The 57671-nt window shown below is 71.9% G+C and carries 45 protein-coding genes and 1 riboswitch (2 of these 46 running past the window's edge); of the genes, 14 read left to right on the forward strand and 31 right to left on the reverse strand.

The window, feature by feature from the left end; all coding sequences use genetic code 11:
- The 3 genes from ABD832_RS41105 to ABD832_RS41115 all read right to left on the reverse strand — a co-directional run.
- On the reverse strand, positions 1–813 hold the 5' portion of the coding sequence (locus ABD832_RS41105; protein ID WP_344908109.1) for a family 43 glycosylhydrolase. Its footprint begins 588 nt before the window's first position; only the first 813 of its 1401 coding nucleotides appear in the window; it begins with the start codon at positions 811–813; its stop codon lies off the left edge, out of view.
- A 186-nt stretch (positions 814–999) separates the two neighbouring features.
- A complete protein-coding gene (locus ABD832_RS41110; RefSeq protein WP_344908112.1) occupies positions 1000–1725 on the reverse strand; it encodes a permease prefix domain 1-containing protein in 726 nt (241 codons plus the stop codon).
- Complete coding sequence (locus ABD832_RS41115; RefSeq protein ID WP_344908117.1) at positions 1722–2855, reverse strand: pentapeptide repeat-containing protein; 1134 nt, start codon at positions 2853–2855, stop codon at positions 1722–1724. Before ABD832_RS41115 ends, ABD832_RS41110 begins: the two co-directional genes overlap by 4 nt.
- Before the next feature lie 163 nt (positions 2856–3018).
- Between ABD832_RS41115 and ABD832_RS41120 the strand changes: the two genes are divergently transcribed.
- Positions 3019–5400 (forward strand): ExeM/NucH family extracellular endonuclease, encoded by a 2382-nt coding sequence (locus ABD832_RS41120; protein WP_344908120.1) that lies wholly within the window; start codon positions 3019–3021, stop codon positions 5398–5400.
- A 183-nt stretch (positions 5401–5583) separates the two neighbouring features.
- Here ABD832_RS41120 and ABD832_RS41125 read toward each other — a convergent pair whose 3' ends face one another.
- On the reverse strand, positions 5584–6264 hold the full coding sequence (locus tag ABD832_RS41125; protein ID WP_344908123.1) for an L-2-amino-thiazoline-4-carboxylic acid hydrolase: 681 nt from the start codon (positions 6262–6264) through the stop codon (positions 5584–5586).
- A 278-nt stretch (positions 6265–6542) separates the two neighbouring features.
- On the opposite strand from ABD832_RS41125, the gene trxA reads away from it, so the two are divergent.
- Positions 6543–6914, forward strand: coding sequence for a thioredoxin (gene trxA / locus ABD832_RS41130; protein WP_344908126.1), 372 nt, complete (start codon positions 6543–6545; stop codon positions 6912–6914).
- 136 nt (positions 6915–7050) lie between these two features.
- Here the strand turns inward: trxA and ABD832_RS41135 are convergent, their stop codons facing one another.
- The 9 genes from ABD832_RS41135 to ABD832_RS41175 form a co-directional block, all read right to left on the reverse strand.
- Positions 7051–8382: a class II 3-deoxy-7-phosphoheptulonate synthase gene (locus ABD832_RS41135; RefSeq protein WP_344908129.1), complete on the reverse strand. Its 1332-nt coding sequence runs from the start codon at positions 8380–8382 to the stop codon at positions 7051–7053.
- Positions 8383–8446: 64 nt separating this feature from the next.
- The gene (locus ABD832_RS41140; protein WP_344908132.1) at positions 8447–9664 is read right to left on the reverse strand and encodes an FAD-dependent oxidoreductase; all 1218 of its coding nucleotides are present in this window, start codon (positions 9662–9664) and stop codon (positions 8447–8449) included.
- 409 nt (positions 9665–10073) lie between these two features.
- A complete protein-coding gene (locus ABD832_RS41145; RefSeq protein ID WP_344908137.1) occupies positions 10074–11081 on the reverse strand; it encodes a LacI family DNA-binding transcriptional regulator in 1008 nt (335 codons plus the stop codon).
- A gap of 35 nt (positions 11082–11116) precedes the next feature.
- Positions 11117–12541 carry a GH1 family beta-glucosidase gene (locus ABD832_RS41150; protein WP_344908142.1) on the reverse strand — a complete coding sequence of 475 codons (1425 nt, stop codon included), beginning with the start codon at positions 12539–12541 and terminating at the stop codon, positions 11117–11119.
- A complete protein-coding gene (locus ABD832_RS41155; RefSeq protein ID WP_344908145.1) occupies positions 12538–13344 on the reverse strand; it encodes a carbohydrate ABC transporter permease in 807 nt (268 codons plus the stop codon). The genes ABD832_RS41150 and ABD832_RS41155 overlap by 4 nt, the downstream gene beginning before the upstream one ends.
- Before the next feature lie 92 nt (positions 13345–13436).
- Positions 13437–14414, reverse strand: coding sequence for a carbohydrate ABC transporter permease (locus ABD832_RS41160; RefSeq protein WP_344908149.1), 978 nt, complete (start codon positions 14412–14414; stop codon positions 13437–13439).
- Between the two features lie 83 nt (positions 14415–14497).
- Complete coding sequence (locus ABD832_RS41165; RefSeq protein ID WP_344908152.1) at positions 14498–15850, reverse strand: ABC transporter substrate-binding protein; 1353 nt, start codon at positions 15848–15850, stop codon at positions 14498–14500.
- A gap of 595 nt (positions 15851–16445) precedes the next feature.
- Complete coding sequence (locus ABD832_RS41170) at positions 16446–17162, reverse strand: CHAP domain-containing protein (protein WP_344908156.1); 717 nt, start codon at positions 17160–17162, stop codon at positions 16446–16448.
- Positions 17163–17180: 18 nt separating this feature from the next.
- Positions 17181–17319: riboswitch (cyclic di-AMP (ydaO/yuaA leader) on the reverse strand.
- 498 nt (positions 17320–17817) lie between these two features.
- Positions 17818–18699, reverse strand: a complete 882-nt coding sequence (locus ABD832_RS41175; protein WP_344908159.1) for an oxidoreductase — start codon at positions 18697–18699, stop codon at positions 17818–17820.
- A 205-nt stretch (positions 18700–18904) separates the two neighbouring features.
- Here ABD832_RS41175 and ABD832_RS41180 point away from each other — a divergent pair, with 205 nt between their 5' ends.
- From ABD832_RS41180 to ABD832_RS41190, 3 genes are all read left to right on the forward strand, one after another.
- On the forward strand, positions 18905–19945 hold the full coding sequence (locus ABD832_RS41180) for a hypothetical protein (RefSeq protein ID WP_344908163.1): 1041 nt from the start codon (positions 18905–18907) through the stop codon (positions 19943–19945).
- A 193-nt stretch (positions 19946–20138) separates the two neighbouring features.
- Positions 20139–21482, forward strand: a complete 1344-nt coding sequence (locus tag ABD832_RS41185; protein WP_344908523.1) for a DUF6716 putative glycosyltransferase — start codon at positions 20139–20141, stop codon at positions 21480–21482.
- A gap of 106 nt (positions 21483–21588) precedes the next feature.
- On the forward strand, positions 21589–22629 hold the full coding sequence (locus ABD832_RS41190) for a DUF4331 family protein (RefSeq protein WP_344908166.1): 1041 nt from the start codon (positions 21589–21591) through the stop codon (positions 22627–22629).
- A gap of 134 nt (positions 22630–22763) precedes the next feature.
- Here ABD832_RS41190 and ABD832_RS41195 read toward each other — a convergent pair whose 3' ends face one another.
- The 4 genes from ABD832_RS41195 to ABD832_RS41210 form a co-directional block, all read right to left on the reverse strand.
- A complete protein-coding gene (locus ABD832_RS41195; RefSeq protein ID WP_344908169.1) occupies positions 22764–24047 on the reverse strand; it encodes a polysialyltransferase family glycosyltransferase in 1284 nt (427 codons plus the stop codon).
- Positions 24044–24973, reverse strand: a complete 930-nt coding sequence (locus ABD832_RS41200; protein WP_344908172.1) for a glycosyltransferase family 2 protein — start codon at positions 24971–24973, stop codon at positions 24044–24046. Before ABD832_RS41200 ends, ABD832_RS41195 begins: the two co-directional genes overlap by 4 nt.
- A gap of 226 nt (positions 24974–25199) precedes the next feature.
- A complete protein-coding gene (locus tag ABD832_RS41205; RefSeq protein ID WP_344908177.1) occupies positions 25200–27257 on the reverse strand; it encodes an N-acetylneuraminate synthase family protein in 2058 nt (685 codons plus the stop codon).
- A gap of 186 nt (positions 27258–27443) precedes the next feature.
- Positions 27444–28427: an alpha/beta hydrolase gene (locus ABD832_RS41210; protein ID WP_344908181.1), complete on the reverse strand. Its 984-nt coding sequence runs from the start codon at positions 28425–28427 to the stop codon at positions 27444–27446.
- Between the two features lie 278 nt (positions 28428–28705).
- Here ABD832_RS41210 and ABD832_RS41215 point away from each other — a divergent pair, with 278 nt between their 5' ends.
- Complete coding sequence (locus ABD832_RS41215; RefSeq protein ID WP_344908184.1) at positions 28706–32233, forward strand: S8 family serine peptidase; 3528 nt, start codon at positions 28706–28708, stop codon at positions 32231–32233.
- Between the two features lie 106 nt (positions 32234–32339).
- Here the strand turns inward: ABD832_RS41215 and ABD832_RS41220 are convergent, their stop codons facing one another.
- Positions 32340–32927 (reverse strand): TetR family transcriptional regulator, encoded by a 588-nt coding sequence (locus ABD832_RS41220; protein ID WP_344908188.1) that lies wholly within the window; start codon positions 32925–32927, stop codon positions 32340–32342.
- Positions 32928–33030: 103 nt separating this feature from the next.
- Between ABD832_RS41220 and ABD832_RS41225 the strand changes: the two genes are divergently transcribed.
- Together ABD832_RS41225 and ABD832_RS41230 are read left to right on the forward strand one after the other, a co-directional pair.
- Positions 33031–33330 (forward strand): antibiotic biosynthesis monooxygenase family protein, encoded by a 300-nt coding sequence (locus ABD832_RS41225; RefSeq protein ID WP_344908191.1) that lies wholly within the window; start codon positions 33031–33033, stop codon positions 33328–33330.
- 47 nt (positions 33331–33377) lie between these two features.
- Entirely contained in the window at positions 33378–33824 is a 447-nt protein-coding gene (locus tag ABD832_RS41230; RefSeq protein ID WP_344908194.1) for a hypothetical protein, read from the forward strand.
- A gap of 36 nt (positions 33825–33860) precedes the next feature.
- On the opposite strand, the gene ABD832_RS41235 is transcribed toward ABD832_RS41230, so the two are convergent.
- The 5 genes from ABD832_RS41235 to ABD832_RS41255 all read right to left on the reverse strand — a co-directional run bounded on the left by ABD832_RS41235 (position 33861) and on the right by ABD832_RS41255 (position 38697).
- Complete coding sequence (locus ABD832_RS41235; RefSeq protein ID WP_344908197.1) at positions 33861–34736, reverse strand: AEC family transporter; 876 nt, start codon at positions 34734–34736, stop codon at positions 33861–33863.
- Positions 34737–34880: 144 nt separating this feature from the next.
- Positions 34881–36014: a WXG100 family type VII secretion target gene (locus tag ABD832_RS41240; RefSeq protein ID WP_344908200.1), complete on the reverse strand. Its 1134-nt coding sequence runs from the start codon at positions 36012–36014 to the stop codon at positions 34881–34883.
- Positions 36015–36090: 76 nt separating this feature from the next.
- A complete protein-coding gene (locus ABD832_RS41245) occupies positions 36091–37239 on the reverse strand; it encodes a bifunctional WXG100 family type VII secretion target/C40 family peptidase (protein WP_344908205.1) in 1149 nt (382 codons plus the stop codon).
- The gene (locus tag ABD832_RS41250) at positions 37236–37544 is read right to left on the reverse strand and encodes a hypothetical protein (protein WP_344908208.1); all 309 of its coding nucleotides are present in this window, start codon (positions 37542–37544) and stop codon (positions 37236–37238) included. The genes ABD832_RS41245 and ABD832_RS41250 overlap by 4 nt, the downstream gene beginning before the upstream one ends.
- Before the next feature lie 208 nt (positions 37545–37752).
- Positions 37753–38697 carry a zinc-binding dehydrogenase gene (locus ABD832_RS41255; RefSeq protein WP_344908212.1) on the reverse strand — a complete coding sequence of 315 codons (945 nt, stop codon included), beginning with the start codon at positions 38695–38697 and terminating at the stop codon, positions 37753–37755.
- A gap of 232 nt (positions 38698–38929) precedes the next feature.
- On the opposite strand from ABD832_RS41255, the gene ABD832_RS41260 reads away from it, so the two are divergent.
- Positions 38930–39424, forward strand: a complete 495-nt coding sequence (locus ABD832_RS41260; protein WP_344908216.1) for an SgcJ/EcaC family oxidoreductase — start codon at positions 38930–38932, stop codon at positions 39422–39424.
- 36 nt (positions 39425–39460) lie between these two features.
- Here the strand turns inward: ABD832_RS41260 and ABD832_RS41265 are convergent, their stop codons facing one another.
- Complete coding sequence (locus tag ABD832_RS41265) at positions 39461–40033, reverse strand: TetR/AcrR family transcriptional regulator (RefSeq protein ID WP_344908219.1); 573 nt, start codon at positions 40031–40033, stop codon at positions 39461–39463.
- A gap of 99 nt (positions 40034–40132) precedes the next feature.
- Here ABD832_RS41265 and ABD832_RS41270 point away from each other — a divergent pair, with 99 nt between their 5' ends.
- The 3 genes from ABD832_RS41270 (at position 40133) to ABD832_RS41285 (ending at position 42394) form a co-directional block, all read left to right on the forward strand.
- Complete coding sequence (locus tag ABD832_RS41270; protein ID WP_344908224.1) at positions 40133–40627, forward strand: hypothetical protein; 495 nt, start codon at positions 40133–40135, stop codon at positions 40625–40627.
- A 350-nt stretch (positions 40628–40977) separates the two neighbouring features.
- Entirely contained in the window at positions 40978–41766 is a 789-nt protein-coding gene (modA, locus tag ABD832_RS41280) for a molybdate ABC transporter substrate-binding protein (RefSeq protein ID WP_344908228.1), read from the forward strand.
- Between the two features lie 211 nt (positions 41767–41977).
- Entirely contained in the window at positions 41978–42394 is a 417-nt protein-coding gene (locus ABD832_RS41285; RefSeq protein WP_344908231.1) for a CBS domain-containing protein, read from the forward strand.
- Positions 42395–42593: 199 nt separating this feature from the next.
- On the opposite strand, the gene ABD832_RS41290 is transcribed toward ABD832_RS41285, so the two are convergent.
- The 4 genes from ABD832_RS41290 to ABD832_RS41305 all read right to left on the reverse strand — a co-directional run bounded on the left by ABD832_RS41290 (position 42594) and on the right by ABD832_RS41305 (position 47129).
- A complete protein-coding gene (locus tag ABD832_RS41290; protein ID WP_344908235.1) occupies positions 42594–43490 on the reverse strand; it encodes a carbohydrate ABC transporter permease in 897 nt (298 codons plus the stop codon).
- On the reverse strand, positions 43487–44404 hold the full coding sequence (locus ABD832_RS41295; RefSeq protein WP_344908238.1) for a carbohydrate ABC transporter permease: 918 nt from the start codon (positions 44402–44404) through the stop codon (positions 43487–43489). The genes ABD832_RS41290 and ABD832_RS41295 overlap by 4 nt, the downstream gene beginning before the upstream one ends.
- Positions 44405–44438: 34 nt before the next feature.
- The gene (locus ABD832_RS41300; protein ID WP_344908243.1) at positions 44439–45773 is read right to left on the reverse strand and encodes an ABC transporter substrate-binding protein; all 1335 of its coding nucleotides are present in this window, start codon (positions 45771–45773) and stop codon (positions 44439–44441) included.
- A 213-nt stretch (positions 45774–45986) separates the two neighbouring features.
- Entirely contained in the window at positions 45987–47129 is a 1143-nt protein-coding gene (locus ABD832_RS41305) for an alpha-amylase family glycosyl hydrolase (protein WP_344908246.1), read from the reverse strand.
- A gap of 78 nt (positions 47130–47207) precedes the next feature.
- Between ABD832_RS41305 and ABD832_RS41310 the strand changes: the two genes are divergently transcribed.
- Complete coding sequence (locus ABD832_RS41310) at positions 47208–47813, forward strand: TetR/AcrR family transcriptional regulator (protein WP_344908249.1); 606 nt, start codon at positions 47208–47210, stop codon at positions 47811–47813.
- A 269-nt stretch (positions 47814–48082) separates the two neighbouring features.
- Complete coding sequence (locus ABD832_RS41315; RefSeq protein ID WP_344908253.1) at positions 48083–50506, forward strand: protein kinase domain-containing protein; 2424 nt, start codon at positions 48083–48085, stop codon at positions 50504–50506.
- A 93-nt stretch (positions 50507–50599) separates the two neighbouring features.
- Here the strand turns inward: ABD832_RS41315 and ABD832_RS41320 are convergent, their stop codons facing one another.
- From ABD832_RS41320 to pulA, 3 genes are all read right to left on the reverse strand, one after another.
- The gene (locus tag ABD832_RS41320) at positions 50600–53239 is read right to left on the reverse strand and encodes an alpha-amylase family glycosyl hydrolase (RefSeq protein WP_344908256.1); all 2640 of its coding nucleotides are present in this window, start codon (positions 53237–53239) and stop codon (positions 50600–50602) included.
- Positions 53240–53408: 169 nt separating this feature from the next.
- Positions 53409–55151 (reverse strand): carbohydrate-binding module family 20 domain-containing protein, encoded by a 1743-nt coding sequence (locus ABD832_RS41325; protein ID WP_344908259.1) that lies wholly within the window; start codon positions 55149–55151, stop codon positions 53409–53411.
- Between the two features lie 166 nt (positions 55152–55317).
- Positions 55318–57671 carry the 3' portion of a pullulanase-type alpha-1,6-glucosidase gene (gene pulA, locus ABD832_RS41330; protein ID WP_344908262.1) on the reverse strand. It continues 3448 nt past the right edge of the window, so the window shows 2354 of its 5802 coding nt (coding positions 3449–5802); the start codon falls outside the window, past its right edge; it ends in the stop codon at positions 55318–55320.

A 57671-nucleotide genomic window follows, 5' to 3' on the forward strand; every position in this document is an offset into this window, starting at 1 on the left:
CCCGGAGGCCGCGCCGCCGCTGAAGTACATGTAGTACCGGCCGTTCGCGGCCGCGACCGCCGGGGCCCAGGCGGAGTCGTCGGCCCACGACACGTCCGGGCCGTGGTCCAGGACGACACCGTGGTCGGTCCAGTTCACCAGGTCGGCCGAGGAGAACGCCTTGTGGTACGTGCCGCCCCAGCCCGCGTACCCGTCGGTCGTCGCGTACAGGTGGTAGCGGCCGCCCGCGGAGATGACGTGCGGGTCGGCGAACAGGCCGGGGATCACCGGGTTGCGGTTCGTCCGGGGCGCCCACGGTGCGGCGATCCTGAACGAGCTGTCCGCGCGGAAGGCCGCGGTGTCCTGCTGGGTGTCCAGCCAGAGCCCGAAGTCGCGGTGCCTGATGCGCCGGTTCGGATAGTTGTAGGAGGTCAGGGACACCGAACCGGCGACCGACCCGTCCACGGCGCAGAACGTGGCGTCGGCGCGGAAGGTCGCGTCACCGGTGTTGGCGTCGACGCGCAGCCGCCAGTCGTGGTGCCGCAGGAACAGGCCGTCCCTGGTCTGGAAGGAGTGACAGGACGGCGAGGCCAGGCCGTTGACCACGGTGAACGTGGCATCGAGCCGGGTCTGGGCCGGGCTCGTGGAGGTCACCGGGTCGAGGCGGCCGAGCCCGCCGGTGTGCCGGACGTAGTGGCCGGAGTAGTTGACCGCCTCCAGCGACCGGGCACCGGTCGGCAGCGTCGCGGCGGACGCCGGAGCGGCCGTCGTCACCAGGACGGAACTCGCGAGCACGAGCGCGGCCGTCCCGGCCGCCCGTCTGCCGATCGTCATGCGGGCCTCTTTCCGAGCGCTGCGATGCGCTGCGATGTTTGCGTTAACATTCACCGGCGGGAAGTCGCCGTGAGGGATTCGGGAAACGCCGGCGTACGGAGCACACCGTCCGCGACCCCCGCCGGGGTGGCGGGCCGGGCCGGCGCCACATCAGTGTGTGCGCCGGTATCCGATCGGTCAAGGCCGTCAGGCCCGGCAGGCGGCGACGGCCGGGGCGGCGGGGACGTGGCGGGTGGTGCTCAGGCAGCGCGCGGCGCCGTACAGCTGTGCCAGCCAGGCCACGTAGCTCACCAGCGAGGCGACCTGCCCGGGCGGGTAGTCGCCGAAGCCGAAGGGACCCTGCGGGCCACGGGAGACCAGCAGGGCCCCGCACATCACGATTATCACCGGGAAGGCGCCCCAGACGAACAGGGCCAGGAACCGGATGACCGGCCGGGGCCGGCCGATCCTGCGCAGGCCACGCCCCAGGGCGAGCAGCGCGGCACCGCCGACCAGGCCGATGAACAGCTGCAGGATGTCCACGGCGCGGGCGACCGGGACGAACCACCCGGGCGCGCTCTCGTACACCGGCTCGGTGCTGGGGAAGACCGCCCAGATCATGCTCCACATGATCGTGGTGAGCGGTACGCCGATGAACAGCATCGTGGCCAGCCTGCGGCCCGCCACCACCGACAGCCGCTCCTGGTAGTCCGGCGCGATCTCGCGGATCGGCCCGAACTCCTCGACGGCGGCGTGCTCGGCCGCCTCGCGCTCCAGCCCGGCGTCCTCCATCGCCTCGGCGGCGTCGAGCAGGCTGTCGCGGGCCTCGGCGAGCATGTCGAGCCTCAGGCTCCTGGGACCCCGCAGGGCACGGTCCAGCCCGGTCACGTAGTCGTCGATGACCCCGGCGCCCGCCATGTGCTCTCCGCTCACCCGTTCCGCGTCCAGGGTGACCGATCTTCGTCCCGGCCCCCCGTCCGCTCCATCCTGGCCCCGCCCCCGGGGTGACGCATCCGGGACCACCCTGAGAAGACCCCGAATCCTCGGCGCGTCCGGCCGTGCCCGGCCGGCGGGAGGGTACAGCCGCTCAGCCGGAGCCCGCCGGGGTGGCGGAGCCCGGCCAGGACGCAGGCGCTCAGGTCCAGGTCGGCCAGCTCCAGCTCCTCGGCGTCCAGCCCGCGCAGCGAGACCAGCCGGGCGCCCGCCCGGCCCCGGACCGTGGCCGGGCCGCGCAGGACGGCCCCCTCCAGGTCGGCCTCGGCCCCCTCCAGCCGCACGGTCAGCCGCCCGCACACCTCCAGGCCCCTCAGGTCCGCCGGGCACCGGCTCACGGTCACGGCGAGGTCCCGGCCCGCCCACGCCCCGGCGAGGGTCAGGTGGCGGCCGACGGAGAGCGGCGCCAGGTGGGCGCCCGCGGAGAAACGCGTCCCGCTGAACCCGGCCAGGCCGCCGAAACGTGTCTTGCGCAGCGAGACCGTACGGCGGAACCGGCAGCCCCGCAGGTTCGCGTCCCCGGCGAAGGCGGCCCCGTCGAAGGTGACGAACCCCTGCAGGTCGGCGTTCTCGAAGGACGCGGCCCGGCCGAAGAGGGTCCCGCCGAACAGCGCGTCCCCGCCGACGCGCATCCGGTCGAAGGTCGCGTGCCCGGCGACGGTGACCCCGTGCAGGGACAGCTCCCTGCCGAAGCTCGCCTCCCGGAAGGAGACGTTCCCGGCGAAGCGGGCACCGAAGAACGAGGCGAGGTGCCGGAAGCGGGCGTGGTCGAACGAGGCGTCCCCGCCGAACACGAGCTCGCCGAGGCGCACGCCCTCCGGGAAGGTCGCCCAGTCGAACCGGGAACGCCCCGGCCGGCCCCGGGTCGCCGCGACGATCCGTTCCAGCAGGCGCGCGCCGACGACGGTGGCCCGCAGGTCGATCGCGGAGCCGGGGGACAGGCCGTCCACGACCTCGTCGAGCTCGCCGGCGTCCAGGTGGGCCAGGCAGCGGCCGTAGGGGCGCCGCGCCGAGCCGGCGCACTCGGGGGAGGCCGTGCAGGTGACCCAGTCCACGTCCAGGGCTCTCATGGGAGGTTGATACCCGCGGACGCCCCCGGAAGCGATTTCCAGGTCAAGGAAAGCCATATCTGGCGGACCCGGATAGACATGAAGTGTCAATATCCCATGATTTCACCTCCTATCCAGGTATAAGTAAGTGTCGTTTGATCCACCGGGCTCTACGCTCCGGGTCATGCGTGCTTCATCCCGGGCGTTCGCCGCCCTCGCGGCCGTCGGCGTCATCGCCACCGGCGTCGCGGCCCTCACCTCAGCCCCGGCCCTCGCGGAGCCGGGCACCGTCGTCATCGGCCAGGTCTACGGCGGTGGCGGCAACGCCGGAGCGCCGTTCGCCAACGACTACGTCGAACTGTTCAACCGCAGCGCCGCACCGGTCGCCCTGGACGGCTGGTCCGTCCAGTACGCCAGTGCCGGCGGCACCGGGAACTTCGGCGCCAACCCGGTCGTCCCGCTGACCGGCACCCTCGACCCCGGCCGCTACCACCTGGTCCAGCTGGCCGGAGGCGCCAACGGCTCCCCGCTGCCCACGCCGGACGGCACCGGGACGATCAACCTGAGCGGTTCGGCGGGCAAGGTCGCCCTGGTCCGCTCGGCCGAGGGACTGGCGTGCAACGGCGGCTCGGCCCCCTGCGCGCCCGAGCAGGCGGCGCTCATCGCCGACCTGGTGGGATACGGCACCGCCACCTACTTCGAGGGCACCCCCGCCCCGGCGCTGTCGGCCACCCTGGCGGGACTGCGCAGGGACCACGGGTGCACCGACACCGACGACAACGGCGCCGACGTGGAGGCCGCGGCCCCGGCGCCGCGCAACCGGGCCGTCGCCGCCGCCCCCTGCGGCGCCGTCGAGCCCACGCCCACGGTCGAGCCCACCCCGACCCCGACCCCGACTCCCACACCGACCCCGACTCCCACGCCGACCGGGGAGCCGTGCGAGACCCCGGCCACCCACCAGATCGCCCAGGTGCAGGGGAGCGGCGACGCGAGCCCGCTGGCCGGGCAGACGGTCCGCGTCGAGGGCGTCGTGACCGCCGACTTCCAGGAGAGCACCCAGCTCAGCGGCTTCTTCCTGCAGGACCCGACCCCGGACGCCGACCCGGCCACCTCCGAGGGCCTGTTCGCCTTCGCCCGCAGTTCCTTCAAGGACGTCAAGGTCGGCGACCGGGTCCTGGTCACCGGCCGGGCCGTGGAGTTCAACGGCTGGACCGAGCTGTCGCCGGTCACCGCGGTGGACGTCTGCGGCACCGGGACCGTCAGGCCCGCCAGGCAGAGCCTGCCCCGCCCCCAGGGGGTGACCTTCGAGCCCGTCGAGAACATGCTCGTCACCTTCCCCGAGCCGCTCAGCCTCAACGACCACTACAACCTGGGCCGCTACGGCGAGATCACCGTCGCCTCCGAGGGACGGGTGTTCCAGCCGACCGACCGGCCGGGCGTCGACGCCGCCGCGAACGCGCGGCGCACCCTGCTCGTGGACGACGGCTCCGGCGTGGAGAACCCGCCGTCCATCCCCTACACCGACCCGCGCACCGTCCGCCTGGGCGACACCACGCTCGGCGTCACCGGCGTGATGGGGTACGGCTTCGGCAAGTACCGCCTCCAGCCCACCAAGCCGATCAAGTTCCTGCGGCTCAACCCGCGCCTGCCCGTCCCGTTCCCGGTCATCGGCAACGTCAGGGTGGCCAGCTTCAACACGCTCAACTGGTTCACCACCCTCGGCTCGCGCGGCGCGAGCAACGCCGCCGAGCAGCAGCGCCAGCTCGCCAAGCTGGTCGCCGCCCTCAAGGGCATGAACGCCGACGTCGTCGGCCTCATGGAGGTCCAGAACAACGGCCAGACCGCGGTGCAGGCCCTGGTCGACGCGCTCAACGCCGAGGTCGGCGCGGGCACCTACGCGGCCGTCACCCACCCCTACCCGGGCACCGACCTGATCCACGTGACGGCGATCTACAAGCCGGGCAGGGTGCAGCCGGTGGGGGCCGCGCGCTCCTCCACCGACCCGGTCTTCCGCCGGCCCCCGCTGATCCAGACCTTCCGCAGGGTCCAGGGCGGCGAGTCCTTCACCGTGCTGGTCAACCACTTCAAGTCCAAGGGCTGCGACGAGGCGGCCGTGGGCCCCGACGCCGACCAGGGCGACGGGCAGAGCTGCTACAACGGCGAGCGCGTCCGCCAGGCGCAGGCCACGCTCGGCCTGATCGACTCCCTGAAGCTGACCAACCCGCTGGTGCTCGGCGACCTCAACGCCTACGGCGAGGAGGACCCGATCGACACCCTGGAGGAGGCCGGCCTGACCAGCGTGACCAAGAGGTTCGTCCCGGCCCCGCTGCGCTACAGCTACCTCTTCGACGGCCTGGTCGGCGAGCTGGACCACGCCCTGGTGGGCAGGGACCTGCTCAGGCGGGTGACCAGCGCGACGATCTGGCACATCAACGCCGACGAGAGCCGGATCCTCGACTACAACACCGAGTTCAACCCGCCGGGCCTGTACCGGCCCGACGCGTTCCGCTCCTCCGACCACGACCCGGTGGTCATCGGCCTCACCCTGCCGGGCGCCCGGCGCTGATCCGGAGCACGAGGCACCGGCACGAGACCGCCAGGGGACGTGACGTCCCCTGGCGGTCCCTGTCAGCACGAACGCGATGCCTCAGGACGAACGCGACGCCTCACGATGAACGACGCTTCACAATGAACGACACCTCACGGTGAACGCGACGGCGGCCCCCGCGGGACGGGGGCCGCGAGGGTGTCAGTCCGTCCTCCGGGTCCGGCTGAAATGGAAGGGGCAGTGCGTGCCGCCCGTTCCGATGGTGGTGCGGCGGTCGAACCGGAAGCCGTGCCTGCCGGGCACGATGGCCTCGATCCAGTTGGCGTCGAACGCGCACATGACCGGGGTCAGTTCCGGCGCCGAGTTGGCCACCAGGACGTCGTGGTAGAAGCACCGGTGTACGTCGAGGTGGTAGCGCTCGTCGTCGTCGACCGGCCGGTCGAAGACGAACCCCTTCCCGAACGCGTACTCCTCGCGTGACCTGCTCAGCTCCACCATGGCCCGGAAGGGGTCCGGCGCGTCGTCCAGCATCGCCCGGGTCCCCTCCTTCATGGTGTCGCCGAGCGGCTCGACGAACGAGGTGCGCACCGCGGCGACGGCCGCCTCCCGCCCCAGCCGGGGCAGCAGGACCTCGTAGGCGGCCACCAGGGCCAGGGTCATGCGCAGGTTGTACCGGGAGGGCTCGTCGACGATCAGGAGCCGGTTCGCCTCCTCGAGCTCGGCCTGGCGCGCCCGTACGGCGGTGGTGAGCTCGCCGGGAAGCCCGTGCTCCCGCAGGATCGCGGCGAGACGATCGTGGAACGCGTCGAGGAGCAGCGTCGTGTCGCGGTCGGGATCGGGGACGTAGCCGCCCTCGGCGAGCCCGAACTGGTCGGTGGACATGGTGATCCTTTCGTGTACGGCTCGGCGCGTACACGACCGTGATCCCGTGCGGAGACATGACCGGCCGTGCTCGCGACGAGCGAGCACGCCAGCGCGCTCCACCGACCGACCAGGCGCTGACAGCTGTGTTGATGTGTCGCGGCCAGTCTGGCACGCCCCCGACGATCATGTCCATCCGGCGGTTCTCCTCCGGTGACCGGTGGGGACGGGATGGAATGCGGGGAGGAGGGAAGTGGTTATGCCAGCCATACAGACGTGAGCGACAGGAGGAGCCACCGGTGGCCACCATCGAGGTAACCGAGAAGAACTTCAACGACATCGCCGACGAGGGGATCGTCCTGCTGGACTTCTGGGCGTCCTGGTGCGGACCGTGCCGCACCTTCGGGCCGATTTTCGAGAAGTCCTCGGCGAAGCACACCGACATCAAGTTCGGCAAGATCGACACCGAGGCCGAGCAGGCCCTCGCGCAGGGGTTCGAGATCACGTCGATCCCGACGATCATGGCGATCCGCGACGGCATCGTGGTCTTCGCCCAGCCGGGCGCGCTTCCCGAGCCCGCCCTGGAGGACCTCATCGGCCAGGTCCGTGCTCTCGACATGGACGCGATCCGCGCCGAGCTCGCCGGCGAGCTCGACGTCCAGAAGGGCTGACCCCGCCGACGAAAGAGCCCCGCGGCCGGATGGCGCGGGGCCTTCGTGCGTCCCGGGGACGCCGTGCCGGGTCCGGGCCCTCTCACGGGCCCGGCTCTCGCGGGCCTGAAGGAACCGCGGGGCCCGGCCGGGACGGTCAGACCGAGCGGTAAAGCTCGGCCACCCGGAAGGCCAGGTCCAGCGACTGGCCGCGGTTGAGGCGCGGGTCGCAGGCGGTCTCGTAACGGCGGGCCAGGTCGTCCTCGACGATCTCGGCGCCGCCGCCCACGCACTCGGTGACGTCGTCGCCGGTGAACTCGATGTGCACGCCGCCCGGGTGGGTGCCGAGCGCCCGGTGCACCTCGAAGAAGCCCGCCACCTCGTTCAGGACGTCGTCCAGGCGGCGGGTCTTGTGGCCGCTGGGGGCCTCGAAGGTGTTGCCGTGCATGGGGTCGCAGATCCACGCCACCTGGGCGCCGCTCGCGGTGACCTTCTCCACCAGCTCGGGCAGGTGATCGCGGATCTTGGCCGCGCCCATCCGGGTGATGAAGGTCAGCCGACCGGCCTCGTTCTCCGGGTTGAGCTTCTGGATCAGTGCGAGGGCGTCCTCGGCGCTGGTCGTCGGGCCGAGCTTGACGCCGATCGGGTTGCGGATGCCGGCGAAGAACTCCACGTGCGCGCCGTCGAGCTGACGGGTGCGCTCGCCGATCCAGACCATGTGCGCCGAGACGTCGTACGGCTGGCCGGTCCGCGAGTCGATCCGGGTGAGCGCCCGGTCGTAGTCGAGGATCAGCGCCTCGTGCGAGGAGTAGAACTCCACGGTGTGGAACTCCTCGGGCTCGGCCCCGCAGGCGCGCATGAAGGCGAGCGCCTGGTCGATCTCGCGGGCGAGCTGCTCGTAGCGCTTGCCGGCCGGGGACTCGATCACGAAGTCCTGGTTCCAGGCGTGCACCTGGCGCAGGTCGGCGTAGCCGCCCTTGGTGAAGGCGCGGACGAGGTTGAGCGTCACCGCGGAGGAGTGGTAGGTGCGCAGCAGCCGCCACGGGTCCGGGACGCGGGCCTCGGGGGTGAAGTCGAAGCCGTTGACCATGTCGCCCCGGTAGGCGGGCAGCTCGACGCCCTCGCGCGTCTCCGTGTTCTTGGAGCGGGGCTTGGCGTACTGGCCGGCCATGCGGCCGATCTTCACCACCGGCACCTTCGCCGCATAGGTGAGCACGATCGCCATCTGGAGCAGCGTCTTGAGCTTGTTGCGCACGTCGTCGGCGGTGGCGCCGGCGAAGGTCTCGGCGCAGTCTCCGCCCTGCAGGACGAAGGCCTCGCCCCGCGTCACGGCCGCCAGATCCGCCTTGAGGTTGTCGCACTCACCGGCGAAGACGAGGGGCGGAAGCCCTTTCAGCTCGTTGACGACCTTGTCCAGCTCGCCGCGGTCGGGCCACTCGGGCTGCTGCGCCGCAGTCAGCCGCCGCCAGGAATCGAGGTTGATGCTCACGACGACCAGGCTATTGCAACCGGCCGGGAGGACCGACCCGATTGTCCACGTAGTGAGAACGTCTTCATGTCCGGTGAGATCCCCCGGAGCTCCTGACATGCTCCGGAAGCAGCCCCAGGCCGATGAATCTCCTGGTCAGACGGCCTATGACCGGAAAGTCGGAAAGATTCCGCGACAGGGGCACCGGAAGTCCCCGGCCGGTCAGGGCCGGCCGGATCAGCCGGTCCTGGACGAGCCGCTGGGCGAGCTGGGTCAGCACGGTCGGAGGGGTACGCCTCCGCTGGACGCGGGCCAGCAGCGACTCGGGGACGGCGGCCCCGGCCGCGAGCGGCCCGGCCAGCAGGTTGGCGGCGGCGACCGCGTCCTGCACGGCCAGGTTGATGCCGACCCCGAAGACCGGTGACATGGCGTGCGCCGCGTCCCCGATCACCAGCAGCCCGGGCCGGTGCCAGCGGCGCAGCCGGTTGAGGGCCACCGACAGCACGCTGACCTCCTCGAAGCCGGTCACCAGCCCGATCCGGTCCTTCAGGAAGGGCAGGAGCGCGGCGACCGGGTCGCGCAGCGCCTCGATCCCCTTCGAGCGCAGGGCGTCGAAGCCCCCCTTGGGGATCACGTAGGCGAGCTGCCAGTAGGTCTCGCGGTTGATCGAGACCATCAGGCCACCGGCGGAGACCCGCAGGAACGTCGAGTCCGGGTCGGACGGCTCGCGCGGCAGCCGGAACCAGACCACGTCCATCGGGGCTCCCTGCTCCACCGGGACGAGTCCGGCGGCCCGGCGCACGTCGGAGCGGCGGCCGTCGGCGGCCACGGTGAGGGTCGCGCGCAGCTCGTGCTCGCCCGAGGAATCGCGGTAGCGCACCCCGCGCACCGCCCCGCCCTCGCGGATCACCCCGTGCACCTCGGCGTTCATCACCAGGCGGAAGCCCGGGTACCGCCCGGCCGCCCGGGTCAGCAGGTCGAGGAAGTCCCACTGCGGGACGAAGGCGATGTAGCGGTAGGCGCCCTTCAGCCCGGTCAGGTCGGCGACCCGCACGGTGGCCTCGTCGGTCACGACCTCCAGCCGGTACGCCTTGCGGTGCGGTATCCGGTGGAACTCCTCGGCCAGGCCCAGCTCGTCGATGATCTGGAGGGTCGAGGGATGGATGGTGTCGCCCCTGAAGTCGCGCAGGAAGTCGCCGTGCTTCTCTAGGAGCGTCACCTCGACGCCGGCCCGGGCCAGCAGCAGTGCGAGCATGGCCCCCGCCGGGCCGCCCCCGACGATCACGCATGTGTTCCGTGTCATAATTCATCACCCGGTGAAATAATGACACAGAACGCGGCCCGGGGAAAGCGGTTCGTTCTTCTCGTCCCGGCGGGAGCGTCCCGGGCGTCCGGCGCCGAGGCCCGCCGTACGGGCTCGGGGAGGGGGCCGGCATGGTCACGGCCACGAGGGGTCCGGTCACGGGTCACGGGACGGGCAGGCCGAGGGGCCCGGACGAGGGCTCCGGACACGGGCTCCGAGCAGCGGGAGCCGGCTGTGGGCTCCGGGCGTACGGGCTCCGGCCGCGAGAGGGGCGCCAGAGGGAAGGTGGGGCCCCGCCCGGCGGCACTCCGGGACGCGCCGGGCGGGTCGAGCAGGTGGGGTGGGTGGAGCGGATCGGGCGTATCGGGCTGATCTGGCTGATCTGGCGGAAGCGGACAGATCGGGCGGATCAGGCGGAGGAGCGCTCGATCAGGTGGGTGTCCAGTATCACCACGGGCTGCTCCAGGTGCTCGCCGTTGATCCGGGCGACGAGCAGGTGCGCCATCTGCCGTCCCATCGACTCGGTGGGCTGGTGCACCGTGGTCAGGGCGGGGGAGGAGTGCGCCCCGGCCGGGGAGTCGTCGAAGCCGATCACCGCGACGTCGTCGGGGATCGTCCTGCCCTCCTCGCGCAGGACCCGCATCGCGCCCAGCGCCATCGGGTCCGAGGCGGTGAACACGGCGTCCAGGTCGGGGTTGGCGATCAGCAGGGAGCGCATGGCCTCCATGCCGCTCTCCTCGCTGAAGTCCCCGTAGGCCACCGTCTCGCGCACGCCGGTGGCGAGCAGCGCGTCGCGGTAGCCGGCGAGCCGGTCGACGCCCACGCCCATGTCCTGCGGCCCGGCGATGGTGGCGATCCTGCGGCGGCCCTTGGCCAGCAGGTACTTGACCGCCTGCCTGGCCCCGGCCCGGTTGTCCACGTCGACGTAGCTGTAGGGGGTCAGGCCGACGGGCCTGCCGCCGATCACGGTCGGCACGCCCATCGCCTCGAGCCGCCCCGGCAGCGGGTCCGCGCCGTGCAGGGAGATCAGCAGCACCCCGTCGACGTGCTGGCCGGTCAGGTAGTGCTCCAGACGCTCGTGATCCTGCACCGACTGGGCCATCGCGAGGATCAGTTGCAGACCGGTCTCGGACAGGGCCGAGCCGATGCCACGGATGGTCCCGGCGAAGTACGGTTCGTCGAAGACGCGAAGTTCGGACTCCGAGACGACCAGAGCCACGGTGTCGGTGCGCCTGGTCACCAGGGCCCGCGCCGCCCGGTTGGGCACGTAGCCCAGCTCCTCGATGGCGTGCAGCACGGCGCCGCGGGCCTTCTCGCTCACCTTGGGTGAGCCGTTGATGACCCGCGACACCGTGCCCCGGCCGACACCGGCCAGAGCCGCGACCGCCTCGAGCGTCGGACGACGGTCGCCGTTCATGTGTTGGATCCCCCAGTGCTGAATTCGCCGACTCCTTATTCTGCAGGACCGCTCAGGCCACCACGCCTGATGGTTCCGGCATACCAGAGAGCGCTCTCTTTGGGAACTCTCGCCTGGGTCTCGTAGTCGACGTGTACCAGACCGAAGCGCTTGCCATAGCCCCAGGCCCACTCGAAGTTGTCCATGAGCGACCAGGCGAAGTAGCCCTCCAGCGGGATCCCGGCCTCGATCGCGGCGTGGCAGGTGCGCAGGTGGGACTCGATGTAGCTCACCCGGTCGTGGTCGCGGACCGAGCCGTCGTCCTCCAGCACGTCGTCGAAGGCCGCGCCGTTCTCGGAGATGACCAGCGGGATGCGCGGGTAGTCGGAGGCCAGCCGCTGCAGGATCTCCAGCAGGCCCGAGTGGTCGATCTCCCAGCCCATGGCGGTCACCGGCCGGCCGCCCCCGACGAACGACACGTGCTCGCTGCCGACCCAGGGCGACCCGGTGTCGGTCGGCGCGGCCGCGGCCGAGGCCGCCCCGCCGGGGGTGCCCGAGACGGTGAAGCGGCTGTAGTAGTTGATCAGCAGCTTGTCCAGCGGCGTCGAGATGATCTCCATGTCGCCGTCCTGGACGAGCCCGGCCGGCCGGCCCAGGTCCTCCAGCACGTCGTCGGGGTACTCGCCCTTGAGCAGGGCGTCGAGGAAGAAGCGGTTCTGCAGCCCGTCGATGCGCCGGGCGGCGTCCTGGTCGGCCTCGGAGGTGGTCTGCGGCGAGATCGCGTACAGGTTGACGCAGCCGCCGATCACGGTGTCCGGGCGCTGCGCGCGCAGCGCCTGGGCGGCCAGGCCGTGCGCGAGCAGCAGGTGGTGGGCGGCCTGCACGGCCTTGTCGGGCTCGCGCCGCCCGGGGGCGTGCTCGCCCGAGGCGTACCCCAGGAACGCCGAGCACCAGGGCTCGTTGACCGTGCTCCAGTTGCGCACCCGGTCGCCCAGCGCGTCGTGCACGGCCGCGGCGTAGTCGGCGAAGCGCTTCGACGTCTCGCGAGAGGGCCAGCCGCCCTCGTCCTCGAGCGCCTGGGGCAGGTCCCAGTGGTAGAGCGTCACCCAGGGGTCGACGCCCCGCGACAGCAGCTCGTCCACCAGGCGGCTGTAGAAGTCGATGCCCCCGGGGTTGACGGGGCCGCGCCCGTCGGGCTGGATGCGGGGCCAGGAGATGGAGAACCGGTAGGCGCCGAGGCCGAGCTCGGCCATCATCCGCACGTCGTCCCGGTAGCGGTTGTAGTGGTCGATGGCGATGTCGGCGTGCTCGCCGTTCACCACCCGCCCCGGCTGCTTGACGAACGTGTCCCAGATGGACGTTCCCCGCCCGTCCTGGGTGACGGCGCCCTCGATCTGGTAGGCGGAGGTGGCCGCGCCCCAGACGAAATCGGTGGGAAAGATCAGATCCGGAGTCTTGATACGCGTCTCTTGCGTGGTCACGCCTTGACCGCACCTTCCATGAGTCCGCCGACGATCTGGCGGCCGAACGCGATGAAAACGATGAACAGGGGCAGGACGGACGCCGCGGTGCCGGTGAAGAGCATCACGTAGTCGGTTCCGTGCGCCTGGTTGAGCGCGGCGATCGAGGTCTGGACCACGGGGTTGTCCGGGTTGAGGACGATCAGGGGCCACATGAACTCGTTCCAGGTCTGCATGAAGACCAGCAGGGCCAGCACCGCCATCCCGGGGCGGAGCGCCGGGAGGATGACGTTCGCGTAGATGCGCATGGTGGAGGCGCCGTCGACGCGGGCCGCCTCGACCAGCTCGTCCGGCACCGCCTGGGTGGCGTACTGGGTCATCATGAAGACACCGAAGCCGTTGACCAGGAAGGGCAGGATGACGGCCTTGAGCTGGCCGGTCCAGCCGAGGGTGACCATGAGCTCGTACAGCGGCACGATGCCCATCTGCTGGAGCGGGACCATCATCGTCACCAGGATCAGGCCCAGCAGGATCTTGCTGCCCCGGAAGCGGAGCTTGGCGAAGGCGAAGCCGGCCAGGGTGGAGATCAGCACGACCGAGACCGTCACCGTGATCGAGACGATGGCCGAGTTGATCAGGCCGGTCATGAAGTAGGCGTCCTCGGTGGACAGCAGCCGCTGGATGTTCTCACCGAGGTGGCCGCCGGGCAGCAGCGGCGGCGGGACGTCGATGGCCTCCTCGTTGGTCCGGGTGGCCATGATGAACATGTAGTAGATCGGGAACGCCGAGAGCAGGAGGGCGAGGGCCAGCACGACCTTCGTCATGGGACCGGCGTCCCAGATGCGGCTCGGCGCGGCCGACGCGCCCGAGGACCGCCGCCTGGGGGGCGCCGGGGGGCGCTGGAGCTGGGTGGCCGTCACTTGGATCCCCCGATACGGCGGGTGAAGGAGTAGTTGATGAGCGTTCCGAGCAGGATCAGCGCGAACAGCAGCCACGAGGCGGCCGCGGCGTAGCCGAAGTCGAAGTCGCGGAACGCCTCCTTGACGATGAACATCGCCACGGTCTGGTACTGGCCGGTGGCACCACCGCTCATCGTCGGGTTGCCGTCGAACATGACCGGCTCGGTGAAGAGCGTCAGACCGCCGATGGTGGAGATGAACACCACGAAGATGATCGTGGGGCGCAGCATCGGGAAGGTGATCTGCCAGAACTGCCGCCTGGCCGAGGCGCCGTCGATGGAGGCGGCCTCGTAGAGGTCCTTGGGGATCGTCTGCATGGCGGCCAGCAGGATGATCGCGTTGTAGCCGGTCCAGCGCCAGTCGATCATCGTGGAGATCGCGATCCACGAGGACCACTTCTGGTTCTGCCAGTTGATCGCCTCGACGTCGAAGAGGCTCAGGAACCAGTTGATCATGCCGTAGTCGCGCCCGTAGAGCTGGGTGAAGACGACGGCGACGGCGACGACGGAGGTGATCAGCGGCAGCAGCACGCCGAGGCGGAAGAAGAGCCGGCCCCGGATGCGCTTGTTGAGCGCGTTGGCCAGCAGCAGGGCCAGGACGAGCTGCGGGACCGTCGACATCACGAACATGCCGAGGGTGTTGATCACCGCGTTCCAGAACGCGGCGTCGGTGATCAGCTCGATGTAGTTCTCGACACCGACGAAGGTCTTGTCACCGGCCAGCTCCCACTCGTGCAACGAGACCCAGAGGGTGTAGACGAGGGGGAAGATGCCGAAGACGGCGAAGAGCAGGAAGTAGGGGGAGACGAGGAAGTACGGGGTCGCCCGGAGGTCGAACCGGGCCCACCCGCTGCCGCGCCGCGGCCCGCGGTGCCCCGTCGGCCGCTCGGGGCCGGGCCGGGGCGGGGCGGCCGGGGAGTCGACGTGCAGTGTCATCGGTCAAAGCCTTTCAGCGGGGGCAGACGACCGGCCCGGCGGCGGGATCACCGCCGCCGGGCCGATGCGGGTCGGGAGGGGGATCAGCCCGCTGCCTTGACGCCGGCCTCGAGGAACTTGGTCCAGGCCTGGTCGTAGGGGACCGAACCCTGGTCCATGCCCTCCAGGACCTTCTCCACCGAGGTCTTGACCTGGGCGTGCTTCTCGCCCAGGAAGACCGGCAGCAGGTCCTTGACCGACTCACCGAAGATCTTGCCGGTCGGCGCGTCGTTGAAGAACGCGTTCTTCAGGTCGGCGACCGCGGGGTCCTGCTGAGCCGGGATGGAGCTCGGGAAGGCCGCGGCCTCCTGGAAGGCCATGACGTGGCCCTCCTTGCCGGTGAGGTAGTTCAGGACCTCGGCGGCCTCCTTGGGGTGCTTGCTCTGCTTGGGCACGGCCAGGTAGGAGCCGCCCCAGTTGCCGGCACCGCCGGGCACCGCCGCGACGTCCCACTTGCCCTTGTTGCCCTCACCGGCCGCGCCGGAGACCACACCGAGCATCCAGGCCGGGCAGCCCATGGTCGCGAAGCCGCCCTTCTTGATGGCGGCGTTCCACGGCGGGGTGAAGGAGGCGAGCTTGGCGGTCAGGCCCGCCTCGCTGAAGCTCTTCACCGTGTCGAAGGACGTCTTGATCGCGGGGTTGGTCTCGATGACGAGCTGGTTCTGCTTGTCGAAGTAGGCGACGTTGCCGTTCTTCGGCGCCTCCTGCGACAGGATCACGTTGTAGAGCGTGTTCGGGCCGTCGAGGAACTTGGGGTCGGTCTTGCCGGGGTTGGCGGCCTGGAACTTCTTGCCGACCTCCATGAAGGCGGCCCAGTCCGGCCAGAGCTTGCCGACCTCTTCGCGGTCGGTGGGCAGGCCCGCCTTCTCGAACAGGTCCTTGCGGTAGCACATGGTCATGCCGCCGATGTCAGTGCCCAGGGCGAAGAGCTTGTTGTCGGCGTTGATGCCGTTGTCCCACTTGGCCGCGGGGAAGTCGGCCTTGCGGCTGTCCAGCCCGTACTCGGCCAGGTCCGTGAAGAACTGGGGACGGGCCTTCATGAGGCCCATCGCGCCCTCGTCGAGGGCGATGATGTCGGCGGCGCCGCTGTTCGCCTGCAGACGCTGGAGCAGCTGCGGCAGGTAGACGTCCTCGAACCGGTCGGTCAGGTTCTGGTACTTGACCTGGATGTTCGGGTGAGCGGCGTTCCAGGTCTCCACGGCCTTGTCATAGCCGAAGTTCTCGCCACCTCCGAAGGTGTGCACGGTGATCGTCACCGGCTCGGCCGCGGCGGCGGAGGAGGAACCGCCGGCCGCGGGCTTGGCGGGCTCGCTGGAGCTGCACGACGTGATGGCCAGGGCGGTGGCCGCCATGACCGCTACGGCGGCCAGCTTGCCCTGCCGCTTGTTGTTCAACATTCCGGACCCCTCTCAGGTGGTCGCCCGAATCATTGGGAGGTGACATCGCGTACCGGTCCCCGACAAACGCGGCCTCACGATGCGGTCTTTCCTCAATGTGCTTTGGGAGCGCTCCCACGAAGAGTGGACGATGGGCAACCGGGACGTCAATAGACCGAAACTCAACCGTTACATGGAAGGCGTTTTGAGGGTCCTGGGGGGCCTAAATGGTGATATACATCCCATATGGGGTTTTGGGAGCGCTCCCATCACACGGGCATACAGTCAGGGCATTTCGCGCTCCTACCACGAACCGGCACCGGACGGGACCGCCGCGCGGCGGACCCCGCAGGTGACCGTGCGCGACGTCCGGCCGTGTGCCCCGGCCCGTGACGGCGTACGACGGCACACGACGGCACACGACGGCCCGTGGGCGGGGCCGGAGGACATGGCGAGGCCCGTCTCCCGGCCGGGCCGGGAGGACGGGCGGATGGACGGGGGGCGAGGGGGGTCGGGGGTGCGGGGGATCTGACACGGACCCTGACAGGGGCCCGGCGCGGACCCCGTCGCGGAAGTCGCGGACGTCGCGGTGCCGGCCGGGCCGGCCGGGGCCGGATCAGCCGGCGTAGACCGGGTAGCCGAAGCCGACGACCTCGGACATGGGCCGGACGAGCTGCTCGACGTTACCGTTGCCGGTGTTGCCCTCGATCGTGGTGATCGTGCCGTCCCCGTTGTCGTGCTTCACGAAGCCGACGTGGTCGATGCCGTCGATGCTCTTGCCGCCCTCCCAGTCGAAGTAGACCACGGCGCCGGGGGTGGGGGTGGTGCCCCAGTGGCCGTTCTCCGCGAACCACTTGGCGTGGGTGACGGTGTAGGCGTCCCAGCCCATCGTGGGCCGGATGCCCGCCATCTCGCCGACCCAGGACACGAACATCGCGCACCAGGGGGCGTTGGCGTAGCCGTAGATGTTGCCTCCGTCGCGGGCGGCGGTCTCCTGGGCGCGGGGGGAGGACATGTACCACTGGTGGAACTTGGTCCCGCCGCCCATGGAGTTCTCACGGACGCCGATCTGCTGGGCGGCCAGGTTCAGCACCTGCGCGGCCGTGACCTTGGGGAGCCGCTGGGCCACGACCTCCAGGGGGGTCCTGGCGGACCCGGAGTCCGAGGAGACCTCGGCGGTCTTGGTGTCGGCGGGCGGGGTGGTCAGCGCGCCGTGGCCGTCGGCCAGGGCGGCGGGACCCATGACTCCCGCGGTCAGCGCGATCGAGGCGCCGAGGGCGATACGTGCCAGGCGGGGGATGATGGGGGTGGGGGTGGAGCGGTGCTCGGTCATGTGGGGGTTCGACTCCTTGCGTCGCTTCCATTCCGCCTACCGGGTTAGCTGACGGGTTCGGGCTGGGAAGTGCCCTACGACGCACGGATGCGTTGATTCACCCCAGGAACGTGGTTCCCCGGTTCCGCAGACCTCGCGGATTCGGCGGCCGTGCTCACCGGGGGCGGAGGGGGTCCGCCCAGGTGAGACGCGGTCGGGCAATGTGACGGCAATGCTCAGACCTTGGGAGACCCAGACATTTGCCATGAACGGGATGAACCTACGTCATCCGGTCAGACGATTACAAGTAGGACACATTGCCTTCTCGTGGTGATAGGCCCTGGTCAGAGGGGTAGGGGATGCCGTTCCGCGACTCCGGCGGGGGAGTGGATCACCCTCCCCGAGGGCGTCCCGTGCCCTCCCCGCTGTCCGGACCTCTTCGTGGCGGCGGGCGGAAAGCCCGGTGTCCCCGGCGATCCGGAGATCGCGCCCGCGTCCGCCCGGCGTGCGGTCCGGTGGTCACGGGGCGGGACGGATAGGCCCCCGAGCAAGTCTTTACCCACCCCTCTTGTCGAACTGGCTTTCGATGGTAAAAACTGCGGGGGCGGCTGACGATCTTCCCGAAAGCCTCCTCAAAACCCCCTCAATGCCCCCTTCGAGCAGGGGGAACGGCACCTCACGGCAGCTGCCGGGTCTCCCCGAACCGCACGCCGGTCATCTCCTCCGACACCTCCCACAGCCGCGCCGCCACCGCCGGGTCGGTCGCCCGGTCCGAGGGACGCAGCACCTTGGGCCCCGGGCCGATGTACTGCCCGCCCGTGACCTCGGGGGAGGTGGCGGCGTACAGGGACGGCAGGGCGCCCTTGGCGGCAGATTGCAGCACCAGGCGCATCAGGGCGTTGAGGGGGCGGGTCAGCACGCCCGTCTTCAGGATCCCGGTCGCGGTGGTGCCCGGGTGGGTCGCCAGGCTGAGCAGGGTCGCCCCCGAGGCGTCGGCGCGGCGCTGCAGCTCCAGGGTGAACAGCAGGTTGGCCAGCTTGGAGCGGCCGTAGGAGGAGAACCTGCCGTACCGGCGTTCCAGGCCCAGGTCGTCGAAGTCGATCGTCCCGACGGAGTGCGCGTCGCTGGAGACCGTGACCACCCGGGCCGCCGGGGCGGCCAGCAGGCGCGGCATCAGCAGGCCGGTCAGCGCGAAGTGCCCCAGGTGGTTGACGCCGAACTGGGTCTCGAAGCCGTCGGCGGTCGTCCCCCGGGGCATCAGCCCCACCCCGGCGTTGTTGATCAGCAGGTCCAGCGGCTCGCGGACCGTCTCGGCGAAGGCGCGCACCGACCCCAGGTCGGCCAGGTCGAGCGCCCCCGCCTCCACCTCGGCCCCCGGCACCTCGGCCCTGACGGCCTCCACCGCGGCCCGGCCCCGCCCGGGGTCACGGGCGGCCAGCACGACCCGGGCGCCGTGCCTGGCCAGCTCCAGCGCCGTCGGCAGGCCGATGCCGCCGCTGGCCCCGGTGACGACGGCCGTGCGGCCGGTCAGGTCGGGAATGTCCTCGGCCGTCCACATGGCTCGCCCCTCTCCGGTCCCGCACGGCCTTCGGCCCGCGCGGCCGACCCGCCGGTGCCCGGCATGGATCTTCAGGTACGGGCAGTGTACGGAACGGCCCGGCGCCCCGCGCGGAGCCACGCAAGATCACAGGTTGACGCGCGTGGTCCGCTGTTCACCCGCAGTTCCCGGACCGGTAAGGCCACCGCGTTACGGTGTGGCGGTCGTGAACGGGTCATCGCCCGGCGTGGAGGACGGCCGAGACCACGCGCGGGAGCAGGGTTCGGCCGTCGCCTGGGTGGAGTCTCCGCTGCAGATGCTCTGCGCCGTGGAGGCCCACCACGCGGGGCTGCTCGGCCCCCGCGGCCACCTCGTGCCCAGGGCGGGCCTGCGTCCCCTGGCGGTGACGGGACGCGAGCTGAGACGCCTGGGGCTGCCCCAGGGCCTCGAACTCGCCGAGGCCCGCCCGGACATGCCCCGGCCGCCCCGGGGACGCACCTGGGCGCTGGGCGACGCCTTCTCCGGCAAGGTCCAGTTCCGCTGGCTCACCGCCTCTCCCGGCCGGGTCGTGATCGTCGACGACGGCCTGGCCACGATCAGGCTCCTGGAGCTGATCACCGGCAGGCCCGGCACGCCCCTGCTGCGGGCGCGCGGCGGGGCCGGGCGGCTCAGGACCGTCCTGGGCGTGGCGGCGGGGCTGCGGCTGCGCGCCGCCGCCCGTTCCGGCCGGCTCTCGATCTTCACCGCGCTGCCCGTCGCCCCCGACCTGGCGAAGGCCGTACGGGCCAGGGGGATCGAGCTGGTCACCCACGACTTCGCCTGGCTGCGCTCGCAGCCGCTGCGCAGGCCCCGCCCGCAGGAGCGGACCGTGGTCCTGGGCACCTCGCTGGTCCGCAACGGCCTGATCCACCGGGAGCACTACTTCACCTGGCTGGCCGGGCTGGGGGCGGACGGGCCGGTGGCCTACTTCCCGCACCGCCGCGAGGACCCGGGCGACCTCGCCCGGGTCGCCGAGCAGCACGGGATCACCGTCTACGACGGCGGCATCCCCGCGGAGCTGACGCTGCGCGGCCTGGCCGCCGAGCAGCGGGTGCTGAGCCTGCCGTCCACCGCGGTCACCTCCCTGCGGATCCTGCTCTCGGCGCGGGGCGTGGCCGTGCGGACGGTGGACGTGCCCGACGAGTGGTGGACGGCCGAGGCGGCGCCCTCGCTCCGCTCCCACCTGTCGATGTTCGCCCATCACGACACCGGGGTCGCCGGATCATGAACCGCCCGCCCGGGCCCGGGAGCCGCCGGGCCGTGACGCGATGACGCGATGACACCGTGACGCCACGATCCCCGCGGCCCGGTGCCCGGGGATCGGCCGCCCGCGAGCGCCTGCGGTGCCGCGTTCCCTGCGTTCCCCGCGTTCCCTGTCCACGTACGACACCGGGGGAGACACCCCCGGCTGGAGGTTCTCGTTGAAGGTCCTGGCCGTGGCCGACTCCGACTCCTACCTGAAGTGGGCGGCCTGCCTGCTGAGGGGGCTGCCCTCGGGCTGCACGACGGAGCTTGCGGTGATCCGAACCCCGATCGTCCCGTCCCCGGCGCAGATCCATGCCGCCGTGGCGGGGTCGGCGGCCGAGCCGCCCGTGCTCTCGGCCCGCGCGCTGCGCCGGGCCGCCGAGCGGTTCAGGCCCGACGTGGTGCTGGTGGCCTGCACCGGGCCGGTGGTGGACGTGCTGGTCGCCGAGGTGCTGGCCGGGCTGCGGCCCCGGCCGGTGTTCGCGTCCGGGCTGCCCGGCATCTCCGTCCCCGCCACCGAGAAGGCGTGGCTGTTCCGCAGCGGGTGTGAGCTGTTCGTGCTGCACAGCGGCCGGGAGGTCGAGGAGTTCTCGGCGATCGGCCGGGCGCTGGGCGGGGGCGGCCAGGTCGGCCTGGCCCGGTTGCCGTTCCTGCACGGCACCGGTGGCGCACCCGGCGGTGGATCCGTCGCCGAGACCGGGACCGGAGCGGTAACCAGATCGGCAACCGGGACCGGGATCGGAACCGGAGCCGGGAACGGGATCGGGGCCGGGATCGGGGCCGGGATCGGGACGGGTGCCGCCGCGCTGCCCGCCGCCGCCGGTCCGCGCGACCGGGTGGTGTTCGCCACCCAGGCCAAGGTGCCCAGGCGCAGGGAGGAGCGCGAGAGCGTCCTGCTGGCCCTGGCCGAGCTGGCCCGGAACCGGCCTGACCTGGACGTCGTCGTCAAGCTCCGCGCCCTGGACACCGAACGCCAGACCCACAACGAGCGCTACCACTACATGGGCCTGTGGCGGTCGCTGGTCGAGCAGGGCCGGGTGCCGGACGACGCCGTACGGTTCGCGACGGGCTCCATGAACGAGCACCTGAGCTGCGCGGCCGGGTTCGTCACCGTCAGCTCGACCGCCGCGCTGGAGGCCATCGCCGGCAAGGTGCCGCTGCTGGTGCTCTCCGACTTCGGGGTGAGCGCAGAGATGATCAACCTGGTCTTCGAGGACAGCGGGCTGCTGGGCACCCTCGACGACCTGGCCGCCGGGCGCTTCCTGGACCCGGACGACGCCTGGTGCAGGGCCAACTACTTCCATCCGGGCGCCGACGACGACTGGATCTCGCGCATGGTCTCCCTGGTCGGCCAGGCCCGCTCCGGACGGCTCGTCCCGGCCCGCTCCCTGCTGGACGGCCCCCAGTACGCCGCCGCCCGCCGCCGCGCCCGGATGCGCGTGGAGGTCCCGCCGAACGTGCTGCGCGCCGGGTACCGCGCCAAGCGCCGGATGCGCCGCTACCTGCGGGCCCTGCGGTGAGCCCCGTCCAGGCTTGATCCGATTTTGAACGTCCGCGCTCGTGTCGTCCGCGCCGAAAACGGTGAGGGTCCCTGAGGAGAAACCGGCGGAATCCAAGGGCGGTCCCATGTCGCACCATCTCGACTCCGAGCAGGCCCGCCAGGACGGCCGGCTCGACATCACCGACCACTACGTCTTCCGCGGGGAGACCGGGACCGTCCTCGTCCTCAACGTGAACAGCTCCCTGTCGGGGTCCGGCACGCGGCCGGGCTTCCACCCGGAGGCCCGCTACGAGTTCAAGATCCACCTGGACGGCTCGGCGGCCGAGGAGCTCACCTACCGGGTGGCGTTCGGCGAGCCCGCCCCGGCCGGTGAGCAGAGCCTCACCCTCCACGTCCTGACCGGCCACGGCGCCCGCGACGACAGGACGGCGGGCGAGCTCCTCGCCGAGGGCCGGACCGGTGGGACCGTCTCCGGCCCGGACGGCCTGCGGCTGTGGGCCGGGCGGGCCCTCGACCCGTTCTACGTCGATCTCGCCCAGGTCCGCGCGGTCAACATCGCGGTCAGGAACGGCGCCAGGGTCGAGACGCCGGGCTGGGAACCGGGTGCGGCCAAGAACAGCTTCGCCGGCTCGACCGTCCACTCGATCGTGCTGGAGGTGGCCGACCGGGACCCGCGCCTGGGCACCGACCGGCACATCGGGGTCTGGGCCACCACGAAGCTCGCCACCGACGCGGGCGGCTGGTGGCAGGTGAACCGGGAGGGCCGCCCGATGATGTGGCCGATCTTCCGTCCCGACGACGGCGAGCGGGCCGGCGCGGCGAACCGGGTCCACCCGGCCGACGAGATGGGGGCCGAGAGCGAGAACATCGCGCGCCTCGTGGCCGCGGTCACCGCCGCGAACGGTGCCCCGGGCGACCCGGTCGCCTACGGCAGGTCCGTGGCCCACCACCTGCTGCCCGACCTGCTGCCCTACCGGACGGGCACCCCGGCCGCCTTCGGGTTCGCCGGGCACAACGGCCGTGGCCTCGCCGACAACGCGGCCGAGGTCATGTTCTCCCTGGTGCTGAACGCGGCGACGAGCACCGGGCTGACCCCCGGGGAGTTCGCGGACACACGCGCCGACCGCTTCCCGTATGTCGCGGCCGAGCCGTCCGGCACCGCCTGACCCGTCCCGGCCCCCGTCCTGGAGACCAAGATCGGGGAGACCGGGACCCGGAAGACCAGGATCGGGGAGACCAGGATCAGGGAGACCAGGATCGGGGAGACGCGGACCCGAGCGGTGGCCCGGAATCCGAAAGATCAGGAGGGAAACGCCCTCGACAGACGCCCCCGGAGCCTGCCCAGCGGAGACCTCCCCCGCCGCGCGGTGTCCGGGGCGGAGGGCAGCAGGTCCAGGGAGACCAGCCGCCGGTTCTTGAAGTAGCGGGCCGAGCCGTACGCCCGCAGGTAGGTGGCGGCCGTCTCGCGCAGGCCCGGATAGGCCTCGCTCTGCATGCAGTACCCGACCGCGCTCACCAGCGCGGGAAGGTCCACGGCCGGTGGGTCCTCCAGCGAGCCGTCCACCGACAGGCGCGGCAGCAGCGCGTCGGTGATCGTCACCGGGATCCGGTTGCTGTTCTCGTACGGGATGAGCCGCTCCAGGACCGACTCGCCGCCCATCGTCGCCACCGGGAGCCCGAAGTAGCGCCCGGCGGTGATCAGCGCGGTGGAGAAGCAGCCCACCACGAGTTCGGGCCGGGACGCGGCGAAGCACGACTCGGCCGGGACGGTCTCCGCGACCACCTCCAGCTCGACGCCCAGCTCGGCGGCGGTCTCGCGCAGCCGCCGGGCGTGCTGCCGCCCGGCGGCCGGGTGGGGCTTGAACAGCACGCTCCGGAACCCGCGGGCGGCCAGGCCGCGCAGCATGTCGGCGTGCAGCCCCGCCTCCTCGGCGGGAGTGAGGATGTCGAGGGCGGAGAGGTACTGTCCGAGGATCATCGCCCGGTCCGAGGACGCGCCACCGGCCTGCGCGCCGACCACGTCGAGGAAGGCCCGGTCCGGGACGATCTCGGCGCTCACCCCGTACTCCGACAGCAGCAGTGGCGTCAGGTCCGGCACCAGGTCGAGGTGGAGCAGGCGGGTGACCCTCCCGGCGATCTCCAGCGGCAACGGGTCACGGGTCGGGCCGTAACTCATCAGGCCGTCGGAGTAGACCGACACGGGACAGTCCCTGACCAGCCCGGCCACGGTCCTGGCCGGGGGGACCGCGATGGACTCCAGGACCAGCTCGTCCACCCCGTCGTCCAGCGACAGGTACGAGCCGAGCAGGCGGCTCAGCATCGGCACCTCGACGACGCGGGCCTTCCAGTCCGAGGGGTGCAGCGGGGCCACGATCCGGTTCCACGAGTGGATCTCGTCGAAACGCGGGCGCAGCGCGGCGAAGGCCGGCGTCTCGTCCAGGGCCGGGGTGATCTCCGGGATCGCCGCGTTGTTGGAGACCAGCAGGATCCTGCGGCGGGAGCGGGGGCCGAAGCGGCCGTCGTCGATCGCCGCCGCCAGCGTCATCGCGCCGAACAGGGTCGAGGCGTAGAACAGCTGGGTCATCGGCCCTCCAGGAGGCTTCGCAGGACCTGGTCGCGTTCCGGATCCAGGCGGCTCTCGGCGAGCAGGTCGGCGGGGAGCCGCCGCAGCGTCGCGGCGCCACGCTCGGCGAAGCGGGCGCGGAGCTCGGGGGAGAAGCGCTCGCCCAGTTCCAGGTGGTGGGTGAGCAGCGCGCGGAAGGTACGCACCGCCTTGGGCATGAACTCCTCCTCCGTCTCGGCGAAGACCACGTCGAAGGCGTCGAAGAAGTGCAGCTGCCTGGCGTCGCCGGTCTGGGTGAGCGAGCCCGCGACCATCCGCCGGTAGAACACCCCGGTCAGGGAGACCACCGCGAACGAGCCCGCGAGCCGGTGCAGCCGCCAGATCCACGGCCTGTCCTCGGCGGTGTGCAGGTGCCCGGGGAAGGTCAGCAGGTCGCCCAGGTCCCGGCGGTAGATCCCCGCCCAGGCGTACGGGTAGTCGACCATGGTCTTCGAGCGGGCGGGCAGGATGTGGTCACGCGGCTTGAGCACCGTCTCCCGCACGGCGAGCGGCGCCCGGTGGATCACCCGCTTGCGTCCCTCCACCTGCACGTGGTCGACCCGGACGAAGTCGCAGCGAAGCCGCTCGATCGCCGCCACCAGGTCCGTCAGGTACCCCGGCGCCAGCCAGTCGTCGCCGTCCATGAACGTCACGTAGCGGCCCGAGGCCAGGGAGAGCCCGAGGTTGCGGGCGTCGGCCAGCCCCACCGGCGCGTCGTTGTGCACCACCGTCAGACCGGGCAGGTCGGCGCTGAAGTCCTCGATGATCTGCCCGGTCGCGTCCACCGATCCGTCGTCCACCACGATGAACTCGAAGTCCCGGCGCGCGTTCCCGGCCAGCGAGGCCAGCGCGTCACCGATGTAGAGCTCCGCGTCCCGCACCGGGACGACCACGGACAACGTGATCAACTAATTCTCTCCATTTCAAACCCGTCCCAGCTCCCTGGCCGGAGCCCCCCATCCGACCGTGCCCCAACTACTTTCCCCCCCGGGGACCCCCGTGAGCCCGCGCCGGCGACTGGACCGAGGAGAGGGAGGTCGTGAGGCACGAACGACCTCCCTCGACGAGGGAAGGAGCCGGATCCAAGCGGGCTCACCGCGACGCGTCAGCGTCGCCTTCTACACAGCGTCGCAGTTATACGGCCACCCGCCGCAGCCGCGCCCGCGGGGCCTCCTCGCCCGGGAACACCCGCTTGACCCCGTCGCCCAGCGCGGTCTCGATGATCCGGATGTCGCGGACCAGGTGCTCCAGCCCGGCCGGCTCCAGCGAGGCGGCGTGGTCGGACCCCCACATGGTGCGGTCCAGCGTGATGTGCCGCTCCACGGTCACCGCGCCCAGCGTCACCGCCGCGAGCGAGATCTGCAGCCCGCGCTCGTGGCCCGAGTAGCCGACCGGCACGCCGTACCGCTCCTGGAGGGTGACGATCGTGCGGAGGTTGGCCTCCTCGGGGGGGAGGGGGTAGGTGGAGGTGGCGTGCATCAGCACCAGCTTGGAGGTGCCGAGGATCTCCACGGCCCGGTCGATCTCCTCCAGCGTGGACATGCCGGTGGACAGGATGATCGGCTTGCCGGTGGAGGCGAGCGCGCGGAGCAGGTCCACGTCGGTCACGCTGGCCGAGGCGACCTTGTGGGTGACCACGTCCATGTTCTCCAGGAACTCCACCGACGGCACGTCCCACGGCGAGGCGAACCAGTCCAGGCCGCGCTCCCGGCAGTGCTCGGCGATCTGGCTGTACTCCTTCAGGCCGAACTCGGTCCTGATCTTGTACTCCAGGTAGGTCATCTCGCCCCAGGGCGTCTGCCGGATCTGGTCGCGCTGCTCCAGCGGCACGCAGATCTCCGGGGTGCGCTTCTGGAACTTGACCGCCTGGCAGCCCGCCTCGGCCGCCACGTCGATGAGCCGGCGCGCGATCTCCACGTCGCCGTTGTGGTTGATGCCGATCTCGGCGATCATGTAGACCGGCTGCCCGGCGCCGACCAGCGCCTCGCCGATCTGGACGGGCCTGGCGTTCGGGGTGAGCCGCAGCTCGGCCCGGGGGGCGGTGGCGAGCTCGACCTGGTCCACCGGGCGGGCGGCCAGGACGCGGTCGCACAGCTCGCGTACGGCTCCGGCGCCGCCGGGCCTGGTCAGCACGGTCCTGGCGGCGGCGCGGACCCGGGGGTGGGCGTCGGGGACGGTGATCGGCCAGCCGACGTCGTTCATCGGGCCCAGGTCGTTGACGTCGTTGCCGACGTAGGCGACGCGGGCCGGGTCGATGCCCTCGATGGCCAGCCAGTCGCGCAGCACGGTCCGCTTGTCGGTCAGGCCCTGCAGGACGGGCACGCCGAGCTTGCGGGCGCGGGCGGCGACCACCGGGTTGTGCTCGGTGGACATGATCATCAGCTTGACGCCGGAGCGGCGCAGCAGCGAGATCCCCATGCCGTCGGAGCGGCTGACCGCGACCATCTCGCGGCCGTCCTGGTCGACGTAGGCGCGGTCGTCGGTGTGCACGCCGTCGAAGTCGGTGATCACCGCGTCCACGTCGATCGGCTCGGGCCGGTCCACGAACGGCGCCAGCGCCCGGACGATCTCCAGGTCCTCGGGGGTGTCCACCTCGATGGCGTGGTGGGGGGAGACCGGCTGCACGGCGACGGTGCCGAAGAAGCGGTGGCCCTGCTCGCGCAGCCCCTGGGCGCGCATCACGTAGAACGCGCCGGTCTCGCGGAAGTGCGGCTCGCGGTCCTGGCGGCGCGGGCGGTGGGCGGGGTCGTGGTTGACCCCGTCGCCGGCGGCGCTCCACAGGAACTCGTGCGTCTCCAGCCCGGAGAACACCACGTCGGCGTGGCCGTCCAGGACCCGGGTGATCGCCGTGTCCAGGTCGGCGGGGTCGATGAACGCGCTCGTGCACTGCACCAGGACGACCACGTCGGGGGTCTCGGGGAGGTGGTCGAGCACGTGCAGCACGGCGGACTCGCTGGAGGCGGTGGCGCCGCTCAGGTCGTCCGGCCGGTCGATCACGGTCGCCCCGGCCTCGCGGGCGGCCTCGGCGATGCCCTGGTGGTCGGTGCTGACCACGACCTCGTCGATCAGCTCGGCGCGCACGCAGGCCCGTACCGCACGGGCCACCAGGGGACTGCCGCCCACCGCGGCCAGGTTCTTCAGGGGAACGCCCACCGAACCTCCACGGGCGGGGACAACGGCCAGGACTCGCAAGGTGGCTCCTCATGACATACGGCGAAACGCCCCGGTTCGGGGATGTCAAAGGAACCTAGCCACGAGGGTGACCGGACAGGGGTGCCCGAGCTGAACGCCCAAAGTCGCCCGTATTAACTTTCCGCGTTCCGGGCCGCGGGCGCGGTCCCGGGCGGCCCCGCGAGGGTGCTCGCCGGAGGAAGGGGCTCAGACGGTGGCGCCGATGGTGTCCATGAGCATCGGCAGGGCGCGTTCCAGGCCGCGCCGCCAGTACGGCCAGGTGTGCGTGCCGGGGCCGTAGAAGTCGGCGGTCACCTCGGCCCCGCTCGCCCTGGCCCGCTCGGCGAAGGTCACGGACTGGCCGAGCAGGGAGGCCTCGCCCTCGTCCCGGCCGGTGGAGGGGGCGTCCAGCGGGCCGGGGGAGCCGTCGCCGCAGGAGACGAAGAGCCGTACCTCGCGCAGCTCGCCGGTCAGGTCGGCCGGGTTGTGGGCGGCCCACTCGGGGTCCTGCGGCGGGCCCCAGAGCCTCACGGAGTGCTCGCCGTTGCGTTCCAGCAGCCAGTCGACGCCGCCGTTGCCGTCGCGGGTGTGCAGCACGCCGGAGAAGGAGGCCGCCGCCTGGAACATGCCCGGGTGGCGGGCCGCGTACGACATGGCGCCGAATCCGCCCATGGACAGCCCGGCCACCGCCCGCCGGTCGCCGGCGCCGTAGTCGCGCTCCAGGATCCGCCTGACCTCGGTGAGGTGGAAGGTCTCCCAGCCGGGGCCCTCGCGCCAGTCGGAGTAGAAGCCGACGGCACCGCTCTCGGGGACGGCCACGATCGCCCGGTGGCCGGAGGTGAGCCGCGCGGCGTCCCCCTTGGTGATCCAGGCGGCGTAGTCGCTCTGGCAGCAGCCGTTCAGCAGGTACAGCAGCGGCCACGGCCCCGAGCCGGGCGTCCACCCCTCGGGCAGCAGCACCCGGACCCTGCCCTGGCGGCCCAGCGCGGCGGAGGCGACGGTCAGCTCGTGGTCGCGCTCACCGAGTTCGCGCACCGTGAAGGCCGGGGCCGGTGCGCCTTTCGCGCCGTCGGCGCCGAGCGCGGGCCCCCGGCCGGAGGTGGACGGCGGCAGCAGGGCGAGCAGCACCGCCACGAGCGCGAAGGCGGCCAGCAGGAACACTCCCAGGCGTACAGCAGCGGTGCGGTTCACATCATCAATACTCCCGCGTCCGGGTGATCCGGTGAACCCACACGCCGCGACACCCTGTATCCCCGGCGATGTTCCGCCACGGGCCGGCGGGGACCCGGAACCCCGTTCTGGCCTGCTTCGTTCATGTTAATTCTTACGACATATGGCGTCTTAATCGTCCGAAAGCTTGAAAACTTCACACGGTCTATTCAGGATTCTCCACGTGGGTTGTAAAGATCATGTGCATCCCGCGTCGCCCTGCCGGACGGGAGACTCCCGTCCGGCGTGAAGGAGACCGCGTGTCAAACACCCCCCGACGCCGGCGATCGATCCTGATCGGGACCGTCACCGCGCTCGCGCTCGTCCTCCCGCACGGCGTGGCCCAGGCCGCCCCCGAACCCGAAAAGATCCACAAGACCGTCCTGGCCGACCTCGCGGCCGACGACAAGGCCACCTTCTGGGTACGCCTCAAGGCCGGCGCCGACCTCGGCGCGGCCCGCAGGGCGAGGACCAAGGCAGAGAAGGCGGCGCAGGTCTACCGCGCCAAGACCGAGCTGGCCGAGTCCTCCCAGGCGGGCCTGCGCAGGCTCCTGACCGCCGAGAGCGCCGACTTCACACCGTTCTGGATCGCCAACGCCATCCGGGTGACCGGAGGCTCCAAGCTGGCCGAGGAGATCGCGAAACGGCCCGAGGTCGACCGGATCGAGCCCACCCGGGTCGCGGCCCTGCCCAAGCCGCTGCCCGGCCGGCAGACGGCGAGGGTGAACGCGACCGAGTGGAACATCGACCGGGTCAACGCCCCCAGGGTCTGGAGCGACCTGGGCGTGCGCGGCGAGGGCATCGTCGTGGCCAACATCGACAGCGGCGTGCAGTTCGACCACCCCGCGCTGGCCGCCCGGTACCGCGGGAAGAAGGCCGACGGCACCGTCGACCACGCCCACAACTGGTTCGACCCCGCCGGGATCTGCGCCGGCACCGCGCCGTGCGACAACAACGACCACGGCACCCACACCATGGGCACCATGGTGGGCGGCGGCGACAGTGCCGGCGGCGCCGACGGCATCGGCGTCGCCCCGGCCGCGACGTGGATCGCCGCCAAGGGGTGCGAGACCAGCACCTGCTCCGACGCCTCGCTGCTCGCCGCCGGGCAGTGGGTGCTCGCCCCCACCGACCTGAACGGCGGCGACCCCCGCCCCGACCTGGCGCCGCACATCGTCAACAACTCCTGGGGCGGCAGCGGCTTCGACCCCTGGTACAAGGAGACCGTGGAGGCGTGGGTCGCGGCGGGCATCTTCCCCGTCTTCTCCAACGGCAACCTCACGAACGCGGGCTGCACCTCCAGCGGCTCGCCCGGACAGTACGTCTCCAGCTACAGCGCCGGCGCGTTCGACGTGAACAACGCGATCGCGGCCTTCTCCACCCGGGGCTCCGGCGAGGGCGGCGAGATCAAGCCCAACCTCGCGGCCCCCGGCGTCGACGTGCGCTCCTCGGTGGCCGGCGGCGGCTACGACGTCTTCTCCGGCACGTCGATGGCCGCCCCGCACCTGGCCGCCACCGTGGCGCTGATGTGGTCGGCCTCCCCGGGCCTGCTGGGCGACGTCGCGGCCACGCGGGAACTGCTCGACCGGACCGCGATCGACGTCGACGACACCCGCTGCGGCGGCACCGCGGCCGACAACAACATCTGGGGCGAGGGCCGCCTGGACGCGTTCGCGGCGGTCCAGGCCGCTCCGGACGAGGCCGTCGGCACGCTGGCGGGTACCGTGACGACCGGCGGCTCACCGGTGGCCGGGGCGGCCGTCGCCGTCACCGGGCCGCTGAACCGCGGCGTCGCCACCGCGCAGGACGGCACGTACACCCTGCCCCGCCTGCCCGAGGGCGACTACCGGCTCACCGTGAAGAGGTTCGGCTACGAGGACGCCACCGCGACCGTCACGGTCGTGGCGGACCGGACGGTCACCCAGGACGTGTCGCTGACGGCGCTGCCCTCGGGCACGGTGTCGGGGACGGTCACCTCCTCGGGCACGCCCGAGCAGGGCGCCACCGTGACCGCGGTGGGCACCGCGGTCAGCGGGGTCACCGACGCCGCCGGACGCTACCGGCTCACGCTGCCGGACGGCGACTACCAGCTGAGGTTCACCCCGCGCTCGCGGTGCGCGGACGCCCTCACCGTGCCGGTCACCGTGAACGGGGACCTGACCAGGGACGCCGACCTGCCGCGCCGTACCGACTCCTTCGGCTACACCTGCGCGGCCGGCGCCGAGCCGTACGTCGCGGGCACCGTCAGGACGACGCTCACCGGCGACGACGCGATCCAGCCGATCACGCTGCCGTTCACCTTCCCCCTCTACGGCGCCGGGTACACGGCCGGCTGGGTCAGCAGCAACGGGTTCCTGACCTTCGCCGCAAGCACCGCCCTGGCGGGCAACGTGACCCTGCCCGCCTCCGCCACCCCCAACGCGGCGATCTACCCCTTCTGGGACGACCTCGTGCTGGACGACCAGTCCGGCGTCTACACCGCGACCCTCGGCACCGCGCCGAACCGCACCTTCGTCCTGGAGTGGCGCAACGCCCGGTTCTACGCCGACGCCGCCCAACGCATCTCGTTCTCGGCGCTGCTCGGCGAGAACGGCTCGATCGGCTACCGCTACGACAGCGTCGACAGCGAGCGCGACGCCGGGATCGGCGCCACGATCGGCGTCGAGAACGCGACCGGCACCGACGCGCTGCAGTACTCCTTCAACGCCGCCGCCCTGTCCGACGGCCAGAGCCTGACCTTCTCCACCAGCCGGCACGGCCTGCTGACCGGCACCGTCACCGACGCCAACGACGGCAGGCCGCTGGCGGGCGCGACGGTCGAGGTGGGCGACCTGGTGACCCTCACCACCGCCGACGACGGCACGTTCCTCGGTCAGGTCCCGATGGGCGACCACCGGATCGAGATCTCCAAGGAGAACTACGGGACCTTCACCCAGGAGGTCACCGTCACCGCCGGGGCCGTCACCCGGGCCGACACCGCCCTGGCCACCGGCCGGGTGACGGCCTCGGCCGCGGAGCTGACCCTGGTGCAGCCGGCCGAGACGACCAGGTCGGGCACGGTCGAGCTGTCCAACCTGGGCGTCGCCACGGACTACACCGTGGTGACCGAGCCCGCCCAGGGCTGGCTGAGCGTGACACCGGTCTCCGGCAGGCTCGTCACGGGCGGTGCGCAGACGCTGACGGTGACCGCCTCCAGCGCGGGCGCCCAGCCGGGCACCGTACGGACCGGGAAGCTGCTGGTCCGCTCGGCCAGCGGACGCAACCCGCAGATCGAGATCGTCGTCACCCTCGTGGTGCCCCGGCACCGGGTCGCCGTCGAGGTGGGCGGCACCAGGGACGTCGTCGACGCCGTCGGCGACCGCTGGAGCGCCGACCGGAAGTACGCCGCGGGCGGCCACGGCTACGTGGGGACCTCCACCAGGACGAACACGACGAGCAGGACGATCACCGGCACCACCGAGCAGGCGCTGTTCAGGAGCGTCCGCGAGGGGATGCTGGAGTACCGGTTCGACCAGGTACCGGCCGGCACCTACACCGTCGAGCTGGGCTTCGCCGAGACCCGGGGCAAGCGGGAGGGGCAGCGCGTCTTCGACGTCATCGTCGAAGGGCAGCTCGCCGTCCCCGCGCTGGACCTGGCCCTGGAGACCGGCGCCCACACCGCCACCACCCGCCAGTACACGGTGAAGGTCACCGACGGCCAGCTCAACGTGCGCTTCGCCGAGCGGTCCGGTGACACCGTCCTCAACGCCATCCGCATCTCCGACCGCCCCGACAGGGCCACCCCGTAGCGACCCGGTGCCCGCCGCCCCGCCCCCCGGCGGGACGGCGGGCACCGGCCGTCTCCCCCCTCGTCACCGTGCACGCGGCACGCCTGCCCGCCGAGGGGTCCCGTTTTCACCTCCCGGCCGCGGGCCCCGTCCCCGCCAGCAGCGCGCGCAGCGCGGCCAGGGCCGCGCGGGGATCGACCCGGTCGGGGGCGAGGAGCCACTGCTGGTGGACGCCGATCCCGGCGCCGATCACCGCGACGGCCAGCGCCTCGGCGGACGTCCCGTCCGGCAGCGGCATGCGTTCCAGCCCTCGCCTGCAGTGGTCGCGCAGCGTGTCGTGGAGCTCGACGTAGCGGTCGCGGATGGGGGAGTCCGGCTCCAGCGCCTCCGCCAGGAGCGTGACGAAGAGCCTGGTGGCGGGCAGCGAGAACAGGGCGTCGGCGCTCCGCGTCAGGCGGTCGGGCCCGTCCCCGGTCTCCTGCGGGGCCTCGGCAAGGCCGGTGCGGATCAGGGCCACCGCGCGTTCGAACACCGCCAGCAGCAGGCCCTCCTTGCTGTCGAAGTGCCAGGGGATCGAACCCCTGCTGATCCCGGACCGCTCGGCCACGTCGACGAACGTGGTCCGCTTGTAGCCCTTCTCGGCGAACAGCTCCGACGCCGCCGTGAGGATCAGCTCGCGGCTCTCGTGACTGGTCCGCTCTCGTCGCGTTGTCACGCCACCTCCTTCTGTGCTAACAATCATAACCTATGTTGCTCAACATAGAAGATCGCCCGGTCCGGGACACGCCCCGGCGCCGGGAGACGCGAAGGAGATCGTCATGAAGGTCGCCATGCTGGCGAACCACTATCCGCACGCCGCCCACCGCGACGCGTTCATCGCACGCGTCCACCGGGTCGCCGAGGAGTTCCGGCGGGGGCCGGGATGCCTCTCGGCCGAGTGCTGGCTGACCGACGACGCCGACGGCGCGGTCGTCTCGTTCGTGCGGTGGGAGTCCGAGGAGGCGTTCGCCGCCTCGCTCACCGCCGTGCAGGCGGCGGAGCTGGACATCGCCTACGACGAGCGCGAGTCACGTCCCCGCGAGATCGTCCGGCTGGAGGAGCCGCCCGGCGGCGCCTGAGCGGATATCGCGTTGCCCGGCGTCACGGCCGGTGCGATCATCCTCGGGTGGGTGCAGAGGAGCTTTCGCTGATCAAGGAGAACGTCGACCTCGCCATCGAGGAGCTCGGGCCGCTGAGCGACGTGGACTTCGGCCTGAACCGGGAGTCCGTCGAGTGGGTCGAGGGCTTCATCGAACGGCAGCGGTCCCGGCCGGGTTTCGACCCGGAGGGGTCCCGCGGGCTGATCAGCGTGCTCGGCTCGTTCCTGGGTGAGTGCATCGTCGCCGCCACCGGGGGCCGCTGGGACTGGTCGGACGATCACGGATGGGGTGTGGTCCTCCCCGAGGGCAGCACGATCTTCCCGTTCTCGAAGGTGGAGAAGCAGTTCCGCGGCGGTCTGGAGGAGGGCGAGTCGGTCGCCGGCTTCTACCAGGTCGTGGTCGAGGTGATCGCCACCGGGAAGATGCGGCGGCTCCGCAGGGGCGGTGCCGACGACTCCGAGGTCCCCGCCTAGAGGGGCCGCGCTCCCCCCGGGAGCCCGCCGGAACGTTCAGCGGGCTCCCAGCAGGGCGATGACGGACAGGGTGCCCAGGGACAGGACGCTGGAGACGAGGATGGCGTCGCGGGGCAGCTCGGTGGGGCGGCCGTACTCGGCGGCGTAGACATACGTATTTTGAGCGGTGGGAAGCCCGGCGAACAGGACGGCCGCGAAGAGGGCCGGGCCGTCGAGGCGCAGCAGGAAACGCCCGGCCAGGAAGGCCACCAGCGGCTGGGCCAGCAGCTTGAGGACCACCGCGGGCCCGGTCGTGCGCCAGGAGACGGCCGAGCCGTTCAGTGACATGCCCAGCGAGAACAGCGCCAGGGGCACCGCGGCACCACCGAGGATCTCCAGGGGCCTCAGCGCGAGGCCGGGCAGCCGCAGTCCCAGGGCCGACACGCCCAGGCCGAGGAACGAGGCCACCACGATCGGCGTCCGCAGCGGGGCGAGGAAGGACGAGCCCCCGGCCCCGAGCCCCAGGAAGATCAGCGGGGAGACCAGCAGGACCTGGAACATCAGGACCGACACCACGAACGTCGCGTCGTTCAGGACGTACAGGCCGACGGGGATGCCGAGGTTCCCCGCGTTGACGTAGGCCGAGGACATCGCGCCGATCACCCGGTCGGACGGCCCGCCACGGAACAGCGCGAACGCCAGCAGGCCGACGGTGAAGGTGCTGATCGCGAAGGCGAGGAGCGGACCGGGCTGGATCCGGTCGAGCGGGGTACGGCTGAGCGTGGTGAACAGCACGGCGGGCATCGCGACGGTGAACGCGAACGCCGTCAGCGCCTCCTGGACCCGGGGCCCCACCCGTCCGGACCGGGCGGCCAGCCAGCCGAGGGCACCGATGAACCATATGGGGACGAAAGCCGCGATGACCGCCTGCACCCGGAACACCGTAGCCGGACCCCGATCCACGGCGGCGCCCGGCCGGACCGTCGTGCCCCGCCCGAGCCTCCCGCCCGAGCCTTCGGTCCCGGTGAAGGCCGTCCGGTTCGCCGGTGGCCCGGCCGGGTCGTGAGACGCGCCGGCTCAGTAGCCGACGTACCCCGACCCGTTCTTGTTGCCCACCACCCCGGGCACGTTGGACACCGACCCGTAGCGCTCGATCGCGTACCGCACCCCGGCGATGATGTTGTCCACCGGGTCGTAGATGTCGCGGTGCCCGGGGAGTGCCCAGCGGGAGAACGTCGGGTCGATCGTCTGCATCAGGCCCTTGGACGGGTGCCCGGCCGCCGCGTTGGAGTCCCAGAGGTTGATGGCGTGCGGGTCCCCGCCCGACTCGTGCTTGATGATCATCCAGATGTCGTTGACGTTCATCTTCTCGGCCGGGAGGCCCTGGGCCTTGAGGATCTCGACGGCCTGGTGGATCCACTCGGCGACCCTGCCCTCGGGCGCCGGTCCACCGCCCGGCGGCGGGGCCCCGCTGGGCCCGTAGCCACCACCGCCACCGCTCCCGGCGCCCCCGGTGTTCTCGCCGCCGCCAACGCCGCCCCCGCCAACGCCACCACCGGTGGACGGGCCGCCGCCCCCGGTGTACAGCGCGGGGCGGATCTGGTCCGCGGGCACCGGCGTCCACCGGGTGGTGTGCCCGGGGCCGGGGACGAACTTCTCGTCGCCCGCGGCCGGGATGGCGGCGAAGCCGGGGACGGCCTCGCCGAGGTGCTTGCCGAGTTCACCGGCGGCCGTGGCCAGCGCGGTCTCCGCCGTGTCGACGTGCCCCTGCGCGAGGGCCGTCGCCGCCTGGACCTGCCGGCCCATGCCGGGCCGGAGCTGTGCCTCGGTGGCGTGCGGGTTGACGCGCCGGTACTCCGCGACCCAGGCCAGCAGGTCGTCGCAGACCTGGCCGATGTGCCTCCTCGCCGTCTCGACCGCGCCCGCGGCCCTCTCCAGCGAGGTGGCGCAGCCGGTGAGCGCGTCGTGCAACGCGTCACCCGCGCGGCCGTACCTGCGCATGTACGCCACGAAGGCGTCGGCCGAGGAGCCGTTCCACGCCGCGTCCACCCCGGTGACGGCCGAGCCGAGGGCGTCGAGCGGTGCGACCACCCCGGGGGCGGCCTTGCGCCAGCGGGCCGCGATCGCCCGGATCGCGGCCGGGTCCCCCTTGGCCTTGTCGGCGAGGTTCACCAGCGCCTGACCGCCGGGCAGCGCGGCCACGGCGTTCATGTCGGTCATCGTCGTGCGGGCCTCGTGCGCAGGCGCGCGGGTCTCCTGCGAGGTCGTGCGCGTCCCGTACGGGCGGTCATGCGAAGCGCCGGTAGCTGATGGGCGACGCGCCGGCCACCGTCTGGACCTTGACGACGTCGCCCGTCTGCGGGGCGGCGATCATCTTGCCGTCACCGATGTAGATGGCGCAGTGGGTCGCCGGATTGCCGAAGAAGACGATGTCGCCCGGCTGCGGCGGGCCGGTGATCGGCTGCCCGCTCGCCTGGTACCCGGCGGCGGTGTTGTCCCCGATCTTGATTCCCGCCTCGTTCATCGAGACGTGCACCAGGCCGCTGCAGTCGAACGCGTTGGGCCCGTCGGCGCCCCAGACGTAGGGCTTGCCGAGGTGGCTCCTCGCGGCGGCCACGATGTCGGCCCCGGTGCCGTTGCCGGTGACCGTGTACGGGATCGCCTGCCCGCCGCCCCCGCCGCCACCACCACCGCCTCCGGTGTAACCGCCGGACGACGATCCGCCGCCGTTGCCCTGCCAGCTTCCCTGTCCACCGCTGCCGCTGCCGTTGCCGCCCTGCGCGCCGTTCTCCGTACCGGCGAGCGTGGTGGTGCGGAACTCGTCCTCGGGCACCGGCACCCACCGGGTGGTGTGCCCGGGGCCGGGGACGAAGCCCTGGTCGCCCGCGGCCGGGATGGCGGAGAACAGCGTGGTGTCGCCGAGGTGCTTCTCGAGCTCGCCCCGCGCGGTGGACAGCGCCGTCTCGGCCGAGTCGACGTACCCCTGCACGAGGGACGTCGTCGTCTGGATCTGCTGGCCTATGCCGGGCCGGAGCTGTGCCTCGGTGGCGTGCGGGTTGACCCGCCGGTACTCCGCGACCCAGGCCACCAGCTCGCCGCAGACGCGTTCGGTGTTCGACTTCGCCGTCTCGACGGCGCCGGCGGCGGTGTCCAGGGAGCTCGCGCAGTCGCCCAGCGCCTCCCGCAGGGAGGTGCCCGCGCTGTCGTACCGCCGCATGTACGCCACGAAGGCGTCGGCCGAGGCGCCCTTCCAGGCGGTGTCGACCTGCTTGACCGCCTTGTTGAGGAGCGCGAACGGCTCGGTGGACGAGCCGGCCGCCCTGCGCCACCGGGCGGCGATCGCGCGGATCGCGCCGGGGTCCCCGTCGGTCTTCTTCGCCAGCGCGGCCAGGGCCTGCCCCCCGGGCAGTGCCGCCACGGCGTCCACGGCGCTCATATGGCCGGAAGGCTGCTCGTGGTGTTCCGCTCGGCCGCGGTCACGTTGCTCTCGATCGTGTCGAGAGCCCGTTCGACGCCGTCGAGGCGGCTCTTCACCGTGCCCAGCTCGCCGTCCACGTGCGTCTCGACCCGGCCGATCGCGGCGGCCAGCTCCTGGGCGCCGGCCAGGGTCCCGAAGATCGACGAGCTCGCGCCGCCCTTGGCCGGGAAGTCGTCGCCGACGGCGGCGAGCCTTCCCCCCTGGGTGTTCACCGCGACGCGCAGCTTGGCCAGCGCCTCACGATTCAGATCAAGTTTTCCCACCGGAGCGGGCTCCTTCCCCCGTCGCCGAGAAACCAGCTGCTCGGACGCCGATTCGGCTCGCTGACCGGTTGCCTGCCCACCGTCCGGTCATATCCACCAAGAAGCGATCATAGCCACCGAAGGACGATCATCTACTACAAAAGTGCATCGGTCATCTGAACCTTCGGTCGCGGCCCCGTGAGCGGCCGAAGGTTCAGATGCCGTCCGGTCAGCGCACCTCCAGCAGGGTCTTGCCGACGCTCGCGCGCGACTCGATGGCGGCGTGCGCGTCGGCGGCCCGGTCGAGGGGGAAGCGCTGCCCGATCAGCGGCCTCAGCCGTCCGGCCGCGGCCTCGGCGAGGGCGCTCTCGGTGCACTCGCGCATCAGCGCAGGGGTGGGCCTCGCCTGGACGAGCGTGACGCCCCGCGCGGCCGCGGCCTCCTCCCCGATACCGGCCCACTCCCCGCTCGCCAGCCCGAAGCTGACCATCCGCCCGCCCGGGCCCAGCAGCCCGAAGGCGGCCCTGGCGATGTCCCCGCCCACCCCGTCGAGGACGACGTCGACGGGGGCGATCCCGTCGGCCCAGCCCACAACCGTGTAGTCCACCACCTCGTCGGCGCCCAGGTCGCGGGCCACCCCGGTCTTGCGCGAGCCCCCGGCCGCCGCGACGACGGTGGCGCCCGCCGCCGCGGCGAGCTGCACCAGGAGCGAGCCCACACCTCCGGCCGCCGCCTCGACCAGCACCCGTTCCCCGGGCCGTGGGGCGGTCGCGCGGATCATCATGGTCGCGGTACGCCCGTCGGCCAGGATCGCGACCGCGTCGTCCAGGGCCAGGCCGTCGGGAACGGCGAAGAGCCCGGCGGCGTCCACCGCGGCCCGCTCGGCGTAACCGCCGGAGCCGCCCGTGGAGGTCACCACCCGGCGTCCGAGCAGGCCGGGGCCGACGCCCTCACCGGCCGCCACGACGACGCCCCCGACGCCGTTGCCCGGGATCATCGGCAGCTCCGGTGTGAACGGCGCCGGGCCGCCCGACCGGAACTGGGTCTCCACGAAGGTGATGTTGGCGTAGGCCACGTCGATCAGCACCTGCCCCGGCCCCGGGACGGGATCGGGGGCGTCCCCCGGTACGAGCACCTCGGGCCCGCCGAACTCCTTCAACCACACCGCGCGCACGACGTTCTCCCCTGTTCGGCCGGTATCGGCCCCAGGATGCAACCTCAACCGGACTCGAGGTCAACCGCGATCACCTGGTACGGCGCGGCGGTTCGCGCGACCGTACCCGTTTGACATCGACCTTGGTTGAGGTCGGAGTCTGTGCCGGTACCCGCTTTCGTGCCCGTTCCCGCTCCGCCCGCCGGACGTGGACGGTCGTGCACGCGCATCCGTACCGTCAAGGAGAGACATCATGACCTTTCAGATCACCGGCGTCACGGTTCCCCGGGAGGACGTCGACGCCATCCTCGCGCTGGTCGCCACGGTCGAGGAGGCCCAGCAGAAGGCACTGCCCGACCCCTTCCTGAAGCTCTTCCGGCCGGAGGCCATCTGGACCACCGGTCACGGCAGGCGGCTGTTCGGGCTCGGCGCGATCGGCGATTTCACCCGCCGGGTCCTGCCCGGCGCGATCGACCACCCGACGACCGCCACGTACGACGTGGAGCACATCGTGTTCATCCGGCCCGACGTCGCCGCGGTCAAGGTCCGCCAGCGGCCGGTCACCCGCGACGGCCGGCGTCTCGACGAGGTGTTCCGCGGCCACCCCGACCCGTCGGCCCTGGCGGCCGAGAACCCCGAGGCCCTCCCGGGCACCCCGATGTACGTCCTGTCCAAGGACGACGGCGAGTGGCGCATCGCCGCCGCGCAGAACACCGCCGTCGTGGACCCCGGTTCCCTCTCCGCCTGATCCGGTCCCGCGGGGCCGTGGGACCGGATGTTCCGGTCAGTGGCCGCGGTCCCCGCCGGGGCGGTCGAGCAGCAGGTCGGCGGCGCGGGCGAGGACCTGGGCCCGGGTCCGGTCGCCGTGGCCGGCGGCGAGGAAGTGCTCGCCGATCGCCACGCAGAAGGCCAGCAGGCTGCGGGCCTCGACCTCGTCGGGGTCGGAGCAGAAGGTGCCGATCAGCTCGCGCAGCAGCGCCATGCGCCGGTCGTCCACCCGTCGCAGGCGCTCGGCGACCGCCTCGTCGCGCCGGGCCCAGTCCCGGATCGCGAGGTCGATGGGCAGCAGGCGGTCGTCGGAGAAGGTCAGGACGCCCGCACGGTGGATCTTGGTCTTCGGGTCGCCCCCCTCGCGCTCTATACGGTCGATCACCTCGTCGGTGCTCTCCCGCTCCCAGGTGTCCAGCATCTCCGTCAGCAGCGCCGCGCGGTCGGCGAAGAACCCGTAGAACCCGCCCTTGGTGACGCCGAGTCTCTTCGCCAGCGTCTCGACGCGGACGGCGTCCGGGCCGCCGTCGGCCAAGGCGCGCAGCCCTTCCTCGACCCACCTGTCACGGGGTGTGCGCGTCGCTCCCACGATGTGTCCCGCCTCACCTCTACGCAATGTATACGCCACCGTATAAACGGGGTTACCCTCATTTTATACGGTGGCGTATATGTGAATGGAGGCCGTGAGATGGTCGTCGGCAGTGTCACGGGGACGCGTGACGTCCCCCCGTCCGTCCGGGCTCTCAGCTCGTTGCCCGATTCCGACTACGCCGACCACTTCGTCCTGGCCACGACCGTGGAGGCGACGCCGGAGCGGTGGGCCCGGGCGATGTTCGGCGACGTCCCCGACGCCGCCGAACTGCTGATCTGGCGCGGCTTCCTCGGTCTCCGGCTCGACCGGAGGCGGTCGCCGGACAGGGTGGCCGGTTGGCGGATCGGCGGGCGCGGCGACGACTGGATCCGGCTCGAGGCCACCTCCTGGTTCCTGCGCGGCAACCTTCTCGTGCAGGTGGTCGACGGCGGGGTGTCGCTGGCGACCTTCGTGCGCTATGACCTGCCCCTGGGCCGGGTCGTGTGGCCCCCGCTGTCCGCCGTCCATCGCCTGCTGGCCCCCGGGTTGCTCCGCGACGCGGCGGCGAAGGTGGCCGCGGCGGAGAGAGGCGATCGCCGGCCGCGACCGTGACCCGGCCTGTTCGGCCGGTGGGCGGGCGGATCCGGTCGCGGCCCTGGTGATCGCGGCCGTGGCGGTCAAGGAGGGCCGAGAGGCCTGGCGCGGGGACGCCTGCTGCGGTCGGCCGCCGGGCGGACGGGCGGATCGTCACCGGCCTGTGGCCGCTGACGGCGCTGACGGTGCTGTTCCGGCCGCCGGACCCGTGACCGAGGGGTGCCCGGGGTCCTGACCTCGACGCGATCCTCATCTGCGAGGGTAGAGCAGAAGATTCCATCACGATTGCCATGAGGGCTGCCTTTCTCCTCCGGAATCTGCGAGGTATCGTGGTGGCTCGTGACGATGTTCCGGATCGACGAGGCCGCGTGACGGCCCGGCGTCTCTCCCGGTGGGCCCTGATGGCGCCGCTCGCCCTCGCCCTGGCCGCCGGTGCGGCGGGCTGCGGCGCCGGTGACCAGGCCGCCCCGCGGGCGGACGGTGCCACGACCCTGACGGTGTTCGCCGCCGCGTCGCTGACCGGGGCGTTCACCGAGCTGGGCAGGGCCTTCGAGGCCGCGCACCCGGAGACGACGGTGCGCTTCAACTTCGGCTCCAGCGCCACCCTCGCCCAGCAGATCGTCCAGGGCGCCCCGGCCGACGTCTTCGCCGCCGCCAGCCCGGCCACGATGAAGACCGTCACCGACGCCTCCTCGGCCGCCGCGCCCCCGGTCACGTTCGCGCGCAACAGCCTGCAGATCGCCGTCCCGGCCGATGATCCCGCGGGGATCGACGAGCTGGCGGACCTCGCCGACCCGAAGGTGAAGGTCGCCCTGTGCGCCGAGCAGGTGCCCTGCGGAGCCGCCGCGGCCAAGGTCCTGGACGCCGCCGGTCTCACGGTCACCCCGGTCACCCTGGAACAGGGCGTCAAGGCCACCCTGACCAAGGTCGAGCTCGGCGAGGTCGACGCCGCCCTGGTCTACAGGACCGACGTCCTGGCGGCCGCGGGCAGGGTCAGGGGAATCGACTTCCCCGGGGCGGAGAAAGCGATCAACGACTACCCGGTCGCCGCGCTCTCCTCCGCGGCCGACCCCGAGGCGGCCGGGCGGTTCGTCGGCCTGGTGCTGTCGGGACAGGGCCGGGACGTGCTGACGAAAGCCGGTTTCCAGGTCCCCTGAGACACGACGGCCGGGGACGGGCTCCGTGTCCCGTGGGCATGTCGTGCCCCCGTACCAGGGGTGGGGCGCGGCCGGTTCCGCGGGCGTCGTCAAACCGGAGGTGATCGTTCGTTCACGCCTTCGTCGTCGATGTGTCGTGGTCGGAAGCGTGGGTAGACGAGCCCGTCACAGCCGCCCGCCAGGGCGGGGGAGCCGAAAGAAAGGAGCGACCATGTCCACCGCACGAGAGATCATGACCGCGGGTGCCGAATGCGTGCAGGCCGAGGAGACCGTACTTGAGGCGGCCGAGAAGATGGCCCGTCTGGACGTCGGCTCGTTGCCGATCTGCGGCTCCGACGACCGTCTCCAGGGCATGCTCACCGACCGGGACATCGTGGTGAAGGTGCTGGCCAAGGGCAAGGACCCCAAGAGCTGTCTGGCCGGCGAGCTGGGCGAGGGCAAGCCCGTCACCATCGGCGCCGACGACGACGCCCGGGAGATCCTGCGCACGATGGCCTCGCACAAGGTGCGCCGCCTTCCGGTGATCGACGGTCACACGCTCATCGGGATGGTGGCGCTGGCCGACGTGGCCCGTGCCCTGCCGGACGCGCCGGTCGGTGACCTTCTCGACGCGCTGACCAGCGACTGACCCGGCGCGCCGGGCGGTGGGCGACCGCCGCCCGGCACGCGACCGGCCGCCTCGGGCGGCTCCACCGTCACGGTGGAGCCGCCCGAGGCGCGTCCGGGGCCGGTTCCCGCCGGGCAGACCGGTTTCCCCCGGGCCGACCGGTTCCCTCCGGGCGGAGGGATGGAACGGATGCCGGTCCCCGCGGGGCGGGGACCGGGTCTCACCCTCGCTGGCCGGTCGTGGCGATGCCCTGAAGGAAGTACCGCTGACCCAGGAAGAAGATCGCGATCAGCGGCAACGTGGTGATCACGCTGGCGGCCAGCACGATCTCCCACTTGGGGTCGCCGCCCTGGTAGAACTGGTCGACCACCGCCTTCAGCCCTCTCGGCAGCGTGTAGAGCGCCGGGTCCTGCAGGTAGATCAGCGGCTTCATCAGGTCGAACCAGCTCGCCTTGAGCTCGAAGACGAACGCGATGATCAGCGCCGGCCGCGACAGCGGGAGCGCGATCCGCCAGAACAGGTCCAGGTACGAGGCGCCGTCCACGCGCGCCGCCTCGAAGACGTACCGGGGCACGCCCAGCAGGAACTGGCGCAGCAGGAAGATGTAGAACGCCGAGCCGAACAGGTTGGCCGCCCAGAGCGGCACCTGCGTGCCGGTCAGCCCCACCGAGTTCCAGATCAGGTACGTCGGGACCAGCGTGACCGCGCCGGGCAGCATCATCGTGCCCAGCACGCTCGCGAACAGCAGGCCCCGGCCGGGGAAGCGGAAGTAGGCGAAGCCGAACGCGACGAACGCGCTCGACAGCGTCACCGCCAGGGCGGCCACGACGCCCACGATCAGGGTGTTCACCAGCCACGTCAGCATCGGCGCGGCGTCCCAGACCGAGATGTAGTTCTCCGGCTGGAACGGCGACGGCCAGGGCAGGAACGGGTCGCTGAACGTCCGGTCGCGCGGCTTCAGCGACGCCGAGACCAGCCAGACGAACGGGTAGATGAGGATCGCCGAGGCGACGGCCAGCACGATCAGGAAGAAGATCCTCCGGGTCGGCCTGCCGGCGTCGTCGGGCACCGGCGCGGCCGGCTCGGCGGCGGGGGGCGCCTGTTGCAGGGTGGTCATCGGCTGCGCTCCTCGGCCTCGTAGTACACCAGCCGGTTGCCCACCTTCACCTGGATCACCGTGATGATCGCGATGACCAGGAACAGCACCCAGGCCAGCGCGGAGGCGTAACCCATGTGCAGGTACTGGAAGGCCTGCTGGAAAAGGTAGATCACGTAGAACAGGGCGGCGTCGCCCGAGGAGTTCTGGGCCTGCGTGTTGCCGAAGTACATCGTGTAGACCTGGTCGAACATCTGCAGCGAGGCGATCGTGTTGACGATCACCACGAAGAACAGCGCCCCGCCGATCATCGGCAGGGTGATCGACCGGAACCGCTGCCACGTGCTCGCCCCGTCGATCATCGCGGCCTCGCTCAGCTCCCGCGGGACGTTGCGCAACGCGGCGAACAGGATGATGGTGGTCGAGCCGAGGTTCCACAGCGACATCAGCACGATGCCCGCCAGCATCCAGTCCGGGTCACTGGTCCACTGCGGCCCCTGCACCCCGAACAGGGCCAGGAACTGGTTGACCATGCCCACCTGGCCGTTCAGCAGGAACAGGAAGAGCACGCCCACGGCGACGTGGGGGGTCATGGACGGCAGGTAGAAGATCGTCCGGAAGACCCCGGCCGCCCGGCCGGTGATGCGGTTCAGGATCAGCGCCAGCCCCAGGGCCAGCCCGATCGAGAGCGGGACGTGCAGCACGGTGTAGAACAGGGTGTTGCCGATGGCGCGTATCACCTTGGGGTCCTGCGCCATCGTGGCGTAGTTGTCCAGGCCGGTGAACCGCGGCGGGCTGATCAGGTCGTAGTCGGTGAACGACAGCACCAGGCTGGCGATCATCGGCCCGAGCTGGAAGAGCAGCAGGCCGACCACCCAGGGCAGCACGAAGACGTACGCCCAGCGCGTCTCCGGGCGGGAGAGCGCGGCTTTCACGGCCGGCTCCCCGCGGGCGTGCCTGGACGCCAGCTCACGGCTGCGCCTCGTCGATGGCCTTCTGCGCCTTGGCGTCCGCCTCCGCCAGCGCCTGGGCCGCCTTCTGCCGTCCCTGCAGCACGTTCGTGCCCGCGTCCTGCCAGGCGGTGTTGAACTCGGCGGCGGCCGCGGACTGCGGAACCACGAAGCCGGCCTCCTGCACGGCGCGGATGGTCTTCACCGCGTCGTCGTAGGCCTTCTTGCCGCTGGGCTTGACCACCTCGGAGAAGATCACCTCATCGGCCTTGGCGTTGCCGGTGTAGGTGCCGATGTTGACCTTCCCCTCCTTGGCGCGCTTGTCCGCGCGGGCGCGGGCCGCCGCGACCCAGGTGTCGGCCGCGGTCATCGTCTTGATCCACGAGCAGGCCGCGTCCGGGTTGCGCGCGCCCTTGGGGATGACCCAGGCGTTGCCGCCCACCATGTTCACCGGCTTGCCCTGACGGTCCTTGAACGGCACCACCGTGATGTCCGCGTCCGGGGTGACCCCGGCCATCGCGCTGATCACGAACTGCTCGGTGAGCATCGCGCCGATCTGGTCCTTGGCGAACGGGTTGCCCTCCCCGAAGTAGTCGAACGTGTCGGTGAAGGCCTTGAGCTTCTTCCAGCCGCCCTGCGACTCCAGCAGGCCGGTGGCGTACTCCAGCGCCTCGCCGACCTTCGGGTCGTCCAGGTTGACGGTACGGCCGTCCTCGCTGAGCAGGTCCGCGCCGTTGGCCTTGGCCCACAGCGGCAGGAACTCCGGCAGCTTGGGGTAGAAGCCGAAGCGCTCGATCTTGCCGTCCTTGATCCGGGTCATCTTCTTGGCGAGCTGGGCCAGCCCGTCCCAGTCGGAGGTGTCGATGCTCGCCGGGTCGACCCCGGCGTCGCGCGCGGCCTTGTTGTTCACCAGCAGGACGATCGAGTTGTAGAACTCGGGCATGGCGTACCACTTGTCGGCGAAGCGCACCTGCTTCTGCGCGGCGGGGTAGAAGTCGCCGGTCGCGATCGACTGGCCGCTGACGCAGGAGTCCAGCGGCTGGATGGCCCCCCGGGCGGCGTACCCGCCGATCCGGTCGCGGCCCAGGTAGACCACGTCCGGCGGGTTGCCCGAGGCCACCGCCGACAGGAACGCCTGCTCGTTGAACTGGCCCTGGTTGATCGTCACGTTGACCTTGGGGTACGCCTTCTTGAAGGCGTCCACCCGGACCGTGGCGATCTCGTCGGGAAGACCGAACCCCATGGTGGTCAGGGACGCCGCCCCGGAACCACTGCTCCCCTCGGCAGGTCCCTTGTTCGCCCCGACCCCTCCGCACGCGGCCAGAGAACCGGCCAGCATCGCCGCCGCGGCCACACGCCCTGCTCGTGAAACAGGCATCTTCGCCCTCTTCCTGAAAGTGAGTGCGCTCCGTCTTCCCCCTAAACGAGAAACAAACAAGTACATGTCACTCCTTTTGCCGACCGGACCTGCGGACCGGCGGCACGAAGACCCTGCCGATCCGCAGAAGTGATGATCCGGACCATCTCACGGTCCGGACGGGGCCGGAAGCCCCGGCCGGCCGGTCTCTCAGGCGGGCCGCACGGACCAGGACGGCTCGTTCTCCAGGTCGAGGGTCACCTCCACCGCCCGCTCGCCGTCGCTCACCCGGTAGGACAGGGCGGTGTTGGTCAGAGCGGTGACCGTGGTGCGGGCCCGGGTCAGCCAGGGACGTTCCCGCCGGAAGGCGATCAGCTCCCGGTGCAGCCGGTGGACCTCCTCGCCGCCGGGCGTCAGGGCGGGCAGCAGGGACGGGTCGTCGGGGAAGGCCGGGCGGATCGCGTCGTCACCGCCCGCGCGCTCCTCCTTGACGCCTCGCATGCCCCGCTCGTCGCCGGCGTAGACCGACGGCACGCCGCCGACCGTGAACAGGACCGCCAGGGCGGCCCCGAGGTGGCGGGGCTCGTCGAGCCTGCTGGCGATGCGCGTCACGTCGTGGTTGCCGACGAACGTCAACGGCGCGAACGTCTCCAGGAGGGCGTTGTGCCGGTCCAGTGCCCAGGCCAGCTCGAAGAGGTTGCGGTCGTTGAGGGAGCTCCAGATCGCCTTCCACAGCTCGTACTGGGTGACGGAGTCGAGGCCGCCCTTCTCTGTGAACGCGGCGTAGTCGCCGTGGATGACCTCGCCCACCAGCCACGCGTCCGGGAAGCGCGGGCGCAGCCGGTCGGTGACCTTCCGCCAGAACTCCACCGGGACGGCGTAGGCCGCGTCCAGCCGCCATCCGGCGATGCCGCGCTCCAGCCAGTACGCCATGACGCCGGCGACGTGGTCGACGACCTCGGGGTTGCCGTGGTCGAGCTCGGCGAGCCGGTCGTGACCCTCGAACGTGCCGCCGCTCAGCCAGCCCGGCGGCGCGGCGAAGCTCCGGCCCACGTGGTTGAAGACCCCGTCGAGCAGTACGCCGAGCCCCCGGGAGGAGGCCGCCCCGACGAGCGCGACCAGGTCGGCCTCGGTGCCCAGGCGCGGGTCGACGCGGTAGTGGTCGACGGTGTCGTAGCCGTGGGTCTCGGAGGCGAAGACCGGCCCCAGGGCCAGCCCGTCGCAGCCGAGATCGGCCCCGTGGTCCAGCCACCGCTCCAGCCTCGCCAGCCGGGGCACCGGGGCCGCGGACGCGGGCAGCGCCTCGGCCTCGGCCCCCAGGAAGCCGAGGGGATATACGTGCCACCAGATCATGGTGTGGCCCTCCATTAGTGAGCTCGTCCTCAATAACAGCTTACTGAGGATCGGCTCATTAGTCGCTATGATCCCGGCATGGCACGCAGACGACTTGACGTGGCCGACCGTCGAGAGGAACTCCTCGCCGCCGCGCGAGCCGCGTTCGCCCGGTGGCCGTACGAGACGGTCACCGTCGCGGCGATCGCCCGGGCGGCGGACGCCTCCGAGGCCCTGGTCTACCGCTACTTCTCCGGCAAGGAGGAGCTCTACCTGGAGACGGTACGGGCCGGTGTGCGGGACCTGCTCTCCCGCCAGCAGGACTTGGCCGACCGGTTGCCGCCCGGCACCCCGCCCGCCGAGCGGCTGGCCGCCTCCGTGCGGCTCTACCTGGACTTCGTCTCCGAGCAGCCCGCCGGATGGGCGGGCCTGCTGCGGCCCGGCGCGATCCCCGAGGCCGCGGCCCTCCAGGAGGGGGCCCGTGACCGCTTCGCCGACATGCTGCGCGCCGCGACCGGTGCCGGGCCGGGATCACCGTCGGACTACGCCTTCCGCGGCTACCTGGGCTTCTGCGACGCGGTCTGCCTGGCCTGGGTCGAGGCGGGCCGTCCGGAGGAGGACCGCGAGCACCTGGTGCAGGCGGCGGTCGGCGCTCTGGAGGGAGCCCTGCGCCGGGTCGGCGAGACCGGCCGGGCCGTGTCCTGACGCTGGCGGACGCGGTCACAGGCAGCCGGCACGCCACGTCACCCGTCACGGACACGTCACCTGTCACGGACACGTCACCTGTCATGGCAGGGAACGAGACGGTCGGGGTGACGTGTGGGTGGTTTGGCGTACCTTGCCGGTGATGGCATGCTCTTTCGCGGAAGACGTCGCGCGGGGTGGCGCGCTCCCCGGCCGCGGACCGCGGGGCACGGGACCCGCCGGGCGGATCCCGTCGGATCCGCGCGGGTGCGCGCCGGGGGAGGAGCACGATGGCCGGCACGGTGCTGCGGCCCGGAGATCCCACCGACCTCGGTCCGTACACGATCGAGGCCAGGCTCGGCGAGGGCGGGCAGGGCGCGGTCTACCTCGCCCGCGACCCGGACGGTGAGCACGTCGCGATCAAGATGCTGCACCCGAGGTTCGCCGCCGACCCGGTCGCGCGGGCCCGCTTCCAGCGGGAGATCAGCGTCGCCCGGCAGATCGCCGAGTTCTGCACCGCCCGGGTGCTGGACGCGGGGGAGAGCGGCGACCACCTGTACGTGGTGAGCGAGTTCATCGAGGGACCGTCGCTGCAGCAGGCCGTCGAGAACGAGGGACCGCGCGACGGCGCCGCCCTGCAGCGCATCGCGATCAGCACCGCCACCGCGCTCGTCGCCATCCACCAGGCCGGCATCGTGCACCGGGACCTCAAACCGGCCAACGTGCTGCTCGGCCGCGACGGCCCGCGCGTCATCGACTTCGGCATCTCCAAGGCGCTCGACGCCGCGCTCGCGCAGACCAGTGGCGCGGTCGGGACCCCGACCTACATGTCGCCCGAGCAGATCCACGGCCGTCCGGCCGCCGCCCCCTCGGACGTCTTCAGCTGGGCCGTGACGATGGTGTTCGCCGCCACCGGCCGCCCGGCGTTCGGCCAGGACAGCATCCCGGCCGTGCTGCACCGCATCCTCACCGCCGAGCCCGACCTGTCGGAGGTCCCCGAGGGACTGCGGCCGCTGCTGGCGGCCTGCCTGGCCAAGGCGCCCGCCGACCGGCCGGTCGCCTCGGACCTGCTGTTCCGGCTGATCCGCCAGCCCTCCCCGGGCACCGGGCCGTCCGCCGTGGCCTCCCCGTCGCCCGTCCCGGACGCGACGCTCCCGGCCCCGAAGGCCGCACCGCCCTCGCGGAGCACCCCGTCCCCGCAGAGCACCCCGCCCCCGTCCCGGCCGTTCCCGCAGCCCGTCCCGGACGCGACGTTCCCGCCCCCGCGGTCCGCCCCGCCCGGCCCGGCGCAGTCCGCCCCGGCCGCGTCCGGGCCGTTCCCTTTCGGTCCGCCTCCCGCAGGTCCGCCGTCCCCGCCGTTCCCGCGGCCCTCGCACGCCGGGGGTTCCCCGCTCGAACCGGGCGCCGGCCCCCGGGAGTGGAGGCCCCCGGGTGATCCCGGCGCGGGGTCCCCGGAGACGACCGCGCCGGGCGGGCCGGGCGGGCCGGCACGGTCGCGCCCGTGGCTGATCGGGGCCGCCGTCGCCGTCTCGGCGGCCGTGGTCTCGGCCGCCGGGATCTTCGTGCTCCCGCCCCTGATGGCCGGGACCGGGGAGAGGACCGCCGATCCCACCCCGGTGGCGCTGTCCGGTTCCCCGGACGGCACCCTCTCCTCCTCCGGCACCCCCTCCCCGGACGGTTCCTCCTCGCCGGACGTCTCCCCGTCCGCCGACGCCTCGCCCTCTCCCGGCGGGTCCGCGTCCCCCGCGGCCACCCCCACCGCGGTCACCGGGGACTGGAAGAGCGCACCCGTCGGCGGCCCGCTGCGCGGCCACCGCGACGACGTGGGAACGGTGCAGGTCGCCCGGGTGGACGGCGAGCCGGTGATCGTCTCCGGCGCCAACGACCGCACCGTCCGGCTGTGGGACCTGGCCACCCGCAAGCCGCTGGCCACGCTCACCGGGCACACCGACTGGGTGCGGTCCGTCGCGGTCACCGAGCTGGACGGCAGGGCGGTCGCGGTGTCGGCCGGTGACGACGGGACCCTGCGCCGCTGGGACCTGGCGAGCCGCAAGGCGATCGGCAGGCCCGTCGCCACCGGTGGCAGCGTCTTCTCGGTCACCGTGGCCGACCTCGGCGGCGAGCCCGTCGCGGTGACCGGCGGCCGGAACGGGAACCTGTGCGTGTGGAACCTGAGGACCGGGGCCGCGATCGGCAGGACCCGCCGCGCCTCCACCGCGCCGGTGTTCGGCCTGGCCACCGCCGTACTCGACGGTGAGCCCGTGGTGTTCACCGGCAGCGGCGACGGGACGGTGCGCCGCTGGCCGCTGCGCGGCGGGGCCGGTGAGACGATCCTCGTCCAGCGCGGCCAGGTCTCGGCCGTCACCACGGCCGAACTGGACGGCAGGCTCGTGGTGCTCTCCGCGGGCGGCGCGCAGGAGATCCACGTCGACGACGCGGCCGGAGGCGGTGAGGCGCGCCCGCCGATCCTGAGCCACACCGGCTGGGTCTACTCCCTGGCCGTCGGCCGGGTGGGCTCGCTCACCGTGGTGGTCTCCGGCAGCAACGACTCCACCGCGCGGGTCCACGACCTGGACACCGGAGAGCGCACGGGCAGGGCGTTCAAGGACCACGACCACAACGTGTTCGGCGCCGCGGTGGCCGAGCTGAAGGGACGTCCCGTCGCGGTCACCGCCGGCGGCGACGACACCGTCCGGGTCTGGCGCCTGGGCTGACCCGCCGGACCGGCCCAGCCGCGCAGAGCCGCGCAGAGCCGACTCGATCCGCCCCGGGCCAGGGGGGCCCGGGGCGGATCGGCGGTGAGGGGTCTACTTCAGGTACGGCCCGGCGGCGCCGATCCTGCCGGGGGCCGGGTTGCCGGGCAGGGAGAGCACGTACGCCCTCAGGTTGCCCTTGCCGCCGGGCGCGACCGTCAGCGTCCCGCCGGTGACGACCCTGGTGTCACCGGTGACCGCGTCGACGTAGGTGCCGTTCGGGATGCCGGTGAACGTGGCCCCGCCGGAGACCGAGACCAGCACGAAGCTGTCCGTCGCCCCCTGCGTGAAGCGGCGCTTGAAGGCCATGTCGCCCGAGACGCCCTCGGTGGAGTACTGGCCCTTCTGCAGCGCAGGGATCGCCCGCCGGATCCGGTTGAGCCGCTGCACGTGCCTGACCAGCGGCTTGTCCAGGGTCTGCGCCACCGCGCCGGTGGCGCCGGAGACGGTCCCGAAGTCCGGGGCGGTGACCGACCCGGCCAGGTGGCCGCCGTAGTAGGCGCGGCCGGTGGTGGCCAGCGGGCAGGTCGGCCCGCAGTCGATCCTCTTGCCTCGCTGGAACTCGATCTCCGAGCCGTAGTAGAGCGTCGGGATGCCGCGGAAGGTCCACATCAGGCTCATGTTCTCGGCCCAGGCGTCGGTGCCGCCGTCGAAACGGACCGAGGACTTGTTCGGGCCGTAGTCGTGGGAGTCGACGTAGACGGTGTTGAAGGTGGCGTCGTTGTAGCTGTCGTCGGAGTCCTTGCCGTTGTGGAAGGCGTTGGAGGCCTCGCCGAAGTTCATGTGCATCCGCATGTCGATCACGTTCATGCCGGAGAAGGCACTGTGGTCGGGGGCGTGGTAGGCGTTGCCGTCCAGCCTGGCGTTGGTGCTGACGGGCTGGTTCCCGGTGCCCATCAGGTTCTCGTGGTCGTACTGCTCGATCGCCGCCCTGACGTCGTCGGCGCTGTACTGCCTGCGTTCCTTCCAGGTGTAGAACTGCGCCGAGTGGTTGACCGAGCCGCGGTTCCACTTGTCGTGCACGAACGCGGCGACCTCACCGAAGACGTAGAAGTCCTTCGCCTTGGCCGCGCCGAACCTCGCGGTGGCGTGCGCGCGGATCGCGGGCAGGAACCGCCGGTTCCAGGTGACCCGGGGGACGTGCACGGCGGTGTCGACGCGGAAGCCGTCCACGCCCATGTCGATGTACCTGTTGTAGACGTCGATCAGGTAGTCCTGGACGACCTTGCTCTCGGTGTTGAAGTCGGCCAGGTCCTCGTGCAGCCAGCAGCTGCGCGAGTCCTCGCCCTCCCAGTTGCCGATCCAGCAGTTGTGAAAATAGGTCGCCGGGAACATGCCCGAGGTGGGGCTCGGCCACTGGCAGTTGTAGACCCGGTACCCTTCGGCGCTCTGGCCACCGGTCGGGACGCCCCAGTTGCGGCAGGTGTTGCCCGCCGGTTCGGCCGTCGACCACAGGTCGCCGTTGTGGTACGACTTCCCGGAGACCGGCTCCACGCTCCTGCCGTCGTAGGTGAAGCCCGGGGCGGGCTGGTCGTAGTACCAGCTCCACTGGGCGTCGCGCACCCCGTAGACCTTGGGGGTGAACAGGCCCTTGGCGCCCCAGCGGGAGCTGTGGTTGTAGACCACGTCCTGGTAGATCTTGATGCCCTTGGCGTGGGCGGCGTTGATCAGGTCCTGGTACGAGGCGCCCTCGGACTCCAGCCGGGCGTCGACGCGGTGGAAGTCCCAGCCGTGGTAGCCGTGGAAGTCGTAGTCGGACCGGTTCAGCACGACCGGGGTGATCCACAACGCGGAGAACCCGAGCCCCTTGACGTAGTCGAGCTTGTCGATCAGCCCCTTGAAGTCGCCGCGGAACATCGGGTCGTCGTTCGCGGCGTTGCCGGACTTCACGTGCTGGCTGCCGCCCCGGTTGTTGGCGGTGTCGCCGTCGGCGAACCGGGCGGTCATCACGAAGTAGATCGAGTCCTCGCGGGGGTCGCCGCCGAGCGGGGTGCCGCCCGCGGGCTGCGCGGGCCCGCGGCCGGTGGTGGCGGTGGCCGCCGCGCTCGCCGGTGAGACGTTCCCCGCGGCGTCCCTGGCCTGGACGGTGTAGCGGTAGGCGGTGTTCTCGGCCAGGCCGGTGTCGGAGTGCGCCGTGGCCGTCACGTCGATGACCTTCGGGCCGCCGGTGCCGCCGGTGCGGGTGATCCGGTAGCCGGTCACCCCGACGTCGTCGGTGGCGGCGTTCCAGGCCAGCGCGATCACGGTGCCGTTCGCGGAGGCGGTGAGGCCGGTCGGTGCGGTGGGGGCGACGGTGTCGGGGCCCTGGGGGACGCACGGGTTCGCCGCGTTCGCGGTCACGACGCGGTTCCTGACCGTGCTGACGCCGGTGCCGATGACGTAGTCGGCGCCGCCGTTGTTGTCCCAGGTGCCGGAGCCGTTGTTGAAGGCGGCCTTGAGACCGGTCGCCGAGCCCAGGTCGATCGTCCTCTTCTTCCAGCCGGTGCAGGCGGTCTCGCCCATGGGGACGCCGGGGACGGTGGTCCAGGAGCCGCCGGTGGGCTGGTAGTGGATGTTGGCGGTGTTCCAGCCGGTCGCGTAGTAGACGGTGGCGCTGCCGGCCGCCGAGGCGGCGGGGATCGCGGCGAGCAGGGGGACGAGGGCCAGCAGGGCGGCGACGAGCAGCCCCGCGGTGCGGTGGGCGGGTGAGCGCATGGGGTTCCTCTGATCGAGGGGCCGGAGAGTGGCCCCGGGCGCGCGAGGGCGCCCGGGGCGGCGGTCCGGGCGTGCGGGACGCCCGTGGCCGGGCCCCGGGCGCGGGGGAGCGCGCCCGGGGCGGGGCCGGCGGGGCGACGGGGTGGCCGTGCCCCGCCGGGATCAGAGGTCAGCGCCAGGAGTCGTTACGTGTCGCCGTACCGCCCGACGGGGTGGTGAAGGAGCGGTTGGGGTCGCTCTCCCAGATCACCGAGCCGTCGGAGTTCTTCTTGATGTACTTGTAGGAGATCGTCGTGCCGGCCGGCAGGTTCACGGTGCCCTTCCAGACCGGGTACGAGGCCGACGACAGCGCGACCGCGTTCGCCGGGTTCCAGGCGCCCAGCGCGGGGACGTCGCCGACGACGAAGACGTTCTGGCCCCAGGTCGTGGTGGCGTTCGCGTTGAACGTGGTGGCCACCTGGCCGGGGTTGACGGTCGGGGTCACGGTCGGGGTCGGGGTCGGGCCGGGGCCCATGGCACCGGTGTGGATGGCGACCGCGCCCCTGGCCGGGACGGTGACCGAGGCGGTGCCGCCGGAGGAGACGGTCACCGAGCCGCTGCCCGCCGCGTTGGCGTAGGTCCCCGCGGGCAGGCCGGTGGTGAAGGTGCGGGTGACGCTCGCGCCCTCGTTGTTGATCGCGACCCAGCCCTTGGTGCCGCGGCTGAAGGCGATCACGTTGTTGCCGTTGTCGTACCAGTTGGCGACCGGGGTGCCGTTGACGACGCGGTTGAAGCGGGCCATCCCGGTCATCTGGCGGTGGAAGCAGGTCCACTGCCCGTTGCCGCAGTTGGTGTCGGTGACGAAGCCACCGCCTCCCGAGGGCGGGCCGGCCTCGCTGTTGCCCCAGGCGAACCCGGAGTAGACCCGCGCGGCGCCGTACGGCCAGGCCAGCATGAAGACGTTGGCCAGCCGGTAGGCGTCGCCGTTCTTGTAGTTCATGGTCGAGCCGTTGCGCTCGGTGTCGTGGTTGTCGACGAAGACCACGGCCTTGTCGCTGGGCACCGACAGGCCCCAGCTCTGCCCGAACGACTGCAGGTTCTTGATCTGCCCGCCGCCGAACTGCTCCTTGAGCTTGCGGCCGTAGACGAACTCGTGGACGTCGCCGACCCCGGTGTACTGGCTCGGCGAGATCGCCTCCCCGTTGCCCTGGATGACCTCCTGGTGGATGTACGGCGATCCGGTGAGCCTGCTCTTGATCGCGGCCAGGTCGGCGGGGTTGATGTGCTTGGCGGCGTCGATCCGGAAGCCGTCCACGCCCAGCGAGGTCAGTTTGTTGAGGTATCCGGCGATCTGGTCGCGGACGTAGTTCGAGCCGGTGTTGAGGTCGGCCAGGCCGACCAGCTCGCAGTTCTGCACCCGCCCGGCGTCGTTGGTGTAGTCCGAGCCGTTGATCACGCAGGTGGGGGAGTGGAAGTCGGCGGCCGAGTACAGCCCGGGGTAGTCGTACTTGCCGAAGGTGTAGCCGCCGTAGCTGGTGCTGCCCTGGCCGGTCATGTGGTTGATGACGGCGTCGGCGTGCACCTTGACGCCCGCGGCGTGGCAGGCGTTGATCATGTTCTTGAACGCGGCCTCGTTGCCGAACTTGCTGGTGAGGGTGTAGCGGGCGGGCTGGTAGACGTCCCACCAGACCGTGCCGCCCTTGGACATCGAGTCGTTCGGCGGGGAGACCTGGACGGCGCCGAACCCGGCCGGGCCGAGCACGTCGGTGCACTCCTTGGCGACGGAGTTCCAGTTCCAGCTCCACAGCTTGACGATCGGGCCGGGGGTGGGCGGGGCCGCCTGGGCGGGGGCGCTCAGCACGGCGGGCACCAGAACGGTGGCTCCGGCCAGCGCGCTTAACGCCGTGGCAATGATGACTCGGTAGGGTTTCACGGGTGGGGGCCTCCAGATCAGTGGACGGGTTCCCTGGCCGGGCCGGGTGCTGCAACACCCGGCCCGGCGGGTTTTTCAGGTGGTCGCCTGCGGGCCGCCCGGAGACGTCCGGGGACGTCCGGCACGGCCCGGGACGCCCGGGGGAGAAGGGGACGGGGGGTCGGGGTCAGGGCCGGACGAAGACGGCCACCGTGCGTGGCGGGACCGTCACCGTGCCCGTCGCCGGGTCGAACGTCGACTGCTTCACGACGGCGTCGTCGCCGTTCGCCTGGACGGGGTGGAGCGTCACCTGGCCGCCCTTGAGGGCGTCGACGGTCTGTGGCCGCGCCTCGGGGGTCGCGTTGAGGACGACGGTGATCGACCTCCAGCGCGGGTCGATGCCCGAGGAGTCCAGGTGCATGGTCACGACACCCGGGGTCTCCGAGGTGCCGCTGGTCGGGAAGGTCAGCCGCTTCTGCACCTCGGCCAGGCTGTCCAGGGCGAACGCCGGGGAGGAGGAGCGGATCCTCAGCAGGTCGCCGTAGCGGGCGCGGGCCGCGCCGATCGCCGCGCAGTCCGGCTTGAGCGCCGGGTCGGCGAGCAGCGGCCTGGCGTAGGGCCACTTGTCCTCGTTGTCGGCCTTCGGGGGAAGGCCGGCGCCGAAGCCGTTGCCCGCCGAGCAGTCCCACAGCAGCCGGTTGAACCAGTCACCGGAGTCGAAGGAGTTGCGGTCGAGCGACTTGGAGCGGAGCCGCTCGCTGCCGGCGTGCACGAACGAGGTGCCCTGGCCGAGCACGGCCGTGGCCAGCGAGAGCGACTGCATCCGTACCCGGTCGGCCATGCCCGTCGCCTGCGGCAGCTTGTAGGCCAGCGCGTCGAAGAGCGTCTCGTTGTCGTGGGCGTCGACGTAGGTGACGGCCTCGCCGGGGGAGGCGGTGTACCCGGCGGGTGAGCCGTTGTAGTCCACCTCCGAGCCCTTGACGCGCCGCCCGTCGGAGGCGGTGAAGGTGTAGTCGCGCAGGTTGCCGGTCAGCCCGACCTTGATCAGGTCCTGGTAGCGCAGCAGCCGGGCCCGCTGCGCGCCGGCGTCGCCGTTGGCGGGCGAGCCGTTGGGCGCCCCGGCCAGTCCCGAGCCGAAGCCCTGCACGCGGGGGTCGGCGTCGAACGGGCCGCCGCCGCGTACCGCGTCGCGCAGCCGGTCGTTGAAGGTGCCGATCCCGGTGCCGGCCATCCCGGCCTGGGTGGCCTGCTCGAAGCGGGCGTCGTCGGCGACCTCGCCGAAGTTCCAGCCCTCCCCGTACAGGATGATCGACTTTCCGTCGACGCCGTCGCGGGCGAGGGTGAGCCGGTCCAGGGCCTCGCGGACCGCGACCATGTTCGCCTTGGGGTGGTGGCCCATCAGGTCGAACCGGAAGCCGTCCACCCGGTACTCGCGGGCCCAGGTGACCACGGAGTCGACGACGAGCCTGCCCATCATGGCGTGCTCGGGCGCGGTGTTGGCGCAGCAGGTGGAGGTGGCCACGCTGCCGTCGTCGAGGAGCCGGTGGTAGTAGCCGGGCACGATGCGGTCCAGCACCGAGGTGGGGTCCTGGCCCGCGGCGTGGGTGTGGTTGTAGACCACGTCCATCACGACCCGCAGCCCGGCCCCGTTCAGCCCGCCGACCATCTCGCGGAACTCCCTGATCCGCGACGACCCCTCCGGGTCGGAGGCGTAGGAACCCTCCGGCACGGTGTAGTGCAGCGGGTCGTAGCCCCAGTTGAAGGAGTCCTTCGCCGCGGTCCTGGCGACGCAGGCCTGCTGCTCCTCGGAGTCGGGGGCCATCGAGGCCAGGTCGCAGCCGGGTTCGGTCCGGTCCGACCTGCGCTCGGGGACGGTGGCGATGTCGAAGACCGGCAGCAGGTGCACGTGGGTGAGCCCGTCCTTGGCCAGGGCGCGCAGCTCCCTCATCCCCGCGGAGTCGCCGGTGAACGCGCCGTACGTGCCGCGCCTGGCGGCCGGGACGGTCGCGTCCGAGGCGGAGAAGTCGCGCACGTGCAGCTCGTAGACGGACGCCCTGTTCTGGGGCACGGCCGGTGGCTTGGCCCGCGACGACCAGCCGTCGGGCCGCAGCGACCGGTCGGACAGGTCGACGAGCTGGCTGCGGCCGGACCCGGCCGACAGCGACAGGCTGTAGGGGTCGGTCACCTCGTTGACGACGACCTTGCCCGCGGCCGGGGAGTGGACCGTCACCAGGAAGGTGTAGTAGCGGTCCTTCCAGCTCCGCTGCCCGCGCGCCGACCAGACGCCGGTGCGGTCGTCGCGCCGCATGGCGTGCACGGTGCGGGGCCCGCCCGAGGGGTCGCGGTACAGCGCCAGCTCGACCTTGTGGGCGGTCGGCGCCCAGACCGACAGCTCGGGCGTGCCGCCACGCCAGGACGGCCCCAGGCCGGCGCCGGCCGCCGCGGCGTACAGGTCGTCGAGCACGCCGGGCAGCTGCACGCCGGTGGCGGTCAGCAGGGCGCCGGAGACGTCGCGTTCGGCGGCCACGACCTGGCCGCGCA

Source organism: Streptosporangium longisporum, assembly GCF_039534895.1.
In the GTDB taxonomy this organism is placed as follows: domain Bacteria; phylum Actinomycetota; class Actinomycetes; order Streptosporangiales; family Streptosporangiaceae; genus Streptosporangium; species Streptosporangium longisporum.

What these genes read in the sequence shown, in the direction of transcription:
- ABD832_RS41270 (WP_344908224.1), top strand. Translation starts at nt 40,133, where the DNA reads ATGGTCGTCGGCAGTGTCACGGGGACGCGTGACGTCCCCCCGTCCGTC.
- ABD832_RS41190 (WP_344908166.1), top strand. Translation starts at nt 21,589, where the DNA reads ATGTCGCACCATCTCGACTCCGAGCAGGCCCGCCAGGACGGCCGGCTC.
- ABD832_RS41125 (WP_344908123.1), bottom strand. Translation starts at nt 6,264, where the DNA reads ATGTCCACCGACCAGTTCGGGCTCGCCGAGGGCGGCTACGTCCCCGAT.
- ABD832_RS41160 (WP_344908149.1), bottom strand. Translation starts at nt 14,414, where the DNA reads ATGACACTGCACGTCGACTCCCCGGCCGCCCCGCCCCGGCCCGGCCCC.
- ABD832_RS41195 (WP_344908169.1), bottom strand. Translation starts at nt 24,047, where the DNA reads ATGACCCAGCTGTTCTACGCCTCGACCCTGTTCGGCGCGATGACGCTG.
- ABD832_RS41240 (WP_344908200.1), bottom strand. Translation starts at nt 36,014, where the DNA reads ATGAACGCCGTGGCCGCGCTGCCCGGCGGTCAGGCGCTGGTGAACCTC.
- ABD832_RS41145 (WP_344908137.1), bottom strand. Translation starts at nt 11,081, where the DNA reads ATGAACGGCGACCGTCGTCCGACGCTCGAGGCGGTCGCGGCTCTGGCC.
- ABD832_RS41305 (WP_344908246.1), bottom strand. Translation starts at nt 47,129, where the DNA reads ATGATCTGGTGGCACGTATATCCCCTCGGCTTCCTGGGGGCCGAGGCC.
- ABD832_RS41170 (WP_344908156.1), bottom strand. Translation starts at nt 17,162, where the DNA reads ATGACCGAGCACCGCTCCACCCCCACCCCCATCATCCCCCGCCTGGCA.
- ABD832_RS41155 (WP_344908145.1), bottom strand. Translation starts at nt 13,344, where the DNA reads ATGACGAAGGTCGTGCTGGCCCTCGCCCTCCTGCTCTCGGCGTTCCCG.
- ABD832_RS41290 (WP_344908235.1), bottom strand. Translation starts at nt 43,490, where the DNA reads ATGACCACCCTGCAACAGGCGCCCCCCGCCGCCGAGCCGGCCGCGCCG.
- ABD832_RS41115 (WP_344908117.1), bottom strand. Translation starts at nt 2,855, where the DNA reads ATGAGAGCCCTGGACGTGGACTGGGTCACCTGCACGGCCTCCCCCGAG.
- ABD832_RS41120 (WP_344908120.1), top strand. Translation starts at nt 3,019, where the DNA reads ATGCGTGCTTCATCCCGGGCGTTCGCCGCCCTCGCGGCCGTCGGCGTC.
- ABD832_RS41245 (WP_344908205.1), bottom strand. Translation starts at nt 37,239, where the DNA reads ATGAGCGCCGTGGACGCCGTGGCGGCACTGCCCGGGGGGCAGGCCCTG.
- ABD832_RS41285 (WP_344908231.1), top strand. Translation starts at nt 41,978, where the DNA reads ATGTCCACCGCACGAGAGATCATGACCGCGGGTGCCGAATGCGTGCAG.
- ABD832_RS41175 (WP_344908159.1), bottom strand. Translation starts at nt 18,699, where the DNA reads ATGTGGACGGCCGAGGACATTCCCGACCTGACCGGCCGCACGGCCGTC.
- ABD832_RS41260 (WP_344908216.1), top strand. Translation starts at nt 38,930, where the DNA reads ATGACCTTTCAGATCACCGGCGTCACGGTTCCCCGGGAGGACGTCGAC.
- ABD832_RS41165 (WP_344908152.1), bottom strand. Translation starts at nt 15,850, where the DNA reads ATGTTGAACAACAAGCGGCAGGGCAAGCTGGCCGCCGTAGCGGTCATG.
- ABD832_RS41315 (WP_344908253.1), top strand. Translation starts at nt 48,083, where the DNA reads ATGGCCGGCACGGTGCTGCGGCCCGGAGATCCCACCGACCTCGGTCCG.
- ABD832_RS41225 (WP_344908191.1), top strand. Translation starts at nt 33,031, where the DNA reads ATGAAGGTCGCCATGCTGGCGAACCACTATCCGCACGCCGCCCACCGC.
- ABD832_RS41320 (WP_344908256.1), bottom strand. Translation starts at nt 53,239, where the DNA reads ATGCGCTCACCCGCCCACCGCACCGCGGGGCTGCTCGTCGCCGCCCTG.
- ABD832_RS41140 (WP_344908132.1), bottom strand. Translation starts at nt 9,664, where the DNA reads ATGACACGGAACACATGCGTGATCGTCGGGGGCGGCCCGGCGGGGGCC.
- ABD832_RS41310 (WP_344908249.1), top strand. Translation starts at nt 47,208, where the DNA reads ATGGCACGCAGACGACTTGACGTGGCCGACCGTCGAGAGGAACTCCTC.